The sequence below is a fragment of the Pseudomonas sp. NPDC089395 genome, from assembly GCF_044749525.1.
Classification (GTDB): domain Bacteria; phylum Pseudomonadota; class Gammaproteobacteria; order Pseudomonadales; family Pseudomonadaceae; genus Aquipseudomonas.
Map to the genome: position 1 here is coordinate 170,561 of NZ_JBIVID010000009.1, position 56,329 is coordinate 226,889.

Annotated in this window: 54 protein-coding genes, 1 tRNA gene and 1 riboswitch (1 of these 56 only partly in view); of the genes, 30 read left to right on the forward strand and 25 right to left on the reverse strand. The window is 64.4% G+C overall.

The window, feature by feature from the left end; translation table 11 throughout:
* Window positions 1–785: the 5' portion of a sigma-54-dependent Fis family transcriptional regulator gene (locus ACIPZG_RS19890; RefSeq protein WP_400716307.1), read on the reverse strand. 1,186 nt of this gene lie to the left of the window's left edge; 785 of the gene's 1,971 nt are visible here — the first part of the coding sequence; the start codon lies at window positions 783–785; its stop codon lies off the left edge, out of view.
* Between the two features lie 257 nt (window positions 786–1,042).
* Here ACIPZG_RS19890 and ACIPZG_RS19895 point away from each other — a divergent pair, with 257 nt between their 5' ends.
* The 13 genes from ACIPZG_RS19895 to ACIPZG_RS19955 all read left to right on the forward strand — a co-directional run bounded on the left by ACIPZG_RS19895 (window position 1,043) and on the right by ACIPZG_RS19955 (window position 15,786).
* Window positions 1,043–2,563 (forward strand): aldehyde dehydrogenase family protein, encoded by a 1,521-nt coding sequence (locus ACIPZG_RS19895; RefSeq protein WP_008092410.1) that lies wholly within the window; start codon window positions 1,043–1,045, stop codon window positions 2,561–2,563.
* A gap of 213 nt (window positions 2,564–2,776) precedes the next feature.
* Window positions 2,777–4,225 (forward strand): ethanolamine permease, encoded by a 1,449-nt coding sequence (gene eat / locus ACIPZG_RS19900; protein ID WP_400716309.1) that lies wholly within the window; start codon window positions 2,777–2,779, stop codon window positions 4,223–4,225.
* A gap of 49 nt (window positions 4,226–4,274) precedes the next feature.
* Window positions 4,275–5,669: an ethanolamine ammonia-lyase subunit EutB gene (locus tag ACIPZG_RS19905; protein ID WP_400716311.1), complete on the forward strand. Its 1,395-nt coding sequence runs from the start codon at window positions 4,275–4,277 to the stop codon at window positions 5,667–5,669.
* Window positions 5,670–5,677: 8 nt separating this feature from the next.
* Complete coding sequence (gene eutC, locus ACIPZG_RS19910) at window positions 5,678–6,496, forward strand: ethanolamine ammonia-lyase subunit EutC (protein WP_400716313.1); 819 nt, start codon at window positions 5,678–5,680, stop codon at window positions 6,494–6,496.
* Window positions 6,497–6,604: 108 nt separating this feature from the next.
* Entirely contained in the window at window positions 6,605–7,063 is a 459-nt protein-coding gene (locus ACIPZG_RS19915; protein WP_008092403.1) for a GNAT family N-acetyltransferase, read from the forward strand.
* A 179-nt stretch (window positions 7,064–7,242) separates the two neighbouring features.
* Entirely contained in the window at window positions 7,243–7,890 is a 648-nt protein-coding gene (locus tag ACIPZG_RS19920; RefSeq protein ID WP_400716315.1) for a DedA family protein, read from the forward strand.
* A gap of 8 nt (window positions 7,891–7,898) precedes the next feature.
* On the forward strand, window positions 7,899–8,714 hold the full coding sequence (locus tag ACIPZG_RS19925; protein ID WP_400716317.1) for a zinc-dependent peptidase: 816 nt from the start codon (window positions 7,899–7,901) through the stop codon (window positions 8,712–8,714).
* A 93-nt stretch (window positions 8,715–8,807) separates the two neighbouring features.
* Window positions 8,808–9,335 carry an inorganic diphosphatase gene (ppa, locus tag ACIPZG_RS19930; RefSeq protein WP_008092397.1) on the forward strand — a complete coding sequence of 176 codons (528 nt, stop codon included), beginning with the start codon at window positions 8,808–8,810 and terminating at the stop codon, window positions 9,333–9,335.
* Between the two features lie 173 nt (window positions 9,336–9,508).
* Window positions 9,509–10,207: a helix-turn-helix transcriptional regulator gene (locus tag ACIPZG_RS19935; protein WP_400716319.1), complete on the forward strand. Its 699-nt coding sequence runs from the start codon at window positions 9,509–9,511 to the stop codon at window positions 10,205–10,207.
* Window positions 10,208–10,528: 321 nt separating this feature from the next.
* The gene (locus ACIPZG_RS19940) at window positions 10,529–11,221 is read left to right on the forward strand and encodes a response regulator transcription factor (protein WP_400716321.1); all 693 of its coding nucleotides are present in this window, start codon (window positions 10,529–10,531) and stop codon (window positions 11,219–11,221) included.
* Window positions 11,221–12,567, forward strand: coding sequence for a histidine kinase sensor domain-containing protein (locus ACIPZG_RS19945; protein WP_400716323.1), 1,347 nt, complete (start codon window positions 11,221–11,223; stop codon window positions 12,565–12,567). The genes ACIPZG_RS19940 and ACIPZG_RS19945 overlap by 1 nt, the downstream gene beginning before the upstream one ends.
* A 75-nt stretch (window positions 12,568–12,642) precedes the next feature.
* Window positions 12,643–14,874: a TonB-dependent siderophore receptor gene (locus ACIPZG_RS19950; protein ID WP_400716327.1), complete on the forward strand. Its 2,232-nt coding sequence runs from the start codon at window positions 12,643–12,645 to the stop codon at window positions 14,872–14,874.
* 21 nt (window positions 14,875–14,895) lie between these two features.
* Window positions 14,896–15,786 (forward strand): alpha/beta hydrolase, encoded by an 891-nt coding sequence (locus ACIPZG_RS19955; protein WP_400716329.1) that lies wholly within the window; start codon window positions 14,896–14,898, stop codon window positions 15,784–15,786.
* Window positions 15,787–15,896: 110 nt separating this feature from the next.
* Here the strand turns inward: ACIPZG_RS19955 and ACIPZG_RS19960 are convergent, their stop codons facing one another.
* Window positions 15,897–17,102 carry an RtcB family protein gene (locus ACIPZG_RS19960; protein WP_400716331.1) on the reverse strand — a complete coding sequence of 402 codons (1,206 nt, stop codon included), beginning with the start codon at window positions 17,100–17,102 and terminating at the stop codon, window positions 15,897–15,899.
* Between the two features lie 92 nt (window positions 17,103–17,194).
* A riboswitch (FMN riboswitch) is annotated at window positions 17,195–17,336 on the forward strand.
* 80 nt (window positions 17,337–17,416) lie between these two features.
* Here ACIPZG_RS19960 and ribB point away from each other — a divergent pair.
* From ribB to ACIPZG_RS19985, 5 genes are all read left to right on the forward strand, one after another.
* Window positions 17,417–18,070 (forward strand): 3,4-dihydroxy-2-butanone-4-phosphate synthase, encoded by a 654-nt coding sequence (ribB, locus tag ACIPZG_RS19965; RefSeq protein ID WP_400716333.1) that lies wholly within the window; start codon window positions 17,417–17,419, stop codon window positions 18,068–18,070.
* Between the two features lie 211 nt (window positions 18,071–18,281).
* Window positions 18,282–18,524, forward strand: coding sequence for an exodeoxyribonuclease VII small subunit (locus tag ACIPZG_RS19970; protein WP_008092375.1), 243 nt, complete (start codon window positions 18,282–18,284; stop codon window positions 18,522–18,524).
* Window positions 18,521–19,408: a (2E,6E)-farnesyl diphosphate synthase gene (gene ispA, locus ACIPZG_RS19975; RefSeq protein WP_400716335.1), complete on the forward strand. Its 888-nt coding sequence runs from the start codon at window positions 18,521–18,523 to the stop codon at window positions 19,406–19,408. The genes ACIPZG_RS19970 and ispA overlap by 4 nt, the downstream gene beginning before the upstream one ends.
* Before the next feature lie 103 nt (window positions 19,409–19,511).
* Window positions 19,512–21,413: a 1-deoxy-D-xylulose-5-phosphate synthase gene (gene dxs, locus ACIPZG_RS19980; RefSeq protein WP_400716337.1), complete on the forward strand. Its 1,902-nt coding sequence runs from the start codon at window positions 19,512–19,514 to the stop codon at window positions 21,411–21,413.
* A 125-nt stretch (window positions 21,414–21,538) separates the two neighbouring features.
* A complete protein-coding gene (locus tag ACIPZG_RS19985) occupies window positions 21,539–23,416 on the forward strand; it encodes a TonB-dependent receptor domain-containing protein (RefSeq protein ID WP_400716339.1) in 1,878 nt (625 codons plus the stop codon).
* Here the strand turns inward: ACIPZG_RS19985 and ACIPZG_RS19990 are convergent.
* From ACIPZG_RS19990 to nrdR, 12 genes are all read right to left on the reverse strand, one after another.
* Window positions 23,394–24,206 (reverse strand): cobalamin-binding protein, encoded by an 813-nt coding sequence (locus ACIPZG_RS19990; RefSeq protein ID WP_400716341.1) that lies wholly within the window; start codon window positions 24,204–24,206, stop codon window positions 23,394–23,396. The two genes, ACIPZG_RS19985 and ACIPZG_RS19990, sit on opposite strands and share 23 nt — an antisense overlap.
* On the reverse strand, window positions 24,206–24,625 hold the full coding sequence (locus ACIPZG_RS19995) for an MFS transporter (RefSeq protein WP_400716343.1): 420 nt from the start codon (window positions 24,623–24,625) through the stop codon (window positions 24,206–24,208). The genes ACIPZG_RS19990 and ACIPZG_RS19995 overlap by 1 nt, the downstream gene beginning before the upstream one ends.
* On the reverse strand, window positions 24,622–25,239 hold the full coding sequence (gene ribA / locus ACIPZG_RS20000; RefSeq protein ID WP_008092366.1) for a GTP cyclohydrolase II: 618 nt from the start codon (window positions 25,237–25,239) through the stop codon (window positions 24,622–24,624). The genes ACIPZG_RS19995 and ribA overlap by 4 nt, the downstream gene beginning before the upstream one ends.
* 234 nt (window positions 25,240–25,473) lie before the next feature.
* Window positions 25,474–26,217 (reverse strand): substrate-binding periplasmic protein, encoded by a 744-nt coding sequence (locus ACIPZG_RS20005; protein ID WP_400716345.1) that lies wholly within the window; start codon window positions 26,215–26,217, stop codon window positions 25,474–25,476.
* A 17-nt stretch (window positions 26,218–26,234) separates the two neighbouring features.
* Window positions 26,235–26,738 (reverse strand): phosphatidylglycerophosphatase A, encoded by a 504-nt coding sequence (locus ACIPZG_RS20010; RefSeq protein WP_008092362.1) that lies wholly within the window; start codon window positions 26,736–26,738, stop codon window positions 26,235–26,237.
* The gene (gene thiL, locus ACIPZG_RS20015) at window positions 26,735–27,694 is read right to left on the reverse strand and encodes a thiamine-phosphate kinase (RefSeq protein ID WP_400716347.1); all 960 of its coding nucleotides are present in this window, start codon (window positions 27,692–27,694) and stop codon (window positions 26,735–26,737) included. The genes ACIPZG_RS20010 and thiL overlap by 4 nt, the downstream gene beginning before the upstream one ends.
* A gap of 18 nt (window positions 27,695–27,712) precedes the next feature.
* Complete coding sequence (gene nusB / locus ACIPZG_RS20020; RefSeq protein WP_008092358.1) at window positions 27,713–28,213, reverse strand: transcription antitermination factor NusB; 501 nt, start codon at window positions 28,211–28,213, stop codon at window positions 27,713–27,715.
* A complete protein-coding gene (gene ribE / locus ACIPZG_RS20025; RefSeq protein ID WP_008092356.1) occupies window positions 28,210–28,686 on the reverse strand; it encodes a 6,7-dimethyl-8-ribityllumazine synthase in 477 nt (158 codons plus the stop codon). Before ribE ends, nusB begins: the two co-directional genes overlap by 4 nt.
* Before the next feature lie 90 nt (window positions 28,687–28,776).
* Window positions 28,777–29,868 (reverse strand): bifunctional 3,4-dihydroxy-2-butanone-4-phosphate synthase/GTP cyclohydrolase II, encoded by a 1,092-nt coding sequence (ribBA, locus tag ACIPZG_RS20030; protein ID WP_400643212.1) that lies wholly within the window; start codon window positions 29,866–29,868, stop codon window positions 28,777–28,779.
* A gap of 18 nt (window positions 29,869–29,886) precedes the next feature.
* Window positions 29,887–30,552 (reverse strand): riboflavin synthase, encoded by a 666-nt coding sequence (locus ACIPZG_RS20035; RefSeq protein WP_003255399.1) that lies wholly within the window; start codon window positions 30,550–30,552, stop codon window positions 29,887–29,889.
* A gap of 42 nt (window positions 30,553–30,594) precedes the next feature.
* Window positions 30,595–31,725, reverse strand: a complete 1,131-nt coding sequence (ribD, locus tag ACIPZG_RS20040) for a bifunctional diaminohydroxyphosphoribosylaminopyrimidine deaminase/5-amino-6-(5-phosphoribosylamino)uracil reductase RibD (RefSeq protein WP_400716349.1) — start codon at window positions 31,723–31,725, stop codon at window positions 30,595–30,597.
* Window positions 31,726–31,727: 2 nt separating this feature from the next.
* The gene (gene nrdR / locus ACIPZG_RS20045; RefSeq protein ID WP_008092351.1) at window positions 31,728–32,192 is read right to left on the reverse strand and encodes a transcriptional regulator NrdR; all 465 of its coding nucleotides are present in this window, start codon (window positions 32,190–32,192) and stop codon (window positions 31,728–31,730) included.
* Between the two features lie 105 nt (window positions 32,193–32,297).
* On the opposite strand from nrdR, the gene ACIPZG_RS20050 reads away from it, so the two are divergent.
* From ACIPZG_RS20050 to trxA, 3 genes are read left to right on the forward strand one after another with little or no spacing between them, the layout of a single operon-like run.
* Entirely contained in the window at window positions 32,298–32,750 is a 453-nt protein-coding gene (locus ACIPZG_RS20050; protein WP_400716351.1) for a YbaY family lipoprotein, read from the forward strand.
* Complete coding sequence (locus ACIPZG_RS20055; RefSeq protein WP_400716352.1) at window positions 32,751–33,410, forward strand: class I SAM-dependent methyltransferase; 660 nt, start codon at window positions 32,751–32,753, stop codon at window positions 33,408–33,410.
* A 31-nt stretch (window positions 33,411–33,441) separates the two neighbouring features.
* Window positions 33,442–34,314, forward strand: a complete 873-nt coding sequence (trxA, locus tag ACIPZG_RS20060; RefSeq protein WP_400716353.1) for a thioredoxin — start codon at window positions 33,442–33,444, stop codon at window positions 34,312–34,314.
* Window positions 34,315–34,439: 125 nt separating this feature from the next.
* Here the strand turns inward: trxA and ACIPZG_RS20065 are convergent, their stop codons facing one another.
* Entirely contained in the window at window positions 34,440–34,784 is a 345-nt protein-coding gene (locus ACIPZG_RS20065; protein ID WP_400716354.1) for a hypothetical protein, read from the reverse strand.
* Between the two features lie 132 nt (window positions 34,785–34,916).
* On the opposite strand from ACIPZG_RS20065, the gene ACIPZG_RS20070 reads away from it, so the two are divergent.
* From ACIPZG_RS20070 to ACIPZG_RS20090, 5 genes are all read left to right on the forward strand, one after another.
* Window positions 34,917–35,480 carry a DUF2796 domain-containing protein gene (locus tag ACIPZG_RS20070; protein ID WP_400716355.1) on the forward strand — a complete coding sequence of 188 codons (564 nt, stop codon included), beginning with the start codon at window positions 34,917–34,919 and terminating at the stop codon, window positions 35,478–35,480.
* Complete coding sequence (locus ACIPZG_RS20075; protein ID WP_400716356.1) at window positions 35,481–36,191, forward strand: ATP-binding cassette domain-containing protein; 711 nt, start codon at window positions 35,481–35,483, stop codon at window positions 36,189–36,191. It begins immediately after the preceding gene.
* Window positions 36,191–37,456, forward strand: a complete 1,266-nt coding sequence (locus tag ACIPZG_RS20080; RefSeq protein ID WP_400716358.1) for an ABC transporter permease — start codon at window positions 36,191–36,193, stop codon at window positions 37,454–37,456. The genes ACIPZG_RS20075 and ACIPZG_RS20080 overlap by 1 nt, the downstream gene beginning before the upstream one ends.
* Window positions 37,457–37,555: 99 nt before the next feature.
* A complete protein-coding gene (locus tag ACIPZG_RS20085) occupies window positions 37,556–38,089 on the forward strand; it encodes a DUF3299 domain-containing protein (protein WP_400716405.1) in 534 nt (177 codons plus the stop codon).
* A gap of 110 nt (window positions 38,090–38,199) precedes the next feature.
* Window positions 38,200–38,883, forward strand: a complete 684-nt coding sequence (locus ACIPZG_RS20090) for an OmpW family protein (RefSeq protein WP_400716359.1) — start codon at window positions 38,200–38,202, stop codon at window positions 38,881–38,883.
* Window positions 38,884–39,002: 119 nt separating this feature from the next.
* Here the strand turns inward: ACIPZG_RS20090 and ACIPZG_RS20095 are convergent, their stop codons facing one another.
* Both ACIPZG_RS20095 and ACIPZG_RS20100 read right to left on the reverse strand, forming a co-directional pair.
* A complete protein-coding gene (locus ACIPZG_RS20095; protein ID WP_400716360.1) occupies window positions 39,003–39,935 on the reverse strand; it encodes an NAD-dependent epimerase/dehydratase family protein in 933 nt (310 codons plus the stop codon).
* Window positions 39,928–40,812 carry a sugar nucleotide-binding protein gene (locus ACIPZG_RS20100; protein ID WP_008092333.1) on the reverse strand — a complete coding sequence of 295 codons (885 nt, stop codon included), beginning with the start codon at window positions 40,810–40,812 and terminating at the stop codon, window positions 39,928–39,930. Before ACIPZG_RS20100 ends, ACIPZG_RS20095 begins: the two co-directional genes overlap by 8 nt.
* Window positions 40,813–41,039: 227 nt before the next feature.
* Here ACIPZG_RS20100 and ACIPZG_RS20105 point away from each other — a divergent pair, with 227 nt between their 5' ends.
* Window positions 41,040–42,083, forward strand: a complete 1,044-nt coding sequence (locus ACIPZG_RS20105; protein ID WP_400716362.1) for a hypothetical protein — start codon at window positions 41,040–41,042, stop codon at window positions 42,081–42,083.
* A gap of 14 nt (window positions 42,084–42,097) precedes the next feature.
* A complete protein-coding gene (locus ACIPZG_RS20110) occupies window positions 42,098–42,886 on the forward strand; it encodes a TSUP family transporter (protein WP_400716364.1) in 789 nt (262 codons plus the stop codon).
* A 47-nt stretch (window positions 42,887–42,933) separates the two neighbouring features.
* On the opposite strand, the gene ACIPZG_RS20115 is transcribed toward ACIPZG_RS20110, so the two are convergent.
* Window positions 42,934–43,743: a helix-turn-helix domain-containing protein gene (locus ACIPZG_RS20115; protein ID WP_400716366.1), complete on the reverse strand. Its 810-nt coding sequence runs from the start codon at window positions 43,741–43,743 to the stop codon at window positions 42,934–42,936.
* 177 nt (window positions 43,744–43,920) lie between these two features.
* On the opposite strand from ACIPZG_RS20115, the gene ACIPZG_RS20120 reads away from it, so the two are divergent.
* Window positions 43,921–45,363 (forward strand): alanine/glycine:cation symporter family protein, encoded by a 1,443-nt coding sequence (locus ACIPZG_RS20120; RefSeq protein ID WP_400716368.1) that lies wholly within the window; start codon window positions 43,921–43,923, stop codon window positions 45,361–45,363.
* A 72-nt stretch (window positions 45,364–45,435) separates the two neighbouring features.
* Window positions 45,436–46,422, forward strand: a complete 987-nt coding sequence (locus ACIPZG_RS20125) for an asparaginase (protein WP_400716370.1) — start codon at window positions 45,436–45,438, stop codon at window positions 46,420–46,422.
* A gap of 63 nt (window positions 46,423–46,485) precedes the next feature.
* Here ACIPZG_RS20125 and ACIPZG_RS20130 read toward each other — a convergent pair.
* From ACIPZG_RS20130 to fdnG, 7 genes are all read right to left on the reverse strand, one after another.
* A tRNA-Sec gene (locus tag ACIPZG_RS20130) sits at window positions 46,486–46,581 on the reverse strand.
* Between the two features lie 6 nt (window positions 46,582–46,587).
* Entirely contained in the window at window positions 46,588–48,510 is a 1,923-nt protein-coding gene (selB, locus tag ACIPZG_RS20135) for a selenocysteine-specific translation elongation factor (protein WP_400716372.1), read from the reverse strand.
* Entirely contained in the window at window positions 48,507–49,934 is a 1,428-nt protein-coding gene (gene selA, locus ACIPZG_RS20140) for an L-seryl-tRNA(Sec) selenium transferase (protein ID WP_400716374.1), read from the reverse strand. The genes selB and selA overlap by 4 nt, the downstream gene beginning before the upstream one ends.
* Window positions 49,935–50,089: 155 nt before the next feature.
* Window positions 50,090–51,016, reverse strand: coding sequence for a formate dehydrogenase accessory protein FdhE (gene fdhE / locus ACIPZG_RS20145; RefSeq protein WP_400716375.1), 927 nt, complete (start codon window positions 51,014–51,016; stop codon window positions 50,090–50,092).
* Between the two features lie 4 nt (window positions 51,017–51,020).
* Window positions 51,021–51,677: a formate dehydrogenase subunit gamma gene (locus ACIPZG_RS20150; RefSeq protein ID WP_400716377.1), complete on the reverse strand. Its 657-nt coding sequence runs from the start codon at window positions 51,675–51,677 to the stop codon at window positions 51,021–51,023.
* A complete protein-coding gene (gene fdxH, locus ACIPZG_RS20155) occupies window positions 51,674–52,624 on the reverse strand; it encodes a formate dehydrogenase subunit beta (protein WP_400643193.1) in 951 nt (316 codons plus the stop codon). The genes ACIPZG_RS20150 and fdxH overlap by 4 nt, the downstream gene beginning before the upstream one ends.
* A complete protein-coding gene (fdnG, locus tag ACIPZG_RS20160) occupies window positions 52,624–55,692 on the reverse strand; it encodes a formate dehydrogenase-N subunit alpha (RefSeq protein WP_400716379.1) in 3,069 nt (1,022 codons plus the stop codon). Before fdnG ends, fdxH begins: the two co-directional genes overlap by 1 nt.
* Between the last annotated feature and the right edge of the window lie 637 nt (window positions 55,693–56,329).

The window sequence follows — 56,329 nt, forward strand, 5'->3', positions numbered from 1 at the left end:
CCCAGCACGCCGCCGCGAATACTGCCCAACAGATTCAGGGCACTCTGGTTGGCCGCACAGATGCGGCCATCGCCATCGAAGGCCAGCAAGCCTTCGCTGAACAAGCCGACCGACTCGGCCTGCAAGTGGAAGCGCAGCAACCACTGCTGCTCGAAATGGCGCAGGAAGTAACAGCTCTCGATCATCTTCGCCGAGAGGTTGACCAGGGCCATGGTGTGGAACTGGCTCTGGCGCGACACGTCCGGCCGCGCCGAAGACACATCGAGCACCGCCAGCAGCTCGCCATGGGGGTCGAACACCGGGCTGGCCGAACAGGTCAGGCCGGTATGGCGACCACGAAAATGTTCGTTCTGGTGAATGGTCAGCGCCTGGCGCTCGACCAGGCAGGTGCCGATGCCGTTGGTGCCTTCGCTGGCCTCGCTCCAGTCGGCGCCCAGCCACAGCCCGGCGCGCTCGAAGTTGCGCCGCTCATTGGGCGCAGTCACGCAGTTGAGGATCACCCCGCGGGCATCGGTCAGCAACACCGCATGACCAGCACCGGAAAGCTGCTGATGCAGGCTGTTCATTTCGCCATCGGCGATTTTCAGCACCTGATGCAGGCGCTCGCGGCTTTCCAGCAGGCGACCATGCTCGAGCACCACCGGTGCCTCGATTACCGAAGGATCGAGGTGGTAGTCCTCCAGGCAGCGCAACCAGGAGCGGGCAATCGATGGATCGCTTCCGGCTTCGCCGCGGGCGACGGTATGTACCTGCTGGGCATGGCGACTGAAGTGATTGTTCTGCATTAGTTGTTGTTCTCCGCAGATAGAGACTCTTTCCAGCATCCTCCACCCCACCGGGCTTTGCAATGCACCGTCATCCGCTGTGTCGCAAACGGCACAAAGTGTCACCCCCGGCCGTGCCAGCCTTGGCACAAGGGCTGACTGGTCAGTGCTGAGCAACACCCCAAGTCATTGATTTACATAGGGCTTCCCACGCTGGCCCAACCTTTGCTCTACGCTTGTTAACTCCTCAACAAACACAATTAACCAGGAGACACACCATGCGTTATGCACATCCCGGTACCGAGGGCGCGAAGGTTACCTTCAAGAGCCGCTACGGCAACTACATCGGTGGTGAGTTCGTAGCTCCGGTCAAGGGGCAGTACTTCGAAAACACCTCCCCGGTGAATGGCAAACTGATCGCAGAATTCCCCCGTTCCACTGCCGAAGACATCGACAAGGCACTCGACGCTGCCCACGCCGCAGCCGACGCCTGGGGTCGCACTTCAGTGCAGGACCGCTCCAACGTGCTGCTGAAGATCGCCGACCGTATCGAGCAGAACCTCGAAGTCCTGGCCATCACCGAAACCTGGGACAACGGCAAGCCTGTCCGCGAAACCCTCAACGCCGACATCCCGCTGGCCGTCGACCACTTCCGCTACTTCGCCGGCTGCATCCGCGCCCAGGAAGGCGGCGCGGCCGAAATCAACGAAGGCACCGTGTCCTACCACATCCACGAGCCGCTGGGCGTGGTCGGCCAGATCATTCCGTGGAACTTCCCGATCCTCATGGCCGCCTGGAAACTTGCGCCGGCCCTGGCCGCCGGCAACTGCGTGGTACTGAAGCCGGCCGAGCAGACCCCGCTGGGCATCACCGTGCTGGTCGAGCTGATCGGCGACCTGCTGCCACCTGGCGTGCTCAACGTGGTGCAAGGCTATGGCCGCGAAGCCGGTGAAGCGCTGGCCACCAGCAAGCGTATCGCCAAGATCGCCTTCACCGGCTCCACGCCAGTGGGCTCGCACATCATGAAGTGCGCCGCCGAGAACATCATTCCCTCCACCGTCGAGCTGGGCGGCAAGTCGCCGAACGTGTACTTCGAAGACATCATGCAGGCCGAGCCGAGCTTCATCGACAAGGCCGCCGAAGGCATGGTGCTGGCGTTCTTCAACCAGGGCGAAGTGTGCACCTGTCCATCGCGCGCCCTTGTGCAGGAGTCGATCTACCCGCAGTTCATGGAAGTGGTGATGAAGAAGGTGCTGCAGATCAAGCGCGGCGACCCGCTGGACACCGACACCATGGTCGGCGCCCAGGCCTCGCAGCAGCAGTTCGAGAAGATCCTGTCGTACCTGCAGATCGCCCAGGATGAAGGCGCCGAGCTGCTGACCGGCGGCAAGGTGGAAAAACTGGAGGGCTCGCTGGCCACCGGCTACTACATCCAGCCGACCCTGCTCAAAGGCAACAACAAGATGCGCGTGTTCCAGGAAGAAATCTTCGGCCCGGTGGTCAGCGTCACCACCTTCAAGGACGAAGCCGAAGCCCTGGCGATCGCCAACGACACCGAGTTCGGCCTCGGTGCCGGTGTCTGGACCCGCGACATCAACCGCGCCTACCGCATGGGTCGCGGCATCAAGGCGGGCCGCGTGTGGACCAACTGCTACCACCTGTACCCGGCGCATGCCGCGTTCGGTGGCTACAAGAAGTCCGGCGTTGGCCGTGAAACCCACAAGATGATGCTCGACCATTACCAGCAGACCAAGAACCTGCTGGTGAGCTACGACATCAACCCGCTGGGCTTCTTCTAAACCGCGTCGCGCCCTTCGCGGGGCAAGCCCGCTCCCACAGTCTTGCAGTGCAACTGCTGTCACTGTGGGAGCGGGCTTGCCCCGCGAAGAGGCCGGCACAGCATCACACCCTCCAGAGCCACCGTGCAAAAACCGCTCTGGCTCGCTTCCTGCAGTACCCATCACCAACGGCCGGAACCCTTCCAGCCACCAAGAAAAACAACAGGTGAATCTATGCCAAGCGATCATTCCGCCGGCGCGCCGGCAGGTGCATCCGTCGACTTCGAAAAAGTCGGTTCGGACTATTTCCAGCAACGTGAACTGAAAAAAGGCGCCGCCGGCTGGGTCCTGCTGGTGGGCCTGGGCGTCGCCTACGTGATCTCTGGCGACTACGCCGGCTGGAACTTCGGCCTGGCCCAGGGGGGCTGGGGTGGCATGTTCCTCGCCACCTTGCTGATGGCCACCATGTACCTGTGCATGTGCTTCTCGCTGGCCGAGCTGTCGTCGATGATCCCCACCGCAGGTGGCGGCTACGGCTTTGCCCGCAGCGCCTTTGGCCCGTGGGGCGGCTTTCTCACCGGTACGGCGATCCTGATCGAATACGCCATCGCCCCCGCCGCCATCGCCGTGTTCATCGGCGCCTACTGCCAGTCACTGTTCGGTATCGGCGGCTGGATGATCTATCTGGCGTTCTACGTCGTGTTCATCGGCATCCACATTTTTGGCGTCGGTGAAGCGCTCAAGCTGATGTTCATCATCACCGCGATCGCCGCCATCGCCCTGGCTGTGTTCCTGGTGAGCATGGTGCCCCATTTTGATGCAGCGAACCTGTTCGACATCGCCCAGACCGACGCGGTGGGCGCCAGCAGCTTCCTGCCGTTCGGCTATGTCGGGGTGTGGGCGGCCATCCCCTACGCCATCTGGTTCTTCCTGGCGGTCGAAGGCGTGCCACTGGCGGCCGAGGAAACCAAGAACCCGAAACGCGACCTGCCACGCGGCCTGATTGGCGCAATGCTGGTGCTGCTGGCCTTCGCCCTGCTGATCCTGGTGGTCGGCCCGGGCGCCGCCGGTGCCGAAGCGCTGAAGGCCTCCGGCAACCCGCTGGTCGAGGCACTGGCCAAGGCTTACGGCGGCTCCACCTGGATGGGCAGCTTCGTCAACCTGGTGGGCCTGGCGGGCCTGATCGCCAGCTTTTTCTCGATTATCTACGCCTATTCGCGGCAGATCTTCGCCCTGTCCCGTGCCGGCTACCTGCCCCGCAAACTGTCCGAGACAAACAAGAGCAAGGCGCCGGTGCTGGCCCTGGTCATCCCGGGCATCATCGGTTTTGCCCTGTCACTGACCGGCCAGGGCGACCTGCTGATCCTGGTCGCGGTGTTCGGCGCTACGCTGTCTTATGTACTGATGATGGCTGCGCACATCACCCTGCGTATCCGCCGGCCGAAGATGGAGCGCCCATATCGCACCCCAGGCGGCATCTTCACCTCGGGCGTAGCACTGGTGCTGGCCTGCATCGCGGTGGTCGCGGGCTTCCTGGTCGACCCACGGGTGGTGATTGGCGCTGCAGTGATCTATGCGGTATTGATCGCCTACTTTGCGTGCTACAGCCGCCACCACCTGGTTGCGGGGACACCGGAAGAGGAATTCGCCGCGATCCAGAAAGCCGAAGAGGCTCTGCACTGATCGTCGACACCCGCCGCGGGCAAGCCCCGCGGCGCTCTGGAGATTCTGTATGGCAAGTTTCGTACACACGGTGGGCCACCTGGTCTACCGCTTCGACAGCCTCAAGGACGTGATGGCCAAGGCCAGCCCGGCACGTTCCGGGGATTACCTGGCCGGCGTTGCCGCCGCCAACGACGGCGAACGGGTGGCCGCGCAGATGGCCCTGGCCAATATCCCGCTCAGCCACTTTCTCAACGAAGCGCTGATCCCTTATGAACAGGATGAAGTGACCCGGCTGATCATCGACAGCCACGACGCCCAGGCGTTTGCCCCGGTCAGCCACCTCACCGTGGGCGGCCTGCGCGACTGGCTGCTCAGCGAAGAGGCCGACGAAGACAGCCTGCGCGCCCTGGCCCCAGGCCTGACGCCGGAAATGGCCGCTGCAGTGTCGAAGATCATGCGCGTGCAGGACCTGGTGCTGGTGGCCCAGAAAATCCGCGTGGTCACCCGTTTTCGCGGCACCATGGGCTTGCGCGGGCGGCTGTCGACCCGGCTGCAACCCAACCACCCCACCGACGAGCCGGCCGGCATCGCTGCCAGCATTCTCGACGGCCTGCTCTACGGCAATGGCGACGCCATGATCGGCATCAACCCGGCCACCGACAGCATCGCCTCGATCTGCGCCTTGCTGGAAATGCTCGACGCCATCATCCAGCGCTACGACATCCCCACCCAGGCGTGCGTGCTGACCCACGTGACCACCTCGATCGAAGCCATCAACCGCGGCGTGCCCCTGGACCTGGTGTTCCAGTCGATTGCCGGCACCGAGGCCGCCAACGCCAGTTTCGGCATCAACCTCAACGTGCTGCAGGAAGGCTATGAGGCCGGCCTGTCCCAGGGGCGTGGCACCCTCGGACAGAACCTCATGTACTTCGAAACCGGCCAGGGCAGTGCCTTGTCGGCCAATGCCCACCAGGGTGTCGACCAGCAGACCTGCGAAACCCGCGCCTATGCCGTGGCCCGCCACTTCAAGCCGTTTCTGGTCAACACCGTGGTCGGTTTCATCGGTCCAGAGTACCTGTACAACGGCAAGCAGATCATCCGCGCAGGGCTGGAAGACCACTTCTGCGGCAAGCTGCTTGGCGTGCCGATGGGCTGCGACATCTGCTACACCAACCACGCCGAAGCCGACCAGGACGACATGGATACCCTGCTGACCCTGCTGGGTGTGGCCGGGATCAACTTCATCATGGGCATCCCCGGCTCCGACGACATCATGCTCAACTACCAGACCACCTCGTTCCACGACGCGCTGTACGCGCGCCAGACCCTGGGCCTGAAGCCCGGGCCGGAATTCGAGGCCTGGTTGCAGCGCACCGGCATCTTCACCCAGGCCGATGGCCGGATACGCTTCGGCGACAACCTGCCGCCGGCGTTCCGCCAGGCCTTGGCGCAGCTGGCATAGAGGTGACCATGGACCATCGTACACCCACTCCCGAAAACCCCTGGCTGGCCTTGCGCAACCTGACGCCAGCCCGCATCGCTCTGGGCCGCAGCGGCATCAGCCTGCCGACCAGCGCCCAGCTGGACTTCCAGTTCGCCCACGCCCAGGCCCGTGACGCCGTGCACCTGCCGTTCGACCACGCGGCGCTGGCCGAGCAATTGAAGGACCGGGGGCGCGACAGCCTGCTGCTGCACAGTGCCGCCAGCGACCGCAACCAGTATCTGCAGCGCCCCGACCTCGGCCGACGGCTGAACGAAGACTCGATCGAGCGCCTGCGCCAGCATGCCCAGGCCAACCCAGGCGGCTTCGACCTGGCGATCGTGGTCGCCGATGGCCTCTCGGCCCTGGCCGTGCATCGCCATACCCTGCCGTTTCTGAGCCGTTTCGAAGAACAGGCGGCGGCCGATGGCTGGACCAGCGCCCCGGTCGTGCTGGTGGAACAAGGCCGTGTGGCCGTGGCCGATGAGGTCGGCGAACTGCTCGGCGCCCGCATGACGGTCATGCTGATCGGCGAACGGCCCGGATTGAGCTCCCCCGACAGCCTTGGCCTGTACTTCACCTATGGGCCCAAGGTCGGCCTGACCGACGCCTACCGCAACTGCATATCCAACGTACGCCTGGAGGGCCTGAGCTACGGCATGGCCGCCCACCGCCTGCTCTACCTGATGCGCGAGGCCTGTCGCCGGCAGCTGTCCGGGGTGAATCTGAAGGATGAAGCACAGGTCCCTACCCTCGAAAATGACAACGACCGCAATCAAAAAGGTAACTTTCTGCTCGGCGAAGGGTAAAAAACATGTCACGGCTGGCGGATTGCACTTCTAGCCAGCATTGGGCAGCATGCGTTTGAGAGTTGCTGGCATTCCGCTGTTTCCCCAAATGGACTCTGAGGGCCACACATGCGCATCATCAAGGCAAGCCTGGAACACCTCGACCTGCTCACTCCGCTGTTTGTCAGATACCGCGAGTTCTATGGGCAGCTCCCCTATCCGGACAGCTCGCGCAGCTTCCTGGAAAAACGCCTCAAGCATGACGAATCGGTCATCTACCTGGCCTTGCCGGATGATGACGACGGTAAATTGCTGGGTTTCTGCCAGCTGTACCCGAGCTTCTCGTCGCTGTCGCTCAAGCGGGTATGGATTCTCAACGATATCTTCGTGGCCGAAGACTCGCGGCGCATGCTGGTGGCCGACCACCTGATGCGCGAGGCCAAGAAAATGGCCAAGGGCACCCAGTCGGTGCGCATGCGGGTGTCGACCAGTGCCAATAACGAGGTGGCACGCATGACGTATGAATCCATGGGCTTTCGCAAGGATACCGAGTTCGAGAGCTACATCTTGCCTATTACTTACGATTGACCTGTATTGGCCCTATCGCCGGCTTGCCGGCGATAGGGCCGGTAACCCCCCGCTACAAACTCCCCGGGCACGACTCCGACTTAGCCGTATAATGCGTCCTCCTGACATGTGTGAAAAATTACCCTCCCGCAGGTCCGCGCGCCCGTAGCAGCTGCGGGTCAAGAACACAGGTGCTGTACATGGATTTCAACCCGCTGGACCTTATCCTGCATCTCGATGCCTACCTCGATCTGCTGGTCACCAATTACGGCCCCTGGATCTACGCCATCCTGTTCACGGTGATCTTCTGCGAAACCGGCCTGGTGGTGATGCCGTTCCTGCCTGGCGATTCGCTGCTGTTCATCGCCGGTGCGGTAGCCGCAGGCGGCGGCATGGACCCCGTGTTGCTGGCTGGGCTGCTGATGGCTGCGGCGATCCTGGGCGACAGCACCAACTACGTGATCGGTCGCACAGCGGGTGAGCGACTGTTCAACAACCCCAATTCGAAGATCTTCCGCCGCGATTACCTGCAGCGCACCCACGAATTCTACGATCGCCACGGCGGCAAGACCGTGACCCTGGCGCGTTTCCTGCCAATCCTGCGCACCTTCGCACCGTTCGTCGCCGGCATCGCCCACATGCACTACCCGCGCTTCCTGGCCTTCAGCGTCGCAGGTTCAATCCTGTGGGTCTGCGGACTGGTGACCTTGGGCTACTTCTTTGGCAACGTGCCGTTCATCAAGCAACACCTGTCGCTGATGGTGGTCGGCATCATCCTGCTCTCGCTGATCCCGATGATCCTGGGCCTGCTGCGCGGGCGTCTGAGCCGCACGGCCAAGGCCCACTGACAGCGCCTATGTGGTCGTTCAGCGCCTGGCGGCGCAAGCGCACCCTGGCGCGCTACCCGATCGAGCCTCGGCAATGGCAGGCGGTTCGCGAGCGCCTGCCCATGCTCGACGGCATCAGCGATGCCGAGGACCGTTGGCTGCGCGAGGCCTGCATCCTGTTTCTGCTCGACAAGCACCTGACGACCCTGCCCGGCGTCGAGCTTGACGACGAACAGCGCCTGTTCCTCGCCGCCCAGGCCCAGTTGCCGCTGCTGCACCTGGGCGAGCTTAACTGGTACCAGGGCTTTCACGAGATCATCCTTTACCCCGACGACTTCAAGAGCCCCCAGCGCCACCGCGACGCCAGCGGCGTGGAGCATGTCTGGGATGCCGAGCACAGCGGCGAAGCCTGGCAACAAGGCCCGGTGATCATGGCCTGGCCCGGGGTGCTGGCCAGCGGCGGCTGGGAAGCCTACAACCTGGTGATCCATGAGCTGGCGCACAAGCTCGACATGCTCAATGGCGATGCCAACGGCCTGCCCCCTCTGCACAGCGACATGCGCGTCGAGGACTGGGCCATCACCCTGCAGCAGGCCTACGACGACCTCAACCGCCAGCTGGATGCCAACCCCGACGCGCATACGGCCATCGACCCCTACGCGGCGGAAAACCCAGCGGAGTTCTTTGCCGTAGCCAGCGAATACTTCTTCAGCGCCCCCGACGTGCTGCAGCAGGCTTATCCACAGGTGTACCAGCAGTTGTCGCTGTTCTACCGTCAGGACCCGCTGGCGCGGCTCACGCAGTTGCAGAACGAACACCCCGACTACCGCGAAAGCCACGCCTGATGCGCCCGCGCATCAGGTCGGGCGTGGCATGGCCTGGCGGAATGTGCCTATAATCGCCGCCACTTTTTTGATCAAACACGGGGGCACTGCCCAATGAGCTACAGCAAGATTCCGGCTGGCAAAGACCTGCCGAACGACATCTACGTCGCCATCGAGATCCCGGCCAACCACGCGCCGATCAAGTACGAAATCGACAAGGACAGCGACACCCTGTTCGTCGACCGCTTCATGGCCACCCCGATGTTCTACCCGGCCAACTACGGTTTCATCCCCAACACCCTGGCCGACGACGGTGATCCGCTGGACGTGCTGGTCGTGACCCCATACCCAGTTGCCCCTGGCTCGGTCATCCGTGCCCGTCCGGTTGGCATCCTGAACATGACCGACGACGGCGGCGGCGACGCCAAAGTCATTGCCGTACCGCACGACAAACTGTCGCAGCTGTACGTCGACGTGAAGGAATACACCGACCTGCCGGCGCTGCTGATCCAGCAGATCGAGCACTTCTTCGAGAACTACAAGGATCTCGAAAAGGGCAAGTGGGTCAAGATCGAAGGCTGGGAAGGCGCCGACGCCGCCCGCGCCGCGATCACCAAGTCGGTTGCTGCCTACAAGGGCTGATAGCGACTGCAACAAAAACCCCGCTTCGGCGGGGTTTTTTGTGGGTGTCGGTTTGGCGGTAAAAAGTCCTACAGCGTCCTACTCCAACGTCCTACAAACTCGCCCTTTTCGCACATTTTCCATCAACATCGCGTTCATTTCCCTACCGAGAGCTGGCCGTTAGACTCGGCCTCATGAAAACTTCCGGTGACCGCCTAAAGGCCCTGCTCCAAGAATGCGGCCTGACCCCTTCCGACTTCGCCGCGCAGCGTCGTGTCACGCCCCAGCACGTCAACAACTGGTTCCGACGCGGCGTTCCCCTTGCTCGCCTCGACGAAATCGCCGACCTGTTCTGTGTCCACAGGCGCTGGTTGCGCTGCGGCGAAGGCCCCAAGCACCCCAGTTCGATCCTGCGGGTTGACGCCTCCGAGTCCGAGCCCGTTTCGACCCGTTCTCTGTCGAAGCACGCTAGCCGGCTGCTGCAGGTACCCTTCCACGAGGTGAGCGAAGGCCGACTCGTCGCCGTCGACGGACATTGCCTGCGCCTGCCCTCTAAAGCACTCAAAGCGCTCGGCATCGCGCCAGGCAATGCCGTGAGCCTGGCGATGCCAGCCAGCAACATGGAGCCGTGGATACCCAGTAACGCGATCCTGGCCATCGACCTGAGCCAGACCTGCGTGGCCGACGGGGAAACCTATGCGCTGCTGCATAACGGCGCACTCAGGGTGAACAGCCTCAGCAGCGGCCAGAACGGTACCTTGTGCCTGCACAGCAGTGACCGGCACAACTACCCCGTAGAGCGCTACACCCGCGCCCAACGCCAGGACCAACGCCTGGAAATCCTCGGCTGGGTGTTCCACTGGTCGCATTACCGCCAACGACGGCCCGGTTGAAACACCCTGTGCCATTTTTTGCTGGGCATCCTGCGCAAGCCTCTGTATGCTACGCCGCACATCAAGCCCAGGCCGGCACAAGCCGCGATCCAGAGGGCTCGGCAGCGATCCATACGAGCGCTTGCTATCTCTTTCAGGCCTTCATGGCCACACAGTTAAGGCGGTTGCGGCTTACCATAAATTAGCCGGAGCCGTCCCCGAGAAGCCGGCCACAAGCCGGCTTTTTAATGCCTGCAAAACACACCCTGGCCATGCTTGCCCATCAACGCACGCAGTGGGATGATTCGTATTTGATACTACTTCTCATTCAAGGCTCCTGCCGTGCCCACCAAGCTTCTCCTCGCCGAAGACGACCAGCGCCTGCGCCAGGACCTGGAACAGCATTTCTGCAACCGTGGTTTCCGCGTCCACGCCTGCGCCTCCGGCACCCAGGCCCTGAACGCCATGCAGCAAGCGCGCTTCGACCTGGTGTTGCTGGACATCATGTTGCCCGGCATCGACGGCCTCAGCCTGCTCGACGAGCTGCGCCGCCAGCAGGCGGTGCCGGTGATGCTGATGTCGGCGCTGGGCGCCGAGCAGGACCGCATCAGTGGCTTCACCCGAGGTGCTGACGATTACCTGCCCAAGCCTTTCAGCCTCGCCGAACTCAATGCCCGCGTCGATGCGCTGCTGCGCCGGGTGGCCCTTGACCGCTTGCCCGCCACGCCAGGCCACCAGGGCTCGGTGACCCTCGATCAGGAGCGCCAGGATGCCCTCTACCAAGACCAGGGCGCTGGCCTTACCGGCTCCGAATTCCGCCTGCTGACCACCCTCCACGCGCACCCCGGCGAAGCGCTGAGCAAGGCATTTCTCTACCAGACCGTATTGCACCGGGCCTACACCCGTCTGGATCGCGGCCTCGATGTGCATGTCTGCAACCTGCGCCGCAAGCTCACCGACATCGGCGCCCAGCACCTGCAGATCCAAGCCGTGCGCGGCCAAGGTTACATTCTGGTGAACACGGAAGAATGCTGATGCGTCGTCATCCCCTGTTGTGGAAGCTGGCGCTGCTGCAAGTTGGCTTCTGTCTGTTGCTGACCTGGCTGATCTGGACCTGGGGGCTGTCGGTGGAGCGCAGTACCTATTTCCTTTCCCCCGCCGACCAGGACTCTCTCGCGCGTTACGCACAACAGGCCGAAGACGCCTGGCACAGCGGCGGTGCAACGGGCGCCGAAGCCTATCGTCGCCAGCTTGAACGCGCCGAGGACACCTGGGTGGCACTGATCGGCCCACGCCTGGAGAGCCTCGGCAGTACGCCACTGAGCGCCGAGGAGGCCAGCCACCTGACCTTCATGCGCAAGCTCGACTGGCCCATGAGCCGGCGCCTGCAGGACGAACTGCCCTACGTCAGCATCGCCTTCCCCGAGCACCCGGAGGAAGGTCGCCTGGTCATCCAGTTACCCGAGCACCTGCTGCCCACGGGCCTCACCCCATGGACCCACGTCATCACCCACGGCGTCGCCCCTGCGCTGCTCGCGCTGCTGATGGGGCTGGCCCTGTATCGCCATCTGGTAGCACCGCTGAACCGCCTGCGCGACCGCGCCGACGCCTTGCGCGCCGACGACCTGGAGAGCCCTGGCCTGCCCTTGCAGAAGCGCCGCGACGAGCTGGGCGAACTGGCCCAGGCCTTCGAGCACATGGCCGCCCGCCTGCGCCAGAGCCTGGAGCAGCAACGGCTGTTGCTGCGCACCTTGTCCCACGAGCTGCGCACGCCCCTGGCCCGCCTGCGCATCGCCCACGACAGCGACCTGCCGCCAGCGCAGCTGCGCGAGCGCCTGGACCGTGAGGTGGACGACATGCAGAAACTGCTGGAAGACACCCTCGACCTGGCCTGGATGGACACCGAACAACCGCAGCTCGCCACCGAGCCGGTGCTGGTGCTGTCGGTCTGGGAGGCATTGAGCCAGGACAGCTGTTTCGAAAGCGGCTGGGACCGCACGCGCCTCCCTTGCTCGCTGAGCACCGACTGCGTGGTGCAGGCCCATCTCGACAGCCTGGCCCAGGCGCTGGAGAACCTGCTGCGCAACGCCATCCGCCATTCGCCGGACGCTGGCCGGGTCTGCCTGGACGGCTGGCGCGAGGGCGATTTCTGGCATCTGCGCCTGAGCGACCAGGGCCCCGGCGTGCCCCACGATGAGCTGGAACGCATATTCCAACCCTACCAACGCTTGGCTGACAGCGGCGCCGGTTTCGGCCTGGGCCTGGCCATCGCCCGCCGGGCCATCGAACTGCAAGGCGGCAAGCTGTGGGCCAGCAATGGCCATCCGGGCCTGTGCCTGCACCTGTTGCTACCCAGCGCCGGCAAATGTTTAGAAAGTTAATGCGCTTTACTCTCAATTAAGAGTAATTATCATCCACGATCTCTTGCCTTCCGCTCGCTGTTCCGGAGATCGATGATGTCGCCCCGCCCGCTTTCTTTCGCCCCCTTCCTGCTGCTGTCCAGCTGCCTGCTGAGCAGCGCCGTGCAGGCCGCCACCGACCAGCCTGCGCCCATCGAGCTGGAAAGCCAGAACGTGGTGGCCACTGCACTGGAAGAAACCAAGCAGGCGCCGGGCGTGTCGATCATCACCGCCGAGGACATCAAGAAACGCCCACCGGCCAACGACCTGTCGCAGATCATCCGCACCATGCCCGGGGTCAACCTCACCGGCAACTCCACCAGTGGCCAGCGCGGCAATAACCGGCAGATCGACATCCGCGGCATGGGCCCGGAAAACACCCTGATCCTGGTCGATGGCAAGCCGGTGAGCAGCCGCAGTTCGGTGCGCTACGGCTGGCGTGGCGAGCGCGACTCGCGCGGTGATACCAACTGGGTGCCGGCCGACCAGGTCGAGCGCATCGAAGTGATCCGTGGCCCGGCCGCGGCCCGCTATGGCTCCGGGGCCATGGGCGGGGTGGTCAACATCATCACCAAGCAGGCCTCTGGCGAAATCCACGGCAACATGACCGTTTACCAGAACTTTCCCCAGCACGGCGACGAAGGCGCTACCAAGCGCGTGAGCTTCGGCCTCAACGGCCCGCTCACCGACACCCTCAGCTACCGCGTGTACGGCAACGTCGCCAAGACCGACTCGGATGACTGGGACATCAACGCCGGCCATGAATCCGAGCGCACCGGCAATCAGGCCGGCACCTTGCCCGCCGGCCGCGAAGGCGTGCGCAACAAGGACGTCAATGGCTTGCTGAGCTGGCACCTGACGCCTGAGCAAACCCTGGAATTCGAGGCCGGCTTCAGCCGCCAGGGCAACATCTACACCGGCGATACCCAGAACACCAACTCCAACGCCAACGTGAAAAGCATGCTGGGCAAGGAGACCAACATTCTCTACCGCGAGAACTTCGCCCTCACCCACCGCGGCGACTGGGACTTCGGCAGCAGCATGGCCTACCTGCAATATGAAAAGACCCGCAACCAACGGATCAACGAAGGTCTGGCCGGCGGCACCGAAGGGATCTTCAGCAGCACCGATTTCTACACCTCGACCCTGCGCGACCTGACGGCCCACGGCGAGCTGAACCTGCCGCTGCACGCCTGGCGCGACCAGACCCTGACCCTGGGCAGCGAATGGACCCAGCAAAAACTCGACGACCCCAGTGCCAACACCCAGAGTACCAGCGAGGGCGGCGGCGTCGACGGTCTGACCAGCACCGGTCGCGACACCCGCTCGCAAGCGCAGATCTTCTCCCTGTTCGCCGAAGACAACATCGAGCTGATGCCCGGCACCATGCTCACCCCGGCCCTGCGCTTCGACCACCACAGCATCGTTGGCGACAACTGGAGCCCATCGCTCAACCTGTCCCACGCACTGACCGAGACCCTCACCCTGAAGGCCGGCATCGCCCGTGCCTACAAGGCGCCGAACCTGTACCAGCTCAACCCCGACTACCTGCTCTACAGCCGCGGCCAGGGCTGCTATGGGCAGAGCACCAGCTGCTACCTGCAAGGCAACGAGAACCTTGAAGCCGAGACCAGCATCAACAAGGAACTGGGCATCGAGTACCAGCGTGACGGCTGGGTCGCGGGCCTGACCTACTTTCGCAACGACTACAAGAACAAGATCGACTCCGGCCTGAGCCCGATCGGCAACGCCAGCGGCGGCAGCGGCAGCTACGCCAACGCCGCGATCTACCAGTGGGAGAACATCCCCAAGGCCGTGGTCGAGGGCCTGGAAGGCACCCTGACCATCCCGCTGACCGAGCAGTTGCAGTGGACCAACAACCTCACCTACATGCTGCAGTCGAAGAACAAGGAAACCGGCGAGACCCTGTCGGTGACCCCGGCCTACACCCTCAATTCGATGCTCGACTGGCAAGCCAGCGATGACCTTTCGCTGCAGTTGAGCGTGGCCTGGTACGGCAAGCAGAAGCCGAAGAAGTACGACTACCACGGCGAGCGTGTCACCGGTTCGTCGAACGACCAGCTGGCGCCCTATGCCCTGGTTGGCGCCAGCGGCACCTATGCGATCAGCAAGAACCTCAGCCTGACTGCCGGCATCGACAACCTGTTCGACAAGCGCCTGTTCCGGGCCGGCAATGCCCAGGGCGTGAACGGCATCGAAGGTGCCGGCGCCGCCACCTACAACGAACCGGGGCGCACCCTGTACACCAGCCTGACCGCGTCGTTCTGACGCCATGACGAGTATTGCCTGATGAGCAAGATGCCCCTGTACCTGGCCATGGCACTGGCCCTCACCGCCCCGGCCACCCAGGCGCAGCCGGAGCGCGAGCAGAAGATGGACACCTCACTGCTGCAGCGCCAGGACCTGGCCTACCGCTTCAGCCAGCTCGACCTGGACTCGGTCGATGGCCAGCGTCATTACCGGTTGTGGATCGGCAAGCCGGACCGCCCGGCACCTGCCGCTGGCTATCCGGTGCTGTGGATGCTCGACGGCAATGCCGCGCTTGGTGCGCTGGACCGCGCGCAGTTGCAGCGACTCGCCGCAGGTCAGGCGCCGCTGCTGGTGGCGGTGGGTTACCAGACCGAGCAACGGATCGAGCGGACCGGGCGCACCTATGACTACACCCCGGCGCTACCTGGGCAAACCGAGCAGCGCGATCCGCTGACCGGGCAGCCCAGTGGTGGCGTGGATGCGTTTCTCGATCTGCTGACCCAGCGCATGCGACCGAAGGTGGCCGAGGTGGCGCCGATCGACCTGCAACGCCAGACGCTGTGGGGGCATTCCTACGGGGGGCTGGCGGTGCTGCATGCGCTGTTCACCCGGCCTGGGGCGTTCAGCGACTACGCGGCGGCCAGCCCTTCGTTGTGGTGGCATGACGGGGCGATCGTTCGCGAGGCGCAGGGGTTAGAGCAACGCTTGGGGGACAGCCGCCCGACACTGTTGTTGATGCGGGGAGGTGAGGAACCGTCGAATCCGCGTGCGCCGGTGAAAGGCGATGTGGAACGGCCAGCGCGGGAGCTGGCGGAGGATCTGGCCAAGGTGCAGGGGTTGCAGGTGCGCTTCGAGCGGTTCGAGGGGCTGGGGCATGGGCCGATGTTGCCGGCTTCGCTGAGAAAGGTGATCGAGGACATGTCGCGGTAGGCCTGTACCGGCCCTATCGCCGGCAAGCCGGCTCCCACAGGTACAGCGCAAACCGTGAGAGCAGCACAATCCCTGTGGGAGCCGGCTTGCCGGCGATAGGGCCCGCACAGTCACCCCTTCACACAAACCACCTGCCGCAGCGTGTGCACCACCTCCACCAGCTCCCGCTGCGCCCGCATCACCGCATCGATGTCCTTGTACGCCATGGGAATCTCATCGATCACCTCCTTGTCCTTGCGGCACTCCACATGCGCCGTCGCGCGCCGCTGGTCTTCCACGGTAAAGCGACTCTTGGCCTTGGTCCGGCTCATCACCCTGCCGGCACCATGGCTGCACGAACAGAACGCTTTCTCATTACCCAACCCCCGCACGATGAAGCTCTTGGCCCCCATCGAGCCGGGGATGATGCCCAACTGCCCTTTCTGCGCCGACACCGCCCCTTTGCGCGTGACCAGCACCTCACGCCCGAAATGCTGCTCACGCTGCACGTAGTTGTGGTGGCAGTCGACCGCCTCCAGGCTGGCCTCGAAAGGCTTGCCCAGCACCTTGCGCGCCGCCGCGACCACCGCCCGCATCATCAGCTCGCGGTTGTGCCGGGCGAAATCCTGCGCCCATTCGACGGCCTGAACGTAATCGGCGAAATGGCGGCTGCCCTCTTCGAAGTACGCCAAATCCTTGTCCGGCAGGTTGGCCAGGTGCTGACGCATGTCTGCCTGGGCCAGCTCGATGAACAGGTTGCCGATGGCATTGCCGACACCTCGTGAGCCGCTGTGCAGCATGAACCACACCCGGTCGGCTTCATCCAGGCAGACTTCGATGAAGTGATTGCCGCCGCCCAGGGTGCCCAGGTGATGGCGGTTGTTGGTTTTTTCCAGCCGGGGATACTTGTCGGTAATGGCTTTGAAGCGCCCGGCAAGCTGGCCCCAGGCCTTGTCCGCGCTGCCCGGCACATTGTCCCAGGCGCCCTGGTCGTGGCGGCCGAAGGTCTTGCCATGGGGCACGGCATGTTCAATGGCTGTGCGCAGGCCGTGCAGATTGTCCGGCAGGTCGCGGGCATGCAGCGAAGTCCGTGCGGCGATCATCCCGCAGCCGATATCGACGCCCACGGCCGCCGGGATGATCGCGCCCACGGTGGGGATCACGCTGCCGATGGTCGAACCCTTGCCCAGGTGCACGTCGGGCATCACCGCCAGGTGCTTGAAGATGAACGGCAGCTGCGCCGTGTTGAGCAGCTGGCGGCGTGCTTCGTCTTCGACCGGCACACCGTCGGTCCAGAGTTTGACCGGCTTGCCGCCGGCGGCTTGGAGAATGTCCATGGGGCTGTTCCAGTAAGGCCATGGCGCCATGATACCGCCGAAGGTCGTAGGCCGGCGGGTTGCCAGCGGGGTGGCACTGTGCTGTATGCTTGGCCGGTCTTCAGGGCGGGGTGAAAGTCCCCACCGGCGGTAAATCGAAAGATGAGCCCGCGAGCGCCCCGGCCATGCCGGGGGTCAGCAGATCTGGTGCGACTCCAGAGCCGACGGTCATAGTCCGGATGAAAGAAGGCGTCAGGCAGGGGCCATCCGGGCGCCCCTGCGCGCGCATTTTGTTCGCCCCGAGACGTTCATCGATCATTCACGAGGAGCGTTTCATGTCCACCCAGTACCTCTCGCAATTCCCCAATGTGTCCGCCGCCATCGCCGCCTTCCAGGCCGGGCGCCCCGTGCTGCTGCTCGACGATGACGATCGCGAGGACGAAGCGGACATCGTGGCCGCCGCAGAAAACCTCTCGCTGCAGACCATGGCCATGATGATCCGCGACTGCAGCGGCATCGTCTGCCTGTGCCTGGACGAGGCCACCGTCGATGCCCTGCAGCTGGCGCCGATGGTGCAGAACAACCAGGCGCGGCATGGCACCGGTTTCACCGTGACCATCGAGGCTGCCGAGGGCGTGAGCACCGGCGTTTCGGCACAGGACCGCATCACCACCATCGAAGCGGCGTTGCGTTCGACTGCCGAACAGCGCCATATCGTCAGCCCGGGGCACGTGTTCCCGCTGCGCGCGCGCAATGGTGGGGTGCTTACCCGTCGGGGGCATACCGAAGGCTCGGTGGACCTGGCGCGCCTGGCGGGGTTGCGGCCGGCGGCGGTGCTGTGTGAGCTGATGAACCCCGATGGGAGCATGGCCCGGGGCGAGCAGGTGGCGGTGTATGCGCGGCAGTACAATTTGCCGGTGCTGACCATCGAAGAGCTGGCGCGCTACCGCGAGGCGATGGTGGAACGGGAAGAAGCTGTGCCAGCCTGATGAACTGCCGGGGCCGCTTTGCGGCCCATTCGCGGGACAAGCCCGCTCCCACAGGTACAACACAGCCCTCCGGAACTGTGGGGTGCCTGTGGGAGCGGGCTTGTCCCGCGAAAGGGCCGGCAAGTTCAGCCTCAACCGTCCTGAAGTTTGCTCCCCCCGCCCCGCTCTGCTAGTGTCGCGCCGTTCTGACCAGCCACCGAGACCCATCGCCATGGCCCGCAAAAAAGCCTCCATCGATTTCGAGCAATCCCTCGCCGACCTGCAAGCCCTGGTCGAGCGCCTGGAGAACGGCGAGTTGTCGCTGGAAGACTCGCTGGCCGCCTTCGAGCAAGGCATCGCCCTGACGCGCGATTGCCAGGGCGCCCTGGCCCAGGCCGAGCAAAAAGTGCAAATCCTCCTGGAGCGTGACGGCGAGCTCGCCGCGCAGCCCTTCGACGCGGAGCCAGAAGCATGATCAGCGCTTACCAGGCCAGCAGCCAGGCCCGTGTCGATGCCGCGCTCGAACCCCTGTTCGTCGCCCCCGCCAAAGAGCTGGAGCGGCTGTATGCCGCCATGCGCTACAGCGTCATGAATGGCGGCAAACGCGTACGCCCGCTGCTGGCCTTTGCTGCCTGCGAAGCCTTGGGCGCACCGGCCGACCAGGCCAATGGCGCTGCCTGCGCGGTGGAGCTGATCCATGCCTATTCATTGGTGCATGACGACCTGCCGGCCATGGACGACGACGACCTGCGCCGTGGCCAGCCGACCACCCACAAGGCCTTCGACGAAGCCTGCGCGATCCTCGCCGGTGACGGCCTGCAAAGCCTGGCCTTCAGTGCCCTGCTGGACCCACGCCTAAGCCCGCAGTCCGACGCCATCCGCCTGGCCATGGTCCAGGCCCTGGCCAAGGCCGCAGGCCCCGCCGGCATGGTCGGCGGCCAAGCCATCGACCTGGGTTCGGTGGGCTTGAAGCTGGACCAGCAGGCCCTTGAATACATGCACCGGCACAAGACCGGTGCGCTGATCGAGGCCAGCGTGCGCCTCGGCGCCCTGGCCAGCGGCCGTGCCGAACAGCCGCAGCTGGATGCCCTGCAGACCTATGCCCAGGCGATCGGCCTGGCGTTCCAGGTGCAGGACGATATCCTCGACGTGGAAAGCGACACCGCGACCCTCGGCAAGCGCCAGGGTGCTGACGTCGCCCGCGACAAACCGACCTACCCGGCACTGCTCGGGCTGGAGGCGGCCAAGGCCTATGCGATCGAACTGCGCGACCAGGCGCTGTTCGCACTCGAAGGGTTTGGCGAGAACGCCGAGCCGCTGCGGGCGTTGGCTCGCTATATTGTCGAGCGGCGTCATTGATTGGGGCCGCTTCGCGGCCCCATTCCACCACCCGTCTGAATGGGCAGTATTTCCCACAATGGGGTAAACTGCCGCGTCTTAAACATCCATAACGACTCGCCTGATGCCCACGACGTTTCAAGAGATCCCCCGCGAACGCCCGGTCACGCCGTTGCTCGACCGCGCTGACACGCCCGCCGGCCTGCGCCGGTTGGCCGAAGCCGACCTGGAGACCCTGGCCGACGAATTGCGCCAGGAGTTGCTCTATACCGTTGGTCAGACCGGTGGGCATTTCGGCGCCGGCCTGGGCGTCATCGAGCTGACGATCGCCCTGCACTATGTGTTCGACACCCCGGACGACCGTCTGGTGTGGGACGTCGGCCACCAGGCCTATCCGCACAAGATCCTCACCGGCCGGCGCAACCGTATGCTGACCCTGCGCCAGAAGGACGGCATCGCCGCCTTCCCGCGCCGCAGCGAAAGCGAGTACGACACCTTTGGTGTCGGCCACTCCAGCACCTCGATCAGCGCCGCACTGGGCATGGCCATTGCCGCCCGGCTGCAGAACAGCGCACGCAAATCGATCGCGGTGATCGGCGACGGCGCACTCACCGCCGGCATGGCCTTCGAGGCGTTGAACCACGCCCAGGAAGTCGATGCCGACATGCTGGTGATCCTCAACGACAACGACATGTCGATTTCGCGCAATGTCGGCGGCTTGTCCAATTACCTGGCCAAGATCCTCTCCAGCCGCACCTACTCGAGCATGCGCGAGGGCAGCAAGAAAGTGCTGTCGCGCCTGCCGGGTGCCTGGGAAATCGCTCGCCGCACCGAGGAATACGCCAAGGGCATGCTGGCCCCCGGCACCCTGTTCGAGGAACTGGGCTGGAACTACATCGGCCCGATCGATGGCCATGACCTGCCAACCATGATCGCCACCCTGCGCAACATGCGTGACCTCAAGGGCCCGCAGTTCCTGCACGTGGTGACCAAGAAGGGCAAGGGCTTCGCCCCGGCCGAGATCGACCCGATCGGCTACCACGCCATCACCAAGCTCGAACCTGCCGACAAGCCGGCCGCGCCGAAGCCGAAGAAAGCCAGCGGGCCGAAATACTCCGCGGTGTTCGGCCAGTGGCTGTGCGACATGGCCGCCGCCGACAATCGCCTGGTGGGCATCACCCCGGCGATGAAGGAAGGCTCCGACCTGGTGGCGTTCAGCGAACGCTACCCGCAGCGCTACTTCGACGTGGCGATCGCCGAGCAGCATGCCGTCACCCTCGCCGCGGGCATGGCCTGCGAAGGCAGCAAGCCGGTGGTGGCGATCTACTCGACCTTCCTGCAGCGCGCCTACGACCAGTTGATCCACGATGTGGCGGTGCAGAACCTCGACGTGCTGTTCGCCATCGACCGTGCCGGTCTGGTCGGCGAAGACGGCCCGACCCATGCCGGCAGCTACGACCTGTCGTACCTGCGCTGCATCCCCGGCATGCTGGTGATGACCCCGAGCGACGAAAACGAACTGCGCAAGATGCTCAGCACCGGCCACCTGTACAACGGCCCGGCGGCCGTGCGCTACCCGCGCGGTACCGGCCCTAACGCGCCGATCAGCGGCGATCTGGACCCGCTGGAAATTGGCAAGGGCGTGGTCCGTCGCCAGGGTGAAAAAGTCGCCCTGCTGGTGTTTGGCGTGCAGTTGGCCGAAGCCCTCGAAGTGGCCGAGCGCATCGACGCCACGGTGGTCGACATGCGTTTCGTCAAACCGCTGGATGAGGCCCTGGTGCTGGAACTGGCGGGCAGCCATGAATTGCTGGTGACCATCGAAGAGAACGCCATCATGGGCGGTGCTGGCGCTGCCGTGGGCGAGTTACTGGCCAGCCAGGCCGTGGTCAAGCCACTGCTGCACCTGGGTCTGCCGGACATCTACGTCGAGCACGCCAAGCCGGCGCAGATGCTGGCCGAGTGCGGGCTGGATGCTGCCGGGATCGAGGCTTCGGTAACGGCGCGCATGGCCAAGCTGGGCCTGTAAATCCTTGGGGCCGCTTTGCGGCCCATTCGCGGGACAAGCCCGCTCCCACAGTTGACTCGCTCTTCTCAAGAGCATTGGTGAACCTGTGGGAGCGGGCTTGTCCCGCGAATACGATGGTGATACCAATGAAAATTCCGACCCTTGCCACGCTGCTGTGCGTCCCCACTGCTGCCTTGGCTGCCGAACCTGCTCGCGACGACGCCCTGAAGCTCCCCGATGTGCTGATCAGCGCCAACCGCCAGGTCGAGTCACGCACCGCCACCAGCGCCGCCAACACCGTGTTCACCCGCAGCGACATCGACCGCCTGCAGCCCAGCAGCGTCACCGATCTGCTCACCCGAGTGCCGGGTGTACAGGTCGCACCCACCGGTGGCCGTGGCAGCCTGCCAGGGATCTTCATCCGTGGCACCAAGGCCGCCCAGAGCCTGGTGCTGGTCGATGGCGTGCGCATTGCCAACGCCACCTCCGGCGACAGCGGCCTGCAGTTTCTCGACATCGACCAGATCGAACGCGTCGAAGTGCTGCGCGGTTCGCGTTCGGCCGTTTATGGCAGCGATGCTATCGGTGGCGTAATCCAGATCTTCACCCGCCGCAGCAGTGGCCCCGGCCTGCAGCCGCGCCTGCGCATGGCCGCTGGCAGCAACCAGACCTGGCAACGCAGCCTGGGCCTGTCCGGCGGTGACGGCGCGACTCGTTTCAACCTGGGCGCCAGCCTGGACGAGACCGCCGGCATCGACTCCACCGGTCCCTCCTTCAGCAGTGACGGCGATCATGACGCGTTTCGCAACAAGTCGCTGAACCTGAGCCTGAGCCACACTTTCGGCGAGCGTTTCGAGGCAGGTCTCAACCTGCTCGACAGCAGCGGCCGCAGCGAATACGACAATTCATTCGGGCGCTTCGACCCGGCTACGTTCGAAAGCGTTGGGCAAAAGCCCTACACCGATTTCGAAGTCAGCAGCCTTGGCACCTACCTCGATGCCCAGCTCAATGACCTGTGGCACTCGCGGCTGGAACTCGGCCACAGCGAAAACCGCGACGACAAGCGCGACAAGCTGAGCGACGAGCGCTTCGTCTTCAATACCTACCGCGATCAGGTCACCTGGCAAAACGACCTTGCCCTGGCCGATCAACAGAACCTGCTGATCGGCGGCGACTGGTACGAGGACCGCGTACACGGCAGCACCGACTTTACCGAAGACAGCCGCTGGAACCGCGCCGCGTTCATCCAGCATCGCTTCAGCGGCGAGCAGTTTTCCACCGAACTCGGGGTGCGGCGCGACCAGAACCAGCAGTTCGGCGGCCAGACCACGTGGAGCGGCAGCCTCACCGTGCCGCTCGACGCGCACAACGATGTGCTGCTTTCCTACAGTGAAGGTTTCCGCGCGCCCACCTTCAACGACCTTTACTACCCGCAGTACAGCAACCCCGACCTGAAGCCGGAGCGCTCGAAAAGCTACGAGCTGCAGTGGCGCAGCCAGCTCACGACAGACAGCCGTCTCGAAACTTCGCTGTACCGCACGGACCTGCGTGACGCGATCATCTTCGGTGAGGGCTCGATCCCTCGTAACGTCGCCTCTGCACGCATCAACGGCTTCGAAATGGCGCTGGACCAACAGTGGGGCGAGTGGCGCAGCCAGCTTGGCCTAGCCTTGATTGATCCGCGCGATCGCGACAGCGGCCATACCCTCGCCCGGCGCGCCCGCCGCACCCTGAGTCTGGACCTGGACCGTCAGTTCGACCGTTTCGGTATCGGCGCCAGCTGGCAGGCCGTCAGTGGCAGCTACGACGACGAGAGCAATCGCAACCGCCTTGGCGGCTATGGCCTGTTTGGCCTGCGCGGCAGTTGGGCGGCAACCGATGAGCTGAAGATGGAATTGAAGCTGGATAACCTGCTGGACAAGAACTACAGCCGGGCACTGTACAGCTACGACGGCAACAACTACGGCTACCGCGAAGAAGGCCGCACGGCGCTGTTCAGCGTCACCTGGACGCCGGCGCTCTAGCCGCCAGCAGCGCGCACAGGCGGGCGGTGGCTTCGATCATCTGCCCGCTGGGCCGCTCCAGGCCCTTGTCCGGCACCACCAGCAGGCGCTCGCCGGCCACGGCGCTCAGGCGTGGCCAGGCCTTCCAGCTGGCCAATTGCGCCGAGTCGCCCGCAAGAATCACCTGCGGATCGCGCAACAACACCGATTCGACACTGACCTGCGGTGCCGGCAGGCTGAGGTCGGCAAAGATGTTGCGCGCACCGCACACTGCCAGGGCATCACTGACCACCTGCCCGCCACCCAAGGTGTACAGCGGCCGGTCCCACACTTGATAGAACACTCGCAGCGGCTCTGCCCGCCGATACTGCTGGCGCAATTGCCGCAATCGCTCGCCCAGTGCCGCTGCGTGGTGCCGCCCTTGCTCGGCGCGTCCGACCTGCACAGCAATCGCCTCGATCTGCGCGAGCAACTGGTCCAGGTCGTGGGGTTCGGCGCTGTAGGTGGCGATGCCCAGGCGTTTGAGCTGGTCGCGCTGGGCCGGGGCCACGCTTGAAGGCCACAGCAGCAGTAAATCCGGCTTGAGGCTGAGCAGGCGCTCCATGTCCAACTGCCCCTGGCGCCCTACTGAAGGCAGGTCGGCCAGCGCCGCCGGCCGTTCGCCACCGTCGAGCACGCCAACCAGCAGGTCGTTGGCCTGCAGTTCGAGCATGATTTCAGTCATGGATGGGGCAAGGCTGATGACCCGCAACGGCTCACCGGCCTGGGCGCTGCTGGCCAGCAATGCCAGCAGCCAGAAGAGTACGCGCATCAGCCCAGTTGACGCGGGATACGGTAGAGGTAGAGCAGCACGACGGTGGACAGCGCCAGCAAGATCTGCGGCACGGCTTCGAGCCCCACCAGTACCGACATCGCGGCGACCCACGCGGGGAAGCAGGCGAACAGCATGGCCATGCGCCGCACACGCGCCAACTCGATCCAGGCGGCCGGCTCTTCAGCCGTGCCGAGTACCTTGGAGGTGGCGATCAAGGCGCGCTTGTAGGCGCCAAAGCGCGGCAGACTGAGGAACATGGTCGCCGCACCGGCGATGAACAGCGGCATGGCCAGCACCGAGACCAAGGCATCGCCGCCACCGAAGGCCCAGGCCATCACCGGCAACGGCACCAGGCCGACCGCCAGGTATTGCCACCAGGCCAGGGCCAGACGCCGTTTCACCTCGCCACGGGTCACGCCTGGGGCACCTCGCCCTGGTGTTCGCTACCCAGCATGTGGCCAAGCTTGTCGGCCTTGGTCGCCAGGTAATAGCGGTTGTGGGGGTTGTGACCGGTGTGCAGCGGAACACGCTCGGCGACATTGATGTTCATGTCGGTGAGTGCTTTGACCTTGCGCGGATTGTTGGTCATCAGCCGCAGCGACTTCACACCCAGGTGTTCGAGCATCGGCAGGCACATGGCGTAGTCGCGCTGGTCGGCAGCAAAGCCCAGGCGCTCGTTGGCTTCGACGGTGTCGGCGCCACCGTCCTGCAGTTCGTAGGCGCGAATCTTGTTCAAAAGGCCGATGCCGCGGCCTTCCTGGCGCAGGTACAACAGCACGCCACGGCCTTCACGGGCGATGGCCTGCAAGGCGGCTTCCAGCTGCGAACCGCAGTCGCACCGCTGGCTGAACAGGGCATCGCCAGTCAGGCACTCGGAGTGCAGACGCCCCAGCACCGGCTCGCCGTCGGCAATATCACCCAGGCTGAGCACTACGTGCTCACGGCCAGTGGCTTCGTCGAGAAAGCCATGCATGGTGAAAGTTGCAAAGGGAGTCGGGAGTTTAGAGGCGGCAACAAAGACGACGGGCACGTTGTGCTCCTGGATAAGTAGGAAATTTCTCGTGAAGCGATTGTATCAGCAGGTTGGGGCCTGTGCGCTCGTTGAATACCGTGGCATAAGATCGAAAAGTTCGATGCTTAGTAGGTGGCCTTCACGGGCCCTATCGCCGGCAAGCCGGCTCCCACAGGGTTAGCGCTGGCCTTGAGCGCAGCGCTGAACCTGTGAGAGCCGGCTCGCCGGCGATGGGCCGCCCAGCGGCCCCAGCTATTGCGGCTTGCTGTCCGGAGTGAACGGATACGGCTGCTTCCAGTGCTCGAAAATCGGCTTCAACTCGCCACTGCGTACCAGTTCGGCCATGCGCCTGTCGTACAGGTCAAGCAAAGCCTTGGCCTGTTCGTTACGGGCAAAGGCCAGGTACAACGGCAGCTCGGCTACATGGGTACGGCGAAAACGCTCAGGTTGCGAGCTCTGCCCCAGCACATAGTCCACTTCGGTCTGCGCATCGATGTAGAAGTCCACACGGTCATGTTCGAGCATCGGCAGGATGCCTTCGCGACGCTGGATCTCACGGAACGTGTGCACATTGGGCAGGTAGCTGGCGTAGTCATAACCGCGCACCCAGGCCAGGCGATAGCTACCGACCGTGTCATGGCTCGGCACCGGCTTGCTGGCAAGCCCCAGGGCATAGATATGATCCATGTCGAAGTGCCAGCGCGGGTAAAGGTTGTCGTCGGTCTCTTCCTTGTACGAGCCAACCCAGGCATCCGCCTCGCCGCGTTTCACCAGCCCGATCGCACGACTGTACGGCATGGTCTGGGTGACCACCTTGACCCCAGCTGGCTCGAACACCTTGCGCAGTACATCCCAGGCCACGCCTGTTCCGTCGGCATTGGTGTAGTCGAGCCACTCTTCACTGACCAGGTGGATCTGTTTCGGCACCTCTTCGGCTGCCACCACCCAGGGCGCAAACGTAAGCAGCATTGCCAGCAGCACAGTCCTTATGGCCATCGAAGCACTCCCTGTTGTCAGCCCACCGCCCATACCAGAAGCTGCATGCCCAGCCAGGCGAAGACGCCAGCCAGGATATCGTCGAGCATGATGCCGACTCCGCCATGCACATGACGATCGATCCAGCGGATCGGCCATGGCTTGAGGATGTCGAAGAAGCGGAACATCAGGAACCCTGCCAGGATCCACTGCCACCCTTCAGGCACCAGCCAAAGGGTGATCCACATGCCGACCATCTCGTCCCAGACAATGCCTTCATGATCGTGCACGCGCAAGTCATTGGCGACTTTACCGCACAGCCAGAAGCCGAACAGCATGGTGACGCCCAGCAGCAGCCAGTAGCCCCAGTCCGGCAACATCTGCCACAACGGGATGAACGGGATGGCCACCATCGAACCCCAGGTGCCTGGGGCCTTGGGAAGGGTGCCGGAGCCGAAGCCGAAGGCGATGAAATGCCAGGGGTTGCGCCAGACCGATGGCGGAACGAACTCCGCAGGCACCTGGTTGGGGTGGTCGGTCACGGTGTCTCCCTAAAGTGTTGATAGCCCCGTTGGACGGGGGTGATGTCCAGGCCCTGCGGGTCACGCAGCGTCACCCCATGGCCTTCGAGCACGCGGCCGACGACATGCACCTCGACGTCTGCCAGCGCCGCGAGCGACTCGGGGGGCAAGGTGAATGCCAGCACATAGTCATCGCCGCCGGTAAGCGCCGCCTGCACGGCGGCTTCGCGGCCGAGAAAGGCCTCTAGAACTGGAGACACTGGCACCTGCGCCAGGTTCACCTCAAGCGCGACACCGGACGCCTTGGCGATATGCCCGCAGTCCGCGAGCAGACCGTCAGAGATGTCCAGGGCCGCCGTGGCCAGGCCGCGCAAGCGTTGGCCGAGGCCGAGCTGGGGCAGCGGTGACCAGTAGTGCGCCAGCAGCGGCTCTGCCAGTTCGACAGGCGCATCGCGCTCACCGAGCACCAGTGGCAGTGCACCCGCCGCCTTGCCTAGCGAACCACCCACACACAACAGGTCGCCCGGACGGGCACCGCTGCGGCGCAGGGCCTGGCCAGCCGGCACGCGGCCAAACACAGTGACGGTGATACTCAACGGACCCCGGGTGGTGTCGCCGCCAATCAGGCTGATGCGACAACGCTGGGCCATGTGGCTGAGGCCGGCGGCATAGGCTTCGAGCCAGTCCGGGCCGACCCCTGGCAGGGTCAGGGCAAGGGTGAAGCCGATGGCTTCGGCGCCCATGGCCGCCAGGTCGCTGACCGCCACGGCCAATGAGCGCTGGCCAAGCAGGCGAGGGTCGCAGACAGCGGGAAAATGCACGCCGGCAACCAGGGTGTCGGTCGACACCGCCAGCTGCTCGCCGGGGGGAAGGTCCAGCAGGGCACAGTCGTCGCCGATCCCCAACACCACGCCCTCGCCGCCCTGCGCACAGGGCGCGGCGGCGAAGTAATGGTTGATCAGCTCGAACTCACCCATGGCCAGGCAGCGCCAGGATCAGCGCTTGTTCGCCTTGACTTCTGCTTCGCGCAGCGATGGCGCGAGCTTGTCCAGCACGCCGTTGACGAACTTGTGGCCGTCGGTGGCGCCGAAGACCTTGGCCAGTTCCACGCCTTCGTTGATCACCACGCGGTACGGTACGTCGACGCGCTTGATGAATTCCCAGGTGGACAGACGCAGCACGGCCAGCTCGACGGGGTCGAGCTCTTCCAGTGCGATGGTCATGCAAGGCACCAGCGCCTTGTCGATTTCGCTCTTGATCGCCGGAACCCCATGCAGGATCTCGCGGAAGTAGGCGCCATCGACATCGGTGAAATCGTTATCGACCCGGAACTGCGCTTCGATCTCGTTCAGCGAATGCTGTGCCATGTGCCACTGATACAACGCCTGGGTCGCGAGCTTGCGGGCTTCGCGGCGCTTGGCGCTCTTCGATGGCTTGCCGGCATCCGCAGGTTTTGGATCGCGCGGGTTGAAACGATCGCTTTCGTCGCTAATCACTTGGCCTCCAACTGCGCCAGCAGGCTGACCATTTCCAGAGCGGACAGGGCAGCTTCAGCACCTTTGTTGCCGGCCTTGGTGCCGGAACGCTCGATGGCTTGCTCGATGGAGTCGACGGTCAGAACACCGAAGGCCACCGGCACACCGAACTCCATGGACACCTGGGCCAGGCCCTTGGTGCATTCGCCCGCCACGTATTCAAAGTGCGGGGTACCGCCACGGATCACTGCGCCCAGGGCGATGATCGCGTCGTATTCGCCTTGCTGGGCGACTTTCTGTGCCACCAGCGGGATTTCGAACGCGCCCGGGGCACGGATGATGGTGATGTCGCTTTCGCTGACACCGTGGCGTACCAGGGCATCAACGGCACCGCTCACCAGGCTTTCTACGACGAAGCTGTTGAAGCGGCCAACCACCAAAGCATAGCGACCTTTGGGGGCGATGAAGGTACCTTCGATGGTCTTCAGGGTCATTCCGATATTCTCATATTCAAGAGCGAGGCCGCGCACGGCGGCCTCGACAGGGTCTGGACTCGAGTTGCAGGGCGTCAATGCCGCCTCAAGTCACTCGGAGGGCACGTATTCTACAACTTCCAGATCGAATCCGGATATCGCATTGAACTTCATCGGCGAACTCATCAGGCGCATCTTGCGCACGCCGAGGTCACGCAGGATCTGCGAACCGGCACCGACGGTGCTGTAGGTGGTCGGCGCCTTGGCCTGACCGTCGCCCGCGCTTTCGCGGATGTGCGCCAGCAGCACGTCACCCTCCAGCGGGTGGCCAAGCAGCAGCACCACGCCGCTGCCGGCCTCGGCCACGGCGCTCATGGCTGCGCGCAGGCTCCAGCGACCCGCCTGCTTGACCATCAGCAGGTCGCGCAGTGGGTCCATGTTGTGCACACGTACCAGGGTGGGCTCTTCAGCGCAGATCTTGCCCAGGGTCAGGGCCATGTGCACGTCGCCTTCCACCGAATCGCGGTAGGTGACCAGGTTGAACTGGCCCAGCTCGCTTTCGATCGGCTGCTCGGAAACGCGCTGCACGGTGCGCTCGTGGATCATGCGGTAGTGGATCAGGTCGGCGATGGTGCCGATCTTCAGGCCGTGTTCGGCAGCGAACACTTCCAGCTCGGCACGGCGCGACATGGTGCCGTCGTCGTTCATCACTTCGCAGATCACGCCGCTCGGCTCGAAGCCGGCCATGCGCGCCAGGTCGCAGGCAGCTTCGGTGTGGCCGGCGCGGGCCAGGGTACCGCCGGGCTGGGCCATCAGCGGGAAGATGTGGCCTGGGCTGACGATGTCCTCGGCCTTGGCATCCTTGGCGGCGGCAGCCTGCACGGTACGTGCGCGGTCAGCGGCGGAGATGCCGGTGGTGACGCCTTCGGCGGCCTCGATGGACACGGTGAACTTGGTGCCGAAGCCCGAACCGTTGCGGGGTGCCATCAGCGGCAGCTTGAGCGTTTCGCAGCGCTCACGGGTCATCGGCATGCAAATCAGGCCACGGGCATGCTTGGCCATGAAGTTGATGTGCTCAGGCAGGCAGCACTCTGCCGCCATGATGATGTCGCCTTCGTTCTCGCGGTCTTCGTCATCCATGAGGATGACCATTTTGCCCTGGCGGATGTCTTCGACCAGTTCTTCGATGCTGTTGAGCGCCACGCGGCACCCCCTTCTCAATCAGGATTTCAAGAAGCCGTTGGCGGCCAGGAAGCTTTCGGTGATGCCACTGCCCTTGCTCGGTTCGGCAGCCTTGTCACCCAGCAGCAAGCGCTCCAGGTAACGGGCCAGCAGGTCGACCTCAAGGTTCACCCGACGTCCTGCGCGGTAGTCGGCCATGATGGTTTCGGACAGGGTGTGCGGGACAATGGTCAGCTCGAACTCAGCTCCATTGACCTCATTGACCGTCAGGCTGGTGCCGTCGACGGTGATCGACCCCTTGTGGGCGATGTACTTGGCCAGCTCCTTGGGCGCACGCACGCGGAACTGGATGGCGCGGGCGTTATCGCTGCGCGAGATGATTTCGCCGACACCGTCGACATGGCCGCTGACCAGGTGGCCGCCCAGGCGGGTGGTCGGGGTCAGGGCCTTTTCCAGATTGACCTTGCTGCCGCTCTTGAGGTCGATGAAGGCGGTGCGCTTGAGGGTCTCGACACTGACGTCGGCCCAGAAGCCATCGCCCGGCAGCTCGACGGCGGTCAGGCATACGCCGTTGACGGCGATGCTGTCGCCGAGCTTTACGTCACCCAGGTCGAGCTTGCCGGTTTCGACGTACACACGCACGTCACCGCCCTTCGGGGTCAGGCTGCGGATGGTGCCGATGGATTCGATGATGCCGGTGAACATGGGGTCTTCCTCAAGAACGGGTTGCGCGGGGCAAGCCCGGCATTATACGCCGGGCGCCGGCAGAGGGATGGCCGTGACCCGCCAGTCATCGCCCACTGCGCGCATTTCGGTGATTTTCAGCCGGGGGGCTTCGCTCATCTTGCTCAATGGCCAGTCCAGCAGCGGCCGGGCCTGGGAGCCGAGGAAGGTGCCGGCGACGAACAGTTGGTACTCGTCGATCAAGCCGTGTTGGGCGAAGGCACCGACCAGGCGGGCACCGGCCTCCAGCAGGATTTCGTTGACCCCGCGCGCTGCCAGCACCTGCATCAGGGCCTGTAGATCGACATGGCCGTTGCTGCCTGGCAGGTTCAGCAGTTCGTGGCCAGCCTCGGCATAGCGAGGGTCATCGCCCATGGCGGTCACCACCAGGGCGGGACCCGCCTGGAAGAACGGCGCCTCCAGCGGCAAACGCAGGTGGCCGTCGATCAGCACACGCAGTGGTGTCCGGCTCAGGGCCAGCGCGGTGCCTTCCTCATCCAGCCCCAGTTCGGCACCGCGTACGGTCATCCGTGCGTTATCGGCCAGCACGCTGGCGGCGCTAGTCAGCACCACGCTGGAGCGGGCACGCAGACGCTGTACCGCAGATCGCGCCGCAGGGCCGGTAATCCACTGGCTTTCGCCACTGGCCATGGCCGTGCGACCGTCCAGGCTCATGGCCAGCTTGGCGCGCACGAACGGCAGGCCGCGCTCCATGCGCTTGAGGAAACCGGGGTTCAGTGCGCGGGCCTCGGCCTCGAGCACACCGCTTGCCACTTCGATGCCCGCATCGGCCAGCCGCCGCAGGCCTTGGCCGGCGACTTGGGGGTTGGGGTCCTGCATGGCGGCCACTACCCGCGCCACACCAGCCTTGACCAGCGCTTCGGCACACGGCGGGGTACGGCCATGGTGGCTGCACGGCTCCAGGGTCACGTAGGCACAGGCGCCGCGTGCACGTTCACCGGCCTGGCGCAGCGCATGCACCTCGGCATGCGGTTCGCCGGCACGCACATGCCAGCCCTCGCCGACGACCTCGCCATCGCGAACGATCACGCAACCCACGCGCGGGTTGGGGTGGGTGGTGTACACACCCTTGCGCGCCAGTTCCAGGGCACGGGCCATGTAATGGGCGTCGAGGATCGCGGTCTGGCTCGGCATGTTCACTCTTTAGCTGGCTCGCGGGCCAGGCGGTCGATTTCTTCGCGGAATTCGTCGAGGTCCTGGAAGCGCCGGTACACCGAAGCGAAACGGATGTAGGCCACTTCATCGAGCTTGCGCAGTTCGGCCATCACCAACTCGCCGACGACCAGTGACTTGACCTCACGTTCGCCGGTCGCTCGCAGCCGGCTCTTGATATGCGCCAGCGCCGCTTCCAGGCGCTCGACACTGACCGGGCGCTTCTCCAGCGCGCGCTGCATGCCGGCACGTAGCTTTTCTTCATCGAAAGGCTGGCGCGTGCCGTCCTGCTTGATCAGCCGCGGCAGCACCAGCTCGGCGGTTTCGAAGGTGGTGAAACGCTCGCCGCAAGCCACGCACTCGCGACGGCGGCGCACTTGCTCGCCCTCGGCGACCAGGCGCGAGTCGATGACCTTGGTGTCGTTGGCACCGCAAAAGGGACAGTGCATGGTGGCAGGCAACAAAAAAAGGGAGGGCCATGGTAGCGCATTGCACTCGCAAGACAAGCCAAAGGGGTTAACATCCATGCAATTCTGCCCGTGAAGGACTCCCCTATGCATTCTCGCGCGCTCGCCGTGCTGTGCTGCACCGCCCTTCTCGCTGCCTGCGGCAGCGACCGGCCCAACACCGAACAAGCGCCCGTAGCAGCACCTTCCAAGGTGGCGAAAAAGGCGCAGCCACTCGGTCCATTGCCGGTCTACCAGCGTGAACTGAGCGGCACCTTGCTGAACATTCCGGCCGGTGCCGATGTGGAGCTGGCCCTGCTGGTCATCGACGAGCGCGACCGGCCGCAGCAGTTGCTGGCCAGCAGTTCCCTGACCGGCACCGGCCAGGACCTGCCCTACCAACTGCGTTTCAATCCCGAGGCATTCCCCGCCGGCGCCCGGGTCGAACTGCGCGGCCGCGCCAGCAGCTCGGGCCAGCTGATCATGCACCTGCCGCCGGTGCGCATCGTTCAGGCGCAAAACCAGGCCACCGGCCCGCTGCGCTTCGAGAAGGCGCCGTAAGTGGCGCCGCTGGCACTGCAACAGGCCCTCGGCAGCCTGATCGGCGAAGCCCGTCTGGTCGTCAGCGAACTGCCCGAGTGCGAGCTCAAGCTCTGGCTCATCGACGACCAGAACATGGACCGCGCCTTCAGCAGCGAAGAAACCCGGCGCATTCTCGAAGAGCCACCCTACTGGAGCTTTTGCTGGGCCAGCGGCCTGGCGATGGCCCGCTACCTGGCCGCGCACCCCGAGTGGGTGGCCGGCAAGCGCGTACTGGACTTTGGCGCGGGCTCCGGCATCGCCGGCATTGCCGCTGCCCGTGCCGGTGCTGCAGAAGTGGTGGCGTGCGACCTCGACCCGCTGGCACTCGAGGCCTGCCGCGCCAATGCCCTGCTGAATGGCGTGGAGCTGGGTTACAGCAGCGACTTCTTCGCCGAAGACGACCGCTTCGACCTGATTCTGGTCGCCGATGTGCTGTACGACCGCGCCAACCTGCCGCTGCTGGATGCCTTCCTCGGCCGCGGTCGCCAGGCCCTGGTGGCCGACTCACGGGTACGCGACTTCAGCCACCCGCTCTACCAGCAGTTGGGCGTGCTCGAAGCACTGACCCTGCCGGACCTGGCCGAACCACACGAATTCCGCCGGGTCAGCCTGTACCACGCCAGCCGTGGCGCCTTATAGTGATGCCATACACGAGTTTGCGAGAGTCGCGATGACACAAGACACGCCTTACATTTTCGACGCTACCGATGCCACCTTCCAGCAACTGGTGATCGAGAACTCCTTCCACAAGCCGGTGCTGGTGGACTTCTGGGCCGAGTGGTGCGCCCCCTGCAAGGCATTGATGCCGTTGCTGGCGAAGATCGCCGAGGGTTATCAGGGCGAGTTGCTGCTGGCCAAGATCAACTGCGACGTCGAGCAACAAGTGGTTGCCCAGTTCGGTATTCGCAGCCTGCCGACCGTGGTGTTGTTCAAGGACGGCCAGCCGGTCGACGGTTTTGCCGGTGCGCAGCCGGAGTCGGCGATTCGCGCCATGCTCGAGCCGCATGTGCAGATGCCTGCCGCCCCCGCCGCATCGCCGCTGGAGCAGGCCAAGGCGCTGTTCGCCGAGAGCCGTTTCGCCGAGGCGGAAGCTGCGCTGCAGCAGTTGCTGAGCGAGGACAACAGCAATGCCGAGGCGCTGATCCTGTATGCCCGCTGCCTGGCCGAGCGCAATGAGTTGGGTGAGGCCCAGACGGTACTGGACGCGGTCAAGAGCGACGAACACAAGGCCGCCCTGGCCGGCGCCAAGGCCCAGCTGACCTTCCTGCGCCAGGCCGCCAGCCTGCCGGAAGTCGCCGAGTTGAAGAGCCGCCTGGCGCAGAACCCGCAAGATGATGAAGCGGCGTACCAGCTGAGCATTCAGCAACTGGCGCGTCAGCAGTACGAAGCGGCGCTGGATGGGCTGCTGAAGCTGTTCCAGCGCAACCGTGGGTACGCTGACGGGCTTCCGCAGAAGGCGATGCTGCAGGTGTTCGAACTGCTCGGAGGCGATCATCCGCTGGTAGGCATGTACCGTCGCAAGCTGTCTTCGGCCATGTTCTGAAATCGCTGGGGCCGCTTCGCGCCCCTTTCGCGACACAAGGCCGCTCCTACAGATGATCGCGTAGCCTGTAGGAGCGGCCTTGTGTCGCGAAAGGGGCGCGAAGCGGCCCCCAAAATACCGAATCCTCACCCCACCCAGTGATAAACCGGCGCATCCACGCCACTTTCCACCTTCACCTCGCTGCTGTGCCGCAACCGCACCAGCAAGCGCTTGCCCGCCGCAGTGCTTCCGGCCAATCCTTCCAACCGGTCCAGCAACTCCGGCCCATTCATCTGCCCCGCCTGACGCAGGACATCGCGCGCTGCCGCCCACTGCCCATCATCCTGACGCGCCACGCCCGCCACCGCTGGAGCGCCTGCCTCAGCCACCACCGGCTCCTCGATCTGCCGCCCCAACTGCGCCCACTCCGCTGGCTCCAGCTCGATGGTCAGGTCCACCGGCCAGTCACCAATCTGTCCACGAATTCTCACGATGCGTTCCTTGAAGCCAGTTCGATACGCTCATGCTACAGCAACATGAAACCTGCGCCAGGCAGGCTGGCGAGGCAGAGAAAAGTTGTTATAACATTACCAAACCCTTACCAGCCCGCCCTGGAGTCGTCCATGCGTCGCCTGCTGCTCGCCCTGCCCTTCACCCTGCTGCCCATCACCGTGGCCCATGCCCATGATGACCACGACCACGGCACCCTCGGCGCCCACGAACATGGCGTGGCCAAGCTCAATGCCGTGCTCGACGGCAGTACCCTGGAATTGGAACTGGACAGCCCGGCGATGAACCTGGTCGGCTTCGAACATGCCGCCAACAGCGACGCCGACAAGGCCAAGGTGGCTGCCGTGCGCCAGCAGCTCGAACAGCCGCTGACGCTGTTTGGCCTGGCTGCAGCCGCCGGCTGCAAAGAGGACGCCCAGGTGCTGGAAAGCCCGCTGTTCGGTGACGCGGCAAAAGCCGACGACGACGGCGATGAACACGAACACGGCCATCAGCACAGCGATATCGGCGCTCATTATCAGTTGAACTGCGCAGCGCCCGAGAAACTCACCCAGATCGACCTCGCACCGCTGTTCAAGGCCTTCCCGGCTACCCAGAAGATCAACGTGCAACTGATTGGCCCGAACGGCCAGAAAGGCGTGGAAACCTCGCCGGGCAAAACCGTGGTCGCCTTCTGAATGAGCCAGCCGTTGATCGAACTGCATGACCTGGTGTTCGCCTGGCCAGGCCAGGCGCCGCTGCTGGATATCCCGGCGCTGCGCCTGGACGCGGGCGAAGCCTTGTTCCTCAAAGGCCCCAGTGGCAGCGGCAAGACCACGCTGCTGGGCCTGCTCGGCGGTGTGAACCTTCCGGGCCAGGGCCGCATCGAGCTGCTCGGACATGACCTGGGCGCAATGGGGCAAGGGGCGCGTGACCGCTTCCGGGTCGACCATACCGGCTACATCTTCCAGCAGTTCAACCTGCTGCCATTCCTGTCGGTGCGCGAGAACGTCGAGCTGCCCTGCCGCTTCTCGCGCAGCCGCGCCGAGCGTGCACGGCAACGGCATGGCAGTGTCGACCAGGCCGCCAGCGTACTGCTCGCACACCTGGGCCTGGATGACCCGCTTCTGCTCGCTCGGCGCGCCGGCAGCCTGTCCATCGGCCAGCAGCAGCGCGTTGCCGCCGCCCGCGCACTGATCGGCCAGCCGGAGCTGGTCATCGCCGACGAACCGACCTCGGCGCTGGATGCCGATACCCGTGAAGCGTTCATCCACCTGCTGTTCGCCGAATGCCGGGCGGCCGGTTCCAGCCTGCTGTTCGTCAGCCATGACCAGAGCCTCGCGCCCCTGTTCGACCGTCATCTGTCCCTGGCCGAGCTCAACCGCGCGGCCAAGCCCCGGGAGGCCTGATGTACCTGCTTCGCCTTGCCCTGGCCAGCCTGGCCAACCGCCGCTTCACCGCCCTGCTCACCGCGTTCGCCATCGCCCTGTCGGTGTGCCTGCTGCTGGCTGTCGAGCGCGTGCGCACCGAAGCCCGCGCCAGCTTCGCCAGCACCATCAGCGGCACCGACCTGATCGTGGGCGCCCGTTCGGGCTCGGTCAATTTGCTGCTGTATTCGGTGTTCCGCATCGGCAACGCTACCAACAACATCCGCTGGGACAGCTTTGAACACTATGCCCAGGACCCACGGGTGAAATGGGCGATCCCGATTTCGCTGGGCGACTCGCACCGCGGCTACCGGGTAATGGGCACCACCGGCGACTACTTCAGCCATTACCAGTACGGCCGCCGGCAGCACCTGGCGCTGAGCCAAGGTCGCGCCTTTGCCGACGACCCGTTCGAAGTGGTGCTCGGCGCCGAAGTCGCCGACGCGCTGCATTACAAGCTGGGCGACAAGCTGGTCCTGGCCCATGGCGTGGCCGCGATCAGCCTGGTCAAGCACGACGACAAACCATTCACCGTGGTCGGTGTGCTGGAGCGCACCGGCACGCCGGTCGACCGTACCTTGCATATCAGCCTGGCGGGGATGGAAGCCATCCACGTTGACTGGCACAACGGCGTGCCGGCCCGAGGCGCCGGGCGTATCAGCGCCGAGCAGGCGCGGAACATGGACTTGCAACCTGCCGCCATTACGGCGTTCATGCTCGGCCTGAACAGCAAGATCGCCACGTTCAGCGTGCAGCGCGAGATCAACGAATACCGCAGCGAGCCATTACTGGCGATCCTGCCTGGGGTGGCGCTGCAGGAGCTGTGGAGCCTGATGGGAACAGCCGAGCAGGCGCTGTTCGTGGTTTCGCTGTTCGTGGTGCTGACGGGGTTGATCGGGATGCTCACGGCCATTCTCACCAGCCTCAACGAGCGACGCCGGGAGATGGCGATCTTGCGCTCGGTAGGGGCTCGCCCTTGGCATATTGCCGGATTGCTGGTGCTCGAAGCGCTGGCGCTGGCCGTGGCGGGCATCGCGGCGGGGCTTGGGCTGTTGTATGCGGGGATCGCCCTGGCGCAGGGTTATCTGCAGGCCAACTATGGCTTGTACCTGCCACTGGCCTGGCCCAGCGCGCATGAATGGACGTTGCTGGCCATCATCCTCGGCGCCGCCTTGCTGATGGGCAGTGTGCCGGCCTGGCGGGCCTATCGGCAGTCGCTGGCCGATGGCTTGTCGATTCACCTCTGAGGGCTCACCATGACCGACAAACTCACTGCCCTCATCGCCGGCAAGCCGGCTCCCACAGGGAGCGTTGGCGCGGCCCATGTGGGAGCCGGCTTGCCGGCGATGAGGCCGGTCCAGGTACTGCAAAGCCTCCTGTTACTGATGCTTTTGCTACTGGCCCTGCCGCTCTGGGCAGCCGCCCCCCGCGAGCTCGACTGGCCCGCGCTGATCCCCGAAGGCGCACCCGTCATCCCGCCGCAACTCACCCCCCTGCACGACATGTCGCAGTTGAGCGACGCCCTGTCCGCCGAATCAGCGCCTGCCGCGCACCAGCAAGCGCCCGACGCCCCGGTGGTCAAGGACCTGGACGGCCAGCAAATCAAGCTGCCCGGCTACATCGTGCCGCTGGAAGTCAGTGAAGAAGGCCGTACCACCGAATTCCTCCTGGTGCCCTACTACGGCGCGTGCATCCATGTACCGCCACCTCCTGCCAACCAGATCGTGCACATCTTCAGCGAAATGGGCGTGCGCGTCGAAGACCTCTACCAGCCGTACTGGATCGAAGGAAAGCTGCAAGTTAGAGCCTCCCGCAGCGAACTGGCCGACGCCGGATACCAGATGGAAGCGGAAAAAATTTACGCCTATGTACTGAAGTGAGAACTGTTTCGAATTCGTGAGTACGCTTCTTTGAGCTGGGTCAAACTTTCTGTTCAACCGGCTCCGTAATATTGGACTACTTCAATTAATAACGTCCTCTGGGAGCTTCCATGAACAAGTCTTTGCTCGGCGCCTCGCTCGCGGCCCTTGCGCTCGTCGCCCCTGTCGCCCACGCCCACAAGGCGGGGGACATGATCCTGCGCGCGGGCGCCATCACCACTGCACCGAACGAGAACAGCGGCGATCTGAAGTTCGATGGCAGCAAGGTGTCGGGCACCAAGGCTACTCTGGACAGCGACACCCAGTTGGGCCTGACCTTCGCCTACATGCTCACCGACCACGTCGGCATCGAGCTGCTGGCCGCCACACCGTTCCAGCATGAAGTAGGGGTCAAAGGCCTGGGCGGCGGGCTGGATGGCAAGCTGGCCGACGTCAAGCAACTGCCACCGACCCTGTCCCTGCAGTACTACCCGATGGACCCGGGCTCGCGGTTCCAGCCGTATGCCGGCATCGGTATCAACTACACCCTGTTCTTCGACGAAGACCTGACCAGCGAACGCAAGCAACAAGGCTTCAGCAACCTCGAACTGCAGGACTCGGTGGGTATCTCCGGCCAGCTGGGCATGGACTACATGCTGACCGACAACATACTGCTCAACGCCTCGGTCTGGTACGTCGACATCGACACCAAAGCCAGCGTCGACGGCCCGACCGCACTGGGCTACAGCAAGACCAAGGTCAATGTGGATGTAGACCCATGGGTCTACATGGTGGGGCTTGGCTACAAGTTCTGACCGTTTAAGCGCAGGGCGGCTTTGGCCGCCCTTTTTGTTTCCGGCTACAAGCCCTGTGGGCGTTGGCTTTTCGTGGCAACGAACCACCATGATGGGCCGCGAAGCGGCCCGCTGCTGACTCAGGCCTTGCCGAGCAGGCGCGCCAAGCCTTCGACCATCGGCGTCGGCTCGGGGAAATCGAACCGCGCCAGCAACCGCTGGTTGTCCGCCCGCGAATGGCGGATGTCACCCGAACGTGCCTGGCCGTAGCTCACCGCCGGCAAGCTGCCCACGACCTGCTCCAGCGCCTTGAGCAACTGGTTCAGCGAAGTCGCCTGGTTCAGGCCGATGTTCACCGCGCCCTCCTCTACCTGCGGCTGCTCCAGCGCCTGCACCATCACTTGCACCAGGTCGCCCACATAGAGGAAATCGCGCGTCTGCTCGCCATCACCGAATACGGTGATCGGCAACCCCTGGGTCGCCCGCTCGCTGAAGATGCTGATGACCCCGGAATAGGGCGAGGAAGGGTCCTGGCGCGGCCCGAAGATGTTGAAGAAGCGGAACACCACCGGCTCCAGGCCATGCTGGCGGCGGTAGAAGTCCAAGTACTGCTCGCTGGCCAGCTTGTCCACGGCGTACGGGGTCAAGGGTGCCTTGGGCGTGTCTTCGGCAATCGACTGGCCTTCGCCATTGTTGCCGTAAACCGCGGCGCTCGACGCGAACAGCACGCGGCGCACGCCATGCACGCGCATGGCCTCGCACACATTGAGGGTACCGATGAAATTGCTCTGGTGGGTCTTTACCGGGTCTTCGACCGAAGCCTGCACCGAGGCCACTGCGGCCAGGTGGACGACAGCCTTGCAGCCTGCCGCCGCGCGCTCGACCAGTTTGGCGTCGGCGACATCTCCTTCGATCAGTTCCAGGCGCGGGTTACCCAGCTGCAGATTGTCGCGCTTGCCGGTGGAGAGGTCGTCGAGCACACGCACGGCGTAGCCTTTGTCCAGCAACGCATCGCACAGGTGGGAGCCAATGAAGCCGGCACCGCCGGTGATCAGGATGGGGGCATCAGCCATGGCGGTAGAAACGGTCCAGTAGGGGCGGCAAACCGGCGCGCCAGGCACGCGGCTTGATGCCGAAGGTGTGAAGTATTTTCTTGCAGGCCAGCACCGCATGCTGCGGTTCTTCGCTCGCATCGGGGCGAGCGGCATGGGCCTGGGCGGTCGGTGCCTGCACCGCCAGCTGGCGATACTGCCCGGCCTCGGCGAGTATCGCCTGGCCCAGCGCCAGCGGCGTGGTCGCCTCGTTGCCAGCGTAATGGTAGGTGCCCCACAGCGGCGCGTTGCAATCGAGCTGCTTGAGCACCGAGAGGATGACCCGCGCAGCATCGTCTACCGGCGTCGGGTTGCCACGTCGATCATCGGCCAGCAGCAGCTCCTGGGGCTGCTCGGCGCGGGTCAGGAAGCGGCCCAGGGCGCCGTCGATGCTTTCGTCCAGCAACCAGCCGAAACGCAACAGCACATGCTGCGGGCAGGTCGCTCGCACACTCTGCTCGATGCGCCACAACGCTTGGCCGCGCAGGCCCAAGGGTACCGGTTCGTCCTTTTCGCTGTAGGCGGTCGCTCGCGAGCCATCGAACACCCGGTAGCTGGAAGGCTGGACCAGGGTGATCTGGTGGTGCTGGCACAGCTCCGCCAGCCGCTCCACCGCCCGCTCCTGTTGCGCCAGGCGCTGCTCGCTGACCGACTCGGCCTGAAACCAGTCGAAATAGTAGGCCAGGTTGACCAGGGCATTGGGGCGATTGTCGTCCAGCAGCTGCGTGAGGCTAGCCGGCCCCCAGCCGCCTTCCGGCGGGCGCGGCGCCAGGAATGCGATGCCCTCCTCGGCCCCGAGACGAATCAGCGCTTGCCCGAGGGCATTGCCACCACCCAACAGCATCAGGCGCATACGCATAGAGTCAGCAGATCCGAACAGGTTGATTGGAGGAAAGGGGTCATTTTGCGGTTTCCGGGCGGGGAAGTCCAACCCAGGGGCCAGGGACAGTTCCTACATCGATGAAGGAACGAGCTGACTTTCTTGAGCCGAAGTGACCGCATTGAATAGCGACTCGCCCACTTCCAGTTGAAAACATCGATCTTTCCAGCCAGTGGGACAACACAATCAAACACAAGGAATGTTGCATGTTTCATCCAGAAGTCGCACATCTGAACTTCACCCCGGAACAGCGCCAAGCCTTGACCAGCGCCAGCCAGGCCATCACTCGATCGGGTGGCCCTGAAGCAAAGGGAGCAACGATTCAGGCCAGAAGCTTAGCCGAACGCCTCAAGCGCATGCTGAGCGTGGAGCAGCAAGCCATTCTGGAACACTTTGCCGAAGGCCGGCTTTGCGCACTGCTGTTTACGCAGATGCAGGGCTGCGACGATGACCCAGTCCCTGAGCGGTTGCCCGAACTTCCCGCACTGGCGGGCAATCATCATTGCCAATACCTGGCATCGCGCAACCCGTTGTTGCTCGAACTGGTGCGGCATCGTGCTTTTGCCTTCGACATCGACAACGAAGGTAGGCAGGTGCGCCTGGTCGGCAACTTCAAAGGCGGCGGCTGCGTACCGAAGCCCGAGGAAATCGCTGGCGCTGAAGTCGAAACCAGCTCGCATGCCGGTTTGCGCCTGGGACCACCCACTGAAGCGCCTTACAACTGCTCGACCCTCGCCCACACGGGCCACTCTCCGGCACCTTCCGCCCTGATCCTCACTGCACGCTGGAACCCGGCAGAAGAACCTACCTACGTATTTCCAGTACAGGACATCCTCGAACGCCTGAACTACCTCGATGTACTGGCACTTACGTCGGCCTCGTTCGACTTCACACGCAGTGAATGCTTCGCCGATGGATACGGGTCGGCTGGCAAGGCCATCTCGATGCTGCAGTTCGAAGCCAACGGCGGCTTCTCGCTGCGCTACAACAGCTACCGTTTCTCCCTCAACGATCATGCAAGCAGTGCTGCTAGCCGAGCGTTCGACAACTTTCAACAGGCAGTCAACGACACCCAGCCACTCACCTTCATTCTGCAACCTGCTTGCGCGCTGCTGATCAACAACAGCCGGGCCTTACACGGCCGCGACAGAGTACGGGACAACCGGCGCCTGCTGGTTCGTCAGTTCGGCTATTCGCCCTTCGCGACGCCTTTGGTGCTTGCCGAAGACCCTTTGCTGGTCCGTGGCTGAGAGGAGGACGCACAATGCTCGAACTTGACTGGACGCTGATCCTTACACTCGCTCTGGTTGCGCTGGCAGCAGGTTTCCTCGATGCCATTGCCGGAGGCGGCGGTCTGATCACCCTGCCGGTTTTGTTTGTGGCCGGTATCGAACCCCTGGCTGCGATCGCCACCAACAAGTTCCAAGCCGCCTCGGCCACCGTATCCGCCACGGCCGCGTTCGCGCGAAAAGGGATGATCGATTGGAGACAGGGCATGCCCATGGCGGCCATGTCATTCCTCGGCGGGGCTGCCGGAGCCTTGTCGGTCAGCTTCGTGCCCAGAACGGTACTCCAGGCGTGCATACCGATACTGCTGATTCTGGTAGCGCTTTACTTCGCCTTCAGCCCGAAGCTGAACGAGCAGGTACGCAAAGCCAGAGTGTCGCTTGCCCTGTTCTGCATGGCAGTCGCTCCGATCATCGGTTTTTACGATGGCATTTTCGGCCCCGGTGTTGGTTCGTTCTTCATGCTCGCCCTTATTTTGCTGCTGGGGCAGCACCTCATGCAGGCTATCTGCAGCAGCAAGCTGCTCAATGCGTCCTGCAACCTGGGAGCCCTGTCGGTGTTTGCCTACGGTGGCTCCATCATCTGGCCATTGGCACTGGCAATGGCCTTGTGCGCGACCATCGGCGCCCAACTCGGCGCTCGTAGCGCCCTCTACTTTGGCCCGCGGCTGGTCAAGCCGCTGCTGATCACAGTGTGCTGCCTGATGGCGTTGAGGCTGCTGCTCGACAGCAGTCATCCCGTAGGTGGATGGCTACGCCAGCTTTGAACCATCGCGAGATTTTCGTGGCCCTATCGCCGGCACAGGCAATACCGTTATTCGATCTCGAACAGACTGTTGCGCAACGGCCCCACACTCAACCGCTCACGCACATCGTCATCGATCCGCGGATCTTCCGGCTGGTACAGCTTTACCTGCCGGTAGGCATTGATGCGGTTGATTTCCTCGCCCAGGTACTCCCACACCACACGGGTACAGGCCGGATTGCGCCGGTCACCGCTGGAGACGCCGGTCTTGAGCCCATTCAAGCGGGTGATGCGGCTCTTGAAGCTGGGAATGAGGATGGTCTGGCTCATCTCGTTCAAGGTCAGCGACTCGTAGTCGATCAGGAATACCCGGTCTTGCAGCTGGAACGCCGCGCCCAGATAGCGGCAGCGCACCTCAGCGTGCTGCTCGGTCGCGCTGGAACGTTCCTGGCGCTCCTGCCGCTCGAACAGGAAGCGGCCGCGTTCTTCCCACAGGTGTACCAGCGACACCAGGATCGTGCCGGGTACCGACATGCAGTTGGAATATTCGAAGTAGTAACCGCAGTAGCGCGACAGATTGCCGGCGTGTTCGTGCAACGGCCGGAACAGTTCGCTGATCGGGTCGCTGGGCTGATCGGCCACCGCGGATACCCGGGCGCCGATCAGCCGGGCGAACTGCTCGGCCGGCAGGTTCAGCTCGTAATCCTCGACACCGAAGAAGTCGCCGATGCGCTTGAGGTTGAACGCCGTCGGGCGGCTTTGCCCGCTCAGGTACTTGTTGAACTGCGCGCGGTTGATCGACAGCTGGCGGCAAACTTCGGAAATAGAGCGGTAATGGCTGCAAGCCAGTTTGAGGTTGGTAGCGAAATGATCGCTCATGAGCAGGTTCCAGGTGACGCGAATGACGCCATTTTAGCATCAAGTCGCATCAAGTCAGAGCAAGCCGCGAAATTGTAACCACTCTTGTCATGGCCAACCATGCCCCCAACGAATAGCGGTGCGCCTGCCGTCCGCTGGTCTTTCCATGCAAAGAATAAGAATCGAGGTCATTTTCCAATGCTCGAAGCACTCAACGATTTCCTTTCGGGGAAACTCCTCATCGTGCTGATCGTCGGTCTCGGCGGTTACTTCACCATCCGCTCGCGGTTCGTTCAGTTTCGCCACTTCGGCCACATGTTCACCGTGTTCAAGGAATCGCTGCGTGGCCAGGCAGGCCAGCTGAGCTCCTTCCAGGCCCTGATGCTGAGCCTCGCGGGTCGCGTGGGCGCCGGTAACATCGCCGGTGTCGGCATCGCCGTGACCCTGGGCGGCCCAGGCGCGGTGTTCTGGATGTGGGTCACGGCCCTGGTGGGCATGGCCAGCAGCTTCTTCGAGTGCACCCTGGCCCAGGTCTACAAGCGCGCCGACGGCGATGGCCTGTACCGTGGCGGCCCGGCCTACTACATCCAGCACGGCCTGAAGTACAAAGGCATGGCGGTGGTGTTCTCGATCCTGCTGCTGGTCACCTACGGCTTCGCCTTCATCGGCCTGCAGTCGTACACCGTGACTCACTCGCTGCAAAACGCCTTTGCCTTCGACCCAAGCCACACCGGCATCGTCCTCGCAGTGCTGCTGGCCATTACCTTCCTCGGCGGCATCAAGCGCATCGCCGCCGTGTCGGACCTGCTGGTACCGGTCAAGACCCTGGCCTACATCGGCGTGACCCTGTACGTGATCGGCACCCAGATCGAACACGTACCGGCCATGCTGGAAACCATCTTCAAGAGCGCCTTCGGCCTGGACCCTGCATTCGGCGGCCTGCTCGGCAGCGCCATCGTCATGGGCGTGAAGCGTGGCGTGTTCGCCAACGAAGCGGGCCTGGGCAGTGCGCCCAACGTCGCCGCCGTAGCCGCCGTGAAGCACCCCGGTGCACAGGGTGTGGTCCAGGCCTTCAGTGTGTTCCTCGACACCTTCGTGATCTGCACCTGCACCGCGCTGCTGATCCTGCTGTCGGGCTTCTACACCCCAGGCTTCGAGGGCGATGGCATCGTCCTGACCCAGAACTCGCTGGCCGCCGTGGTCGGTGACTGGGGCCGCGTATTCGTCAGCGTGGCGCTGTCGCTGTTCGTCTTCACCTGCATCCTCTACAACTACTACCTGGGCGAGAACAGCCTGCAGTTCCTCAGCCGCAACCGCGCGGTGCTGATGGTGTTCCGCGCCCTGGTGCTGGCCCTGGTGGTCTGGGGTTCGATGCAAGACCTGTCGACCGTGTTCGCCTTCGCCGACATCACCATGACTTGCCTGGCCTTCGTCAACCTGATTGCCCTGGCCCTGCTGTTCAAGGTCGGCCTGCGGGTCATGCGCGACTACGATGACCAGCGCAAGGCGGGCATCAAGCAACCTGTGTTCGACTCGGCCAAGTTCGCCGACCTGGACCTGGACCGCAATGCCTGGCCGGCCAATCCGCAAGTTGAACCCGCCGCGGGCAACGCCACCGGCCAAGTCCAGCCACAACGCTGATATCCTGCCCTGCACAGCCGCCCCGTCCGCGGGCGGCTGCTTCCCCTCCGCTCACCGCTACGGATGCTCTCCATGCGTGCAGTCAAGAATCTCCTCGTCCTCTATACCGGGGGCACCATCGGCATGCTCGAAACCGCCGAAGGCCTGGCGCCAGCCGGTGGTTTTGAAGCGCGCATGCGCGAACACTTCGCTCAGCTGACCGCTGCACCGCAGGTGCAATGGACGCTGCAGGAACTGAACCCGCTGCTGGACAGCGCCAACATGCAGCAGCACAACTGGCTGGCCATGCGCGATGCCATCGTCACGGCGGTGGATGCGGGGCATGACGGCGTACTGGTGCTGCATGGCACCGACAGCCTGGCCTACAGCGCCGCGGCACTGTCGTTCCTGCTGCTGGGCCTGCCGGTGCCGGTGCTGCTGACCGGCTCGATGCTGCCGGCCGGGGCGCCGGGCAGCGATGCCTGGGATAACCTGTGCGGGGCCCTGCGCCAGTTCGAACAAGGCCTGGAGGATGGCGTGCAGCTGTACTTCCACGGGCAGCTGCTGCATGGCTGCCGCGCCTCGAAGTTGCGCAGTGAAGCGTTCGACGCCTTTGCCGCGCTACCGCGCCATCGTGAAGGTTCGAGGGCGAGCGAGGTGCCTGAGGCCTTGGGTTATCGTCAGCAGCGCCAGCCGGTGAGTCTTGCCGTGATGCCGGTGTATCCCGGTCTGCAAGCCGAGCATTTGCGCGGCGTGCTGGACACGGGTGTGCAAGGGCTGGTGCTGGAGTGCTATGGCAGTGGTACCGGGCCGTCGGACGATCAGGCGCTGCTTGATGTGCTGCGTGCGGCGCGTCAGCGTGGGGTGATGCTGGTTGCCATCAGCCAGTGCCCGCAAGGGTCGGTGGTGTTCGATACCTATGCGGCAGGCAATCGACTGCGTGCTGCGGGGTTGGTCAGTGGCGGCGGGATGACCCGTGAGGCGGCGCTGGGCAAGTTGTTCGGGCTGCTGGGGGCGGGGTTGGATGTCGAGGCGGCGGAGCAGTGGTTTGCGCTGGATCTGTGTGGGGAGCGGGCCTGATGGGTGACGGCTCGGGCCTCATCGCCGGCAAGCCGGCGATAGGGCCACTACAGACATAACGATTGGCGGAAGGCAGCGGGAGTCGAACCTGCCCGGGAACGGCTGCCGTCCCCAACCGGGTTTGAAGCCCGGCCGCGCCACCGGGCGCGATTGCCTTCCTTGAACTCAGTGCCTGGCTTGCTGCTGGGCCAGGGCGCTGTCGGCACGGATGTGACGCTGATCGGCAACCCTGCGGGTCAGGCCGATGCGGTCGAAGTATTCGAGAATCTGCACACTGCGCTTGCGACCGATGCCCAACATATCGCGAAACGCGGCCACCTGCACTATCGGCGTTTCGCTGGCTTGCGCGAGCAGCAGCTCTGCCATGCGCTTTAGCGTCGCCTCGGGATAGAACAGGTCGCGCACCACCTGGTGCACCAGCCCCAACCGCGCCAGCTTGCGCAGCAAGAGTCGCACTTCAGCCTCGGCACACTTTTCTCCAGTGGCCAACGTCCTGACCCAGGGCGGATCGTAGCGCCCCTCCAGCAACTTCGGCAGCAGGCTTGCCCACAAGGCGTTGTCGGCCTCGCTCAGCTGTACCTGGTGATCGGGCAAGTGCAGCCACGGCCCGCTACTGGCGACCGTACCGTCATTGAGCAGCTCATCCAGCAGGCTGACGAACACCGGGCGCTCCAGCGGCAAGGCCGCAAAGCGGCGCAACCGGTCACGGTCCGGGCCGAGCTGGTCGGGCTCCTGTTCGTGGAACTGGGCCAACTGCGCCAGAACTTGCCGCTTGAGCGCTTGCCATTGGCCGTTGGCGAACAGCACCGGGCCCTGCCGCGTGGCCACCACCAGCACGTCCTGCGGCAGATGCCAGGTTTCACGCAGCCGATTGAACTGGCGCTCCAGGCGCTGCGGATCGAGGCCGCCAGGCGCGCTGGCGAGCAGTGCCGGCAGGGCTTGTTCGAGGTCCTCGGCATCGCGCAGCACCTGCAACTGACGCAGGCGCTCGTCACTGCGACGCTGGCGGCTTGGCGCAAACGGGTCGAGCACCTTGCCGCCACCCAGCGTTCGCTGTGCGCGCTGATCGCGCAGCACCAGGCGGTCGCCGTGCACCGCTTGCAGCGGCGCGTTGAGCAGCAGCTGGGCGAACATGCGCTGGCCCGCCGCCAGGGATTCGCCTTCAAGCAACGCCACCCGCGCCGTCACATCCTGGGTGCCGAGGTGCACGTGCACGGCGCTGAAGTGTTCGAAGAGGCGCGTCTCGCTCGGCAGCAGGTTCACTTCGATATCCACCCGGGCGCTGGGCGCATGCAGCCACTCGGGCACCAGCCAGTCGCCACGATGCACCTGCTCCACCGCCAGGCGTTCGGCGGCGATATTCAGCGCCACTCGCTGGCCGGCCTCGGCCACCAGCGCGGTCTGGTTCTGCGCATGCAGGCCACGCACCCGCACCGCTTTACCGGCCTTGCCCAGCAACAGCGTGTCACCGGCACTGACGCGACCGGCCAGCGCCGTGCCGGTCACCACGACACCTGCGCCAGTCACGGCAAAGGCACGGTCCACGGCCAGGCGGAAACCACCGCGCACGCTGCGCTGGCGCACACGCGCTGCGGCCTCCAGCAAGGCCTGGCGCAGCGAGTCGATGCCCTCTCCTGTGATGCTCGACAGCGGAAACTGCCGCGCCCCGGCATACGGCCCCGGCGTCAGCAGTTCGCGGACTTGTACCTGGACTTCGGCCAGCCGCGCCGGCTCGACCCGGTCGCATTTGCTGATCGCCACCAGCGCCTGGGGAATACCCAACAGCTCAAGGATCGCCAAGTGCTCTCGGGTCTGCGGCATCACACCGTCATCCGCGGCCACCACCAGCAGCACCAGGTCGATGCCATGGGCACCGGCCAGCATGTTGTGGATAAATCGCTCATGGCCTGGCACATCGATGAAACCGGTCAACGGCGCGCCTTCGGCGAGCGACGCATAACGGTAGCCCAGGTCGATGGTCATGCCTCGGTCGCGTTCCTCCTGACGCTGGTCGCCGGGCTGACCGGTCAGGGCCTGAAGCAGCGCGGTCTTGCCGTGGTCGATGTGCCCGGCGGTACCAACGATCACTGCACCGGCCCCAGTTGCAGGGCGGGCAGTTGCGCCAACCACTGGGCTTCGTCGTCGAGCTGGCGCAGGTCAAGCCACAAGGCATCGTCATCGATGCGCCCGAGCACCGGCACGGGCAAGTCGCGCAGGGCACGCTCGAGCACATGCAGGCTGCGCCCGCGCAGTTTCTTCGACACCTGCGGGCGCAGGCACAGGGCAGCGCTCGGCAAGCGCGCCACCGGCTGGCTGCCGCTGCCGATCATGCCCAGCGCGGGCTCCACGCTGACCGCCCATTGCTCGCCGAGGCGGGCTTTGAGTTCAGGGGCCAGGCGCTCGGCCTGGGCCTGGATGTCGGCCTGGCTGCGGGTAAGCAGGCGCAGGCTCGGCAGGCGCTCGGCCAGGCGGTCGGGGTTGCGGTATAGCGCCAGCACCGCTTCAAGTGCAGCGAGGGTGATCTTGTCGACGCGCAGGGCGCGCTTGAGCGGGTTTTTCTTGATCTTGGCGATCAGTTCCTTGCGGCCGACGATGATGCCGGCTTGCGGGCCGCCCAGCAGTTTGTCGCCGCTGAAGGTGACGATGTCGGCGCCGTCAGCCAGGGCCTGGCGCACTGTCGGCTCGGCGGGCAGGCCCCAGCGCGTCAGGTCGAGCAGGCTGCCGCTGCCGAGGTCTTCGAGCAGTGGCAGTTCATGCTGGTGAGCGATGCGTGCCAGCTCGGCGGTAGGCACCTGGGTGGTGAAGCCCTGGATGCTGTAGTTGCTGCAATGCACGCGCATCAGCAAGCCGGTACGCGGGCCGATGGCCGCTTCGTAATCGCGGGCGTGGGTGCGGTTGGTGGTGCCGATCTCGTGCAGCTTCACCCCGGCGCGGGCCATGATGTCGGGGATGCGGAAGGCGCCGCCGATCTCGATCAGTTCGCCACGGGAAATGATGCCCTCCTTGCGTGCGCCGAGGCTGTTGAGCGCCAGCAGCACGGCGGCGGCGTTGTTGTTGACCACGGTAACGGCCTCGGCGCCGGTGAGCTCGCGGATCAGGCCTTCGATGAGGTCGTCACGGTCGCCGCGCTTGCCGGTGGCCAGGTCGAATTCGAGGTTGAGCGGGTAACGCGCGGCGGTCTGCATGGCTTCGACGGCCTCTTCCGGCAGCAGGGCGCGGCCGAGGTTGGTGTGCAGCACGGTGCCGGTGAGGTTGAACACGCGACGGACCTGGCTGCGTTGCTGCACGGCCAGACGTTCGCCGGTGCGGCCCAGCAAGACTTCGGCGGCCAGTTCGGCGGCGCTGAGTTGGCCATGGCGAGCAGGATCGCGCAGGTCATCGAGCAGCTGGCGCAGGGTGGCCAGGACGGCGTCGCGGCCGTGGCGGTCGATCAGCGGGAGGCAGGCCGGGTGGCGCAGGAGGGTGTCGATGGACGGCAGGCGTGGGGTGTCGCTGGCGGGGCTTGGAGACATCAGTTACTACCTTGGACTGGTCTGTTGTCTGTTCGGGCCCTTTCGCGGGACAAGCCCGCTCCCACAGGTACCCCGCTGAGTCCGAAATCAGCTGCATACCTGTGGGAGCGGGCTTGTCCCGCGAAAGGGGCGACTCGATCTTGCAGTGTAGACACTCACCCACCACCCGGTGCGAGCATCAGGTTCGGTGCCAGGCGATGGAAGCCCTCCTCGTCCAGCCGAATATCCAGCGCCAGACTGGCGAGGTCATCGGCCAGCGGCTCGGCTGCGGCATCGTTCTCCAGATAATTCTGCTTCAGGTAGCTATTGCACCCCGGACAGCACTCGGCCTGCAACGGCGCCTTGCCTGGCGCATGGCGATCATCCTCCAGGCTGGTGTAGCGCAAATCCTTGCTCGACTCGCAATACACACACTTGACCCGCACCACATGCCATTCACAGGCACACAGTGAACAGGCCAGGTACCGCAAACCGTTGTGCTTGCCGCGGTTGCGCACCACCCCGGCCATCGCCGGCGACCCACAGGCGGGGCACTGGGCCAGGCTGTCGGCAGGCTTCAGTTCAGGCGCAGGCAGCGCCAGCAGCCAACTGGACCAGGCCGCTTGCAAGGCGGCGCCAATGAACGGCACCAGCCCTGCCGGCACCGCATCATATTGACCAGCGAGCAAGGCGATACCCCAACCCTTGCGCTGGCTGTCGTCACTCCCTCGCAGCAGGTGCAGCGCCTCGCCCAGCGGGCCGCTGGTTTCAGCTTCGAAGTGTGCGAGCAATGCCTGCAACCAGACCAGCCACGGCCCCTCACGCACCAGGCTGTCGGCAGCCAGCGGCGGCAGCCCATGACTTATGCACAGGCGCTGGCGCTCCTCGGCCACCGGCAAGGCACCGGGCGGGTTATCCACAAGCTGCTGCTGGACACGGCACAGGCGCGCGACCAGCTTCAGGTACCGGCCCAGCGCATTGCCCTCGGCCAGATGCTCCAGGCGGGCGGCGCGCAGTTCGAACAGGTTGGCGGGCGGCAGATGCAGAAACGGCGGCATCACGGCCGACGCTTCGATCTGCCCGGGTTCGAGTATCGTGCTCAAGCGTTCATCCTTCTTTACGTCCGTGCGGGTGTGGCGGCTTGTCGTCCGTCACTTCGCGGTACCACAACTCATGGTGCTTGCGCGCCCAGGCGCGGCTGACCCAGCCATGCAGCATGGCGCCGATCGAGCCCTTGATCCAGATGCCGGCGTAGATGTGCACGATGATGCTGAGGATCAGCACGAACGCCGCCAGGGCATGGAGCAAGGTGGCCAGGCGAATGACGCCGATTTCGAAGTAGAGGCTGAAGTACGCGCGCCAGATCACCACGCCGCTGATCAGCAGCACCAGCATGCACGCGAGCAGGGTCCAGAACAGCAACTTCTGCCCGGCGTTGTACTTGCCGATGGGGGGAACGCCGTCTTCCCGGTTCACCATCACCCGGTCGATGCGGCGCAACCACAGGCGGTCGTTGGCGGTGATGAAGTTGGCGCGCCAGAAGCGAAACACCAAGCCAAGGAAGAATACGAACATCGCCACACCGAGGAACGGGTGCAGGATGCGCGTCCAGGGGCCGCCACCGAACAGATGGCTGAGCCAGAACAGCGCGGGGTGGAACAGCGCCAGCCCGGACAGCCCGGCGAGGATGAACAGGATGGCGACGACCCAGTGGTTGGTCCGCTCGTTGGCGGTGTACCGCAGTATTGGCTTCTTGTCGTTCATGGCCGCTGCTCCCCTTGCCCGCCGGGCCGATTGGGGTCATAGACATGGACCGCCGGGTCCACCTGATGCACGCTGTCGTCCGGCGGCGTGGGGTGTTCATCCTCCTCGACCCGTTGTGGGCCGATCCGCACGTAGTGGAAGAATCCGGCCAGTACCGCAGCGCCCATGGCCAACAGCGCCAGCGGCTTGGTAAAGCCTTTCCACAGGCCCACCAGCGGGCTGATCACGGGTTGGTCCGGCAGGCCTGCATACAGCCTGGGCGTATCGGCGTGGTGCAGCACATACATGACGTGGGTCCCGCCGACGCCGTCCGGGTCGTACAGCCCGGCGTTGTCGAAGCCCCGCGACTTGAGGTCGACGATGCGCTCGGCGGCATGCACTTTCATTTCGTCCTTGCTGCCGAAGACGATCGCCCCGGTCGGGCAGGTTTTCACGCAGGCCGGCTCCAGGCCCACGCTCACGCGGTCGGAACACAGGGTGCACTTGTACGCCTTGTGGTCCTTCTGCGAGATGCGCGGAATGTTGAACGGGCAGCCGGTGATGCAATACCCACAGCCGATGCAATGGTCCTGGTTGAAGTCAACGATGCCGTTGGCGTGCTTGATGATCGCCCCCGGGCTCGGGCAGGCCTTCAGGCAACCGGGGTCGGCGCAGTGCATGCAGCCATCCTTGCGGATCAGCCACTCCAGGTTGCCGTCGTCGCGCTCGTGCTCGGTGAAGCGCATCAAGGTCCAGGTCTCGGCGGTGAGGTCCTGGGGGTTGTCGTAGGTGCCGTGGTTGTGGCCGACCTCGTCACGCAGTTCGTTCCACTCCGAACACGCCACCTGGCAGGCCTTGCAGCCAATGCACTTGGTAGTGTCGATCAGCTTGGCGACTTCCTGCTGCTGGCGTACCGAAGGCGGTACGGTGGTGGTGGCCGAGCGGGCGATGATGTCTTGGCTGGCCATCAGATTTTCTCCACTTTGACGAGGAACGACTTGGACTCCGGCGTCTGCGTGTTGCCATCACCCAGGAATGGCACCAGGGTGTTGGTCAGGTAGCCGTGCCGCGTCGCACCGGTGAAGCCCCAGTGCAGGGGAATGCCGATCTGGTGCACGGTCTGGTTGTTGACCTGCAGCGGACGAATCCGCTTGGTCACCACCGCCACCGCCTCGATATGCCCGCGCTTGCTCGACACCCGCACCCGGTCGCCAGCCTTGATGCCTTTCTCGTTGGCCAGTACCTCGCCGATCTCGACGAACTGCTCGGGCTGGATGATTGCGTTGAGGGGGCAGTGCTTGCTCCAGAAGTGGAAGTGCTCGGTCAGCCGGTACGTGGTCGCCGCATAGGGGAACTCGTCGTGGGTGCCGAGGGTGTCCCACACCGAATCGAAGATCCGCCCGGCCGGGTTGCTGGTGGCCTTCTTGTTCTGCGGATGCAACGGGTTGATGCCGATGGGCGTCTCGAACGGCTCGTAATGCTCGGGGAACGGGCCTTCGGCCATCTTGTCGATGGCAAAGAAGCGCGCCACGCCCTCGGGGTTCATGATGAACGGGTTCATCCCGGCCTCGGGCGGCGAGTCGACCTTGAAGTCGGGCACGTCGGTGCCAGTCCAGGCCTTGCCGTTCCACCACACCAGGCGCTTCTTCTCCGGGTCCCATGGCTTGCCTTGCGGGTCGCTGGAGGCACGGTTGTAGAGGATGCGCCGGTTGGCCGGCCAGGCCCAGGCCCAGTTCTGCACCTGGTGCATGCCGAACGGGTCGCTGTTGTCACGGCGCGCCATCTGGTTGCCCTGCTCGGTCCAACTGCCGGCGAAGATCCAGCAACCCGACGCGGTGCTGCCGTCGTCCTTGAGTTGGCCGAAGCCCGCCAGCTGCTGCCCTGCCTTGATGACCGCGCCAGTCGGGTCGGTGACATCGGCTACCGCCCAGCCGTTCATCTCCTTGGCCAGCTCTTCCGGGGAAGGCTCTTCAGGAATCTTGTACGGCCAGTGGATGTTCATCATGGCATCCGGGTAGGCGCCACCCTCGGTCTGGTAACGGTGGCGCAGGCGCAGGAACAGCTCGCTCATGATCTGCACATCGGTGCGGGTTTCACCCGGGCCATCGGCGCCCTTCCAGTGCCACTGCAGCCAGCGGCTGCTGTTGACCAGCGAACCGTCCTCCTCGGCAAAGCAGGTGGTGGGCAGGCGGAACACCTCGGTCTGGATGTTGGCCGTGTCGACATCGTTGAACTTCCCGGCGTTGCGCCAGAACTCCGAAGTCTCGGTGGCCAGCGGGTCCATGATCACCAGCCACTTGAGCTTGCCCAGTGCTGCGGTGACGCGGTTCTTGTCCGGCAGCGCGGCGATCGGGTTGAAGCCTTGGCACATGTAGCCGTTGACCTTGCCCTGGCTCATCATCTCGAACATGCGCAGCACGTCGTAGGCCGGCACGTCGAGCTTGGGCAGCCAGTCGTAGCCCCAGTTGTTTTCCGCCGTGGCATTGGCGCCGTACCAGGCCTTCATCAGGCTGACGTGGAACTTGCCGTAGTTCTGCCAGTAGGACAGTTGCCCCGGGCGCAGGGGTTTGGAGGCGCGCTTGTCGATGTAGGTGGCGTAGTCCTGCTCGGCATCGCCGGCCAAGGTCAGGTAACCCGGCAACGAGTTCGACAACAGGCCCAGGTCGGTCAGGCCCTGGATGTTGGAGTGCCCGCGCAAGGCGTTGACGCCACCACCTGGCATGCCGACGTTGCCCAGCAGCAACTGGACCATCGCCGCACTGCGGATGATCTGCGCGCCAATCGAGTGCTGCGTCCAGCCCAGTGCATAGAGGATCGTCATGGTCTTGCCCGGTACCGAGCAGGTGGCGATCTCTTCCCAGATCTTGAGCATGGCGTCCTGCGGCATGCCGCAGGTCATGCTGGCGATTTCCGGGGTGTAGCGGCTGTAATGCTGCTTCATCAACTGGAACACGCAGCGCGGGTGCTGCAGGGTCGGGTCGACCTTGGCGAAACCGTCCTCGCCCAGCTCGTAGCCCCAGCCCGACTTGTCGGCATACACGCGCTTGGCCTCGTCGTAGCCGCTGAACAGCCCGTCCTCGAAGCCATAGTTCTCTTTGACGATGAACGACACGTCGGTGTAGTTGCGCACGTACTCGTGCTGGATCTTGTCGTTGCTCAACAGGTAATTGATCAGCCCGCCCATGAAGGCGATGTCGGTACCGGTACGGATCGGCGCGTAGTAGTCCGCCACCGAAGCGGTACGGGTAAACCGCGGGTCGACCACGATCAGCCGCGCCTTGTTGTGCGCCTTGGCCTCGGTCACCCACTTGAAGCCGCATGGATGCGCTTCTGCTGCGTTGCCACCCATCACCAGGACCAGATTCGCGTTGGCGATATCGGACCAGTGGTTGGTCATGGCGCCACGGCCATACGTCGGGGCAAGACTTGCCACCGTCGGGCCATGTCAGACACGAGCCTGGTTATCGAACCCCAGCATGCCTGTTGCGCGGATGACCTTGTGGGTCAGGTAGCCTGCCTCGCTGGAGGCGGCGGAGGCAGCGAGGAAACCGGTGGTAAGCCAGCGGTTGACCGTCTGCCCCTGGGCGTTCTTCTCGATAAAGTTGGCGTCACGGTCCTGCTTCATCAGGTCGGCGATGCGATCGAGCGCTTCGTCCCATTCGACCCGTACCCATTCCTTGCTCCCTGGCTTGCGTACCTCGGGGTACTGCAGGCGGCTGGGGCTGTGGATAAAGTCGAGCAGGCCGGCGCCTTTCGGGCACAGGGTGCCGCGGTTGACCGGGTGGTCGGCATCGCCTTCGATGTGGATGATGTTCTGTTTGACGTTTTTGCCCGCATCGCCCTGGCTGTACATGATCAGGCCGCAGCCGACCGAGCAGTAAGGACAGGTGTTGCGGGTTTCTTTGGTGTGCGCCAGCTTGAAGTGACGCACCTGCTCGGCGAACGCAGGCGTCGGGGCCATGCCCAACGCTGCCAGGCTCGAGCCTCCAAGGCCGACGGCGGCGACCTTGAAGAACTGCCGACGGTTGAGGTCCATCGTGCACTCCTGATCAGGTGTGTGGACGCACGGAACATGGCCGGCGTCTCTTGCGTAGTCACGGTGGCGGCTTTTTGATGGCCGCCAATAGGTAAGACTAGTCAAGAAACGCAAAGGTGCGATGACTTGGGTCAGGGGTGTGGGGTGTTGGGCATGTCTTGGGTCTTAGGGTGGTGCGCAAATCGAGTTAAGTGCCTGTCTTGGGTCTTGTGGTGGTGCGCAAATCGAGCGCCGCCCGCGCGGCGCATCGCGGATAAATCCGCTCCTACATTTGTTGCAACGTGCCATTCCTGTCAGGCCATGGTTGTTAGCCTTGGTGCATGTCTTGAAATTGCAGGGGCGCCGGCAGCGCCAGCCGAAAAATCTCGCCGTGCCAACAAGGCTGGCAACCATGCCCCATCAGACATAGGCACGTTGCAACAAATGTAGGAGCGGATTTATCCGCGATGCGCCGCGCGGGCGGCGCTCGATCTCATAGGCGCTAAATCTTTCATGGCGAGCACCTGCATGCCCCGCCAGCGATCAGCCGTAAGATATTTCTGAACCTGAAACCAAATGCTTCAGGATTTGCGTCTTTGGGAATTATCCTACGGCCGCTGCTGAAGTTTCGCTGTTGTCGGGGAAATGCCTCACGGAT

What these genes read in the sequence shown, in the direction of transcription:
- ACIPZG_RS19895 (WP_008092410.1), top strand. Translation starts at nt 1,043, where the DNA reads ATGCGTTATGCACATCCCGGTACCGAGGGCGCGAAGGTTACCTTCAAG.
- eat (WP_400716309.1), top strand. Translation starts at nt 2,777, where the DNA reads ATGCCAAGCGATCATTCCGCCGGCGCGCCGGCAGGTGCATCCGTCGAC.
- ACIPZG_RS19905 (WP_400716311.1), top strand. Translation starts at nt 4,275, where the DNA reads ATGGCAAGTTTCGTACACACGGTGGGCCACCTGGTCTACCGCTTCGAC.
- eutC (WP_400716313.1), top strand. Translation starts at nt 5,678, where the DNA reads ATGGACCATCGTACACCCACTCCCGAAAACCCCTGGCTGGCCTTGCGC.
- ACIPZG_RS19915 (WP_008092403.1), top strand. Translation starts at nt 6,605, where the DNA reads ATGCGCATCATCAAGGCAAGCCTGGAACACCTCGACCTGCTCACTCCG.
- ACIPZG_RS19920 (WP_400716315.1), top strand. Translation starts at nt 7,243, where the DNA reads ATGGATTTCAACCCGCTGGACCTTATCCTGCATCTCGATGCCTACCTC.
- ACIPZG_RS19925 (WP_400716317.1), top strand. Translation starts at nt 7,899, where the DNA reads ATGTGGTCGTTCAGCGCCTGGCGGCGCAAGCGCACCCTGGCGCGCTAC.
- ppa (WP_008092397.1), top strand. Translation starts at nt 8,808, where the DNA reads ATGAGCTACAGCAAGATTCCGGCTGGCAAAGACCTGCCGAACGACATC.
- ACIPZG_RS19935 (WP_400716319.1), top strand. Translation starts at nt 9,509, where the DNA reads ATGAAAACTTCCGGTGACCGCCTAAAGGCCCTGCTCCAAGAATGCGGC.
- ACIPZG_RS19945 (WP_400716323.1), top strand. Translation starts at nt 11,221, where the DNA reads ATGCGTCGTCATCCCCTGTTGTGGAAGCTGGCGCTGCTGCAAGTTGGC.
- ACIPZG_RS19950 (WP_400716327.1), top strand. Translation starts at nt 12,643, where the DNA reads ATGTCGCCCCGCCCGCTTTCTTTCGCCCCCTTCCTGCTGCTGTCCAGC.
- ACIPZG_RS19955 (WP_400716329.1), top strand. Translation starts at nt 14,896, where the DNA reads ATGAGCAAGATGCCCCTGTACCTGGCCATGGCACTGGCCCTCACCGCC.
- ACIPZG_RS19960 (WP_400716331.1), bottom strand. Translation starts at nt 17,102, where the DNA reads ATGGACATTCTCCAAGCCGCCGGCGGCAAGCCGGTCAAACTCTGGACC.
- ribB (WP_400716333.1), top strand. Translation starts at nt 17,417, where the DNA reads ATGTCCACCCAGTACCTCTCGCAATTCCCCAATGTGTCCGCCGCCATC.
- ACIPZG_RS19970 (WP_008092375.1), top strand. Translation starts at nt 18,282, where the DNA reads ATGGCCCGCAAAAAAGCCTCCATCGATTTCGAGCAATCCCTCGCCGAC.
- ispA (WP_400716335.1), top strand. Translation starts at nt 18,521, where the DNA reads ATGATCAGCGCTTACCAGGCCAGCAGCCAGGCCCGTGTCGATGCCGCG.
- dxs (WP_400716337.1), top strand. Translation starts at nt 19,512, where the DNA reads ATGCCCACGACGTTTCAAGAGATCCCCCGCGAACGCCCGGTCACGCCG.
- ACIPZG_RS19985 (WP_400716339.1), top strand. Translation starts at nt 21,539, where the DNA reads ATGAAAATTCCGACCCTTGCCACGCTGCTGTGCGTCCCCACTGCTGCC.
- ACIPZG_RS19990 (WP_400716341.1), bottom strand. Translation starts at nt 24,206, where the DNA reads ATGCGCGTACTCTTCTGGCTGCTGGCATTGCTGGCCAGCAGCGCCCAG.
- ACIPZG_RS20005 (WP_400716345.1), bottom strand. Translation starts at nt 26,217, where the DNA reads ATGGCCATAAGGACTGTGCTGCTGGCAATGCTGCTTACGTTTGCGCCC.
- thiL (WP_400716347.1), bottom strand. Translation starts at nt 27,694, where the DNA reads ATGGGTGAGTTCGAGCTGATCAACCATTACTTCGCCGCCGCGCCCTGT.
- ribE (WP_008092356.1), bottom strand. Translation starts at nt 28,686, where the DNA reads ATGACCCTGAAGACCATCGAAGGTACCTTCATCGCCCCCAAAGGTCGC.
- ACIPZG_RS20035 (WP_003255399.1), bottom strand. Translation starts at nt 30,552, where the DNA reads ATGTTCACCGGCATCATCGAATCCATCGGCACCATCCGCAGCCTGACC.
- ribD (WP_400716349.1), bottom strand. Translation starts at nt 31,725, where the DNA reads ATGCCGAGCCAGACCGCGATCCTCGACGCCCATTACATGGCCCGTGCC.
- nrdR (WP_008092351.1), bottom strand. Translation starts at nt 32,192, where the DNA reads ATGCACTGTCCCTTTTGCGGTGCCAACGACACCAAGGTCATCGACTCG.
- ACIPZG_RS20050 (WP_400716351.1), top strand. Translation starts at nt 32,298, where the DNA reads ATGCATTCTCGCGCGCTCGCCGTGCTGTGCTGCACCGCCCTTCTCGCT.
- trxA (WP_400716353.1), top strand. Translation starts at nt 33,442, where the DNA reads ATGACACAAGACACGCCTTACATTTTCGACGCTACCGATGCCACCTTC.
- ACIPZG_RS20070 (WP_400716355.1), top strand. Translation starts at nt 34,917, where the DNA reads ATGCGTCGCCTGCTGCTCGCCCTGCCCTTCACCCTGCTGCCCATCACC.
- ACIPZG_RS20075 (WP_400716356.1), top strand. Translation starts at nt 35,481, where the DNA reads ATGAGCCAGCCGTTGATCGAACTGCATGACCTGGTGTTCGCCTGGCCA.
- ACIPZG_RS20080 (WP_400716358.1), top strand. Translation starts at nt 36,191, where the DNA reads ATGTACCTGCTTCGCCTTGCCCTGGCCAGCCTGGCCAACCGCCGCTTC.
- ACIPZG_RS20085 (WP_400716405.1), top strand. Translation starts at nt 37,556, where the DNA reads ATGAGGCCGGTCCAGGTACTGCAAAGCCTCCTGTTACTGATGCTTTTG.
- ACIPZG_RS20090 (WP_400716359.1), top strand. Translation starts at nt 38,200, where the DNA reads ATGAACAAGTCTTTGCTCGGCGCCTCGCTCGCGGCCCTTGCGCTCGTC.
- ACIPZG_RS20095 (WP_400716360.1), bottom strand. Translation starts at nt 39,935, where the DNA reads ATGGCTGATGCCCCCATCCTGATCACCGGCGGTGCCGGCTTCATTGGC.
- ACIPZG_RS20100 (WP_008092333.1), bottom strand. Translation starts at nt 40,812, where the DNA reads ATGCGTATGCGCCTGATGCTGTTGGGTGGTGGCAATGCCCTCGGGCAA.
- ACIPZG_RS20105 (WP_400716362.1), top strand. Translation starts at nt 41,040, where the DNA reads ATGTTTCATCCAGAAGTCGCACATCTGAACTTCACCCCGGAACAGCGC.
- ACIPZG_RS20110 (WP_400716364.1), top strand. Translation starts at nt 42,098, where the DNA reads ATGCTCGAACTTGACTGGACGCTGATCCTTACACTCGCTCTGGTTGCG.
- ACIPZG_RS20115 (WP_400716366.1), bottom strand. Translation starts at nt 43,743, where the DNA reads ATGAGCGATCATTTCGCTACCAACCTCAAACTGGCTTGCAGCCATTAC.
- ACIPZG_RS20120 (WP_400716368.1), top strand. Translation starts at nt 43,921, where the DNA reads ATGCTCGAAGCACTCAACGATTTCCTTTCGGGGAAACTCCTCATCGTG.
- ACIPZG_RS20125 (WP_400716370.1), top strand. Translation starts at nt 45,436, where the DNA reads ATGCGTGCAGTCAAGAATCTCCTCGTCCTCTATACCGGGGGCACCATC.
- selA (WP_400716374.1), bottom strand. Translation starts at nt 49,934, where the DNA reads ATGTCTCCAAGCCCCGCCAGCGACACCCCACGCCTGCCGTCCATCGAC.
- ACIPZG_RS20150 (WP_400716377.1), bottom strand. Translation starts at nt 51,677, where the DNA reads ATGAACGACAAGAAGCCAATACTGCGGTACACCGCCAACGAGCGGACC.
- fdxH (WP_400643193.1), bottom strand. Translation starts at nt 52,624, where the DNA reads ATGGCCAGCCAAGACATCATCGCCCGCTCGGCCACCACCACCGTACCG.